The 40937-nt window shown below is 72.4% G+C and carries 33 protein-coding genes; 13 read left to right on the forward strand and 20 right to left on the reverse strand.

Going from position 1 to position 40937, the window contains the following annotated elements; all coding sequences use genetic code 11:
* Positions 1-265 precede the first annotated feature (265 nt).
* The 4 genes from FRZ03_RS01555 to FRZ03_RS01570 all read right to left on the reverse strand — a co-directional run bounded on the left by FRZ03_RS01555 (position 266) and on the right by FRZ03_RS01570 (position 4999).
* Positions 266-1777, reverse strand: coding sequence for a glycoside hydrolase family 3 protein (locus FRZ03_RS01555; RefSeq protein ID WP_146463289.1), 1512 nt, complete (start codon positions 1775-1777; stop codon positions 266-268).
* A gap of 7 nt (positions 1778-1784) precedes the next feature.
* Positions 1785-2615 carry a carbohydrate ABC transporter permease gene (locus FRZ03_RS01560; RefSeq protein ID WP_146463290.1) on the reverse strand — a complete coding sequence of 277 codons (831 nt, stop codon included), beginning with the start codon at positions 2613-2615 and terminating at the stop codon, positions 1785-1787.
* A complete protein-coding gene (locus FRZ03_RS01565) occupies positions 2612-3610 on the reverse strand; it encodes a carbohydrate ABC transporter permease (protein ID WP_146463291.1) in 999 nt (332 codons plus the stop codon). Before FRZ03_RS01565 ends, FRZ03_RS01560 begins: the two co-directional genes overlap by 4 nt.
* 111 nt (positions 3611-3721) lie before the next feature.
* A complete protein-coding gene (locus FRZ03_RS01570) occupies positions 3722-4999 on the reverse strand; it encodes an extracellular solute-binding protein (protein WP_146463292.1) in 1278 nt (425 codons plus the stop codon).
* A 325-nt stretch (positions 5000-5324) separates the two neighbouring features.
* Here FRZ03_RS01570 and FRZ03_RS01575 point away from each other — a divergent pair, with 325 nt between their 5' ends.
* A complete protein-coding gene (locus tag FRZ03_RS01575) occupies positions 5325-6110 on the forward strand; it encodes a GntR family transcriptional regulator (RefSeq protein ID WP_146463293.1) in 786 nt (261 codons plus the stop codon).
* A 145-nt stretch (positions 6111-6255) separates the two neighbouring features.
* Here the strand turns inward: FRZ03_RS01575 and FRZ03_RS01580 are convergent, their stop codons facing one another.
* The 13 genes from FRZ03_RS01580 to FRZ03_RS01640 form a co-directional block, all read right to left on the reverse strand.
* Positions 6256-7824 carry an MmgE/PrpD family protein gene (locus FRZ03_RS01580; protein WP_146463294.1) on the reverse strand — a complete coding sequence of 523 codons (1569 nt, stop codon included), beginning with the start codon at positions 7822-7824 and terminating at the stop codon, positions 6256-6258.
* 85 nt (positions 7825-7909) lie between these two features.
* Positions 7910-8278, reverse strand: a complete 369-nt coding sequence (locus FRZ03_RS01585; protein WP_146463295.1) for a nuclear transport factor 2 family protein — start codon at positions 8276-8278, stop codon at positions 7910-7912.
* Between the two features lie 51 nt (positions 8279-8329).
* On the reverse strand, positions 8330-9280 hold the full coding sequence (locus tag FRZ03_RS01590) for a diacylglycerol/lipid kinase family protein (protein ID WP_146463296.1): 951 nt from the start codon (positions 9278-9280) through the stop codon (positions 8330-8332).
* Between the two features lie 203 nt (positions 9281-9483).
* Positions 9484-10314 (reverse strand): alpha/beta fold hydrolase, encoded by an 831-nt coding sequence (locus FRZ03_RS01595; RefSeq protein WP_146463297.1) that lies wholly within the window; start codon positions 10312-10314, stop codon positions 9484-9486.
* Between the two features lie 68 nt (positions 10315-10382).
* Complete coding sequence (locus tag FRZ03_RS01600) at positions 10383-11849, reverse strand: MFS transporter (protein ID WP_146463298.1); 1467 nt, start codon at positions 11847-11849, stop codon at positions 10383-10385.
* A gap of 50 nt (positions 11850-11899) precedes the next feature.
* Positions 11900-13108 (reverse strand): cytochrome P450, encoded by a 1209-nt coding sequence (locus tag FRZ03_RS01605; protein WP_146463299.1) that lies wholly within the window; start codon positions 13106-13108, stop codon positions 11900-11902.
* Positions 13109-13686: 578 nt separating this feature from the next.
* On the reverse strand, positions 13687-14895 hold the full coding sequence (locus FRZ03_RS01610) for a cytochrome P450 (protein ID WP_222443330.1): 1209 nt from the start codon (positions 14893-14895) through the stop codon (positions 13687-13689).
* 144 nt (positions 14896-15039) lie between these two features.
* Positions 15040-16515: an MFS transporter gene (locus tag FRZ03_RS01615; protein ID WP_146463300.1), complete on the reverse strand. Its 1476-nt coding sequence runs from the start codon at positions 16513-16515 to the stop codon at positions 15040-15042.
* A 157-nt stretch (positions 16516-16672) separates the two neighbouring features.
* Positions 16673-17440 carry a thioesterase II family protein gene (locus FRZ03_RS01620; RefSeq protein ID WP_146463321.1) on the reverse strand — a complete coding sequence of 256 codons (768 nt, stop codon included), beginning with the start codon at positions 17438-17440 and terminating at the stop codon, positions 16673-16675.
* 29 nt (positions 17441-17469) lie between these two features.
* Positions 17470-18468, reverse strand: a complete 999-nt coding sequence (locus FRZ03_RS01625) for an LLM class flavin-dependent oxidoreductase (protein WP_146463301.1) — start codon at positions 18466-18468, stop codon at positions 17470-17472.
* A gap of 37 nt (positions 18469-18505) precedes the next feature.
* On the reverse strand, positions 18506-20107 hold the full coding sequence (locus FRZ03_RS01630; protein ID WP_146463302.1) for a fatty acid--CoA ligase: 1602 nt from the start codon (positions 20105-20107) through the stop codon (positions 18506-18508).
* Positions 20108-20130: 23 nt separating this feature from the next.
* Entirely contained in the window at positions 20131-25818 is a 5688-nt protein-coding gene (locus FRZ03_RS01635; protein ID WP_146463303.1) for a type I polyketide synthase, read from the reverse strand.
* Between the two features lie 11 nt (positions 25819-25829).
* Entirely contained in the window at positions 25830-26138 is a 309-nt protein-coding gene (locus tag FRZ03_RS01640) for an acyl carrier protein (RefSeq protein WP_261398461.1), read from the reverse strand.
* Between the two features lie 143 nt (positions 26139-26281).
* On the opposite strand from FRZ03_RS01640, the gene FRZ03_RS01645 reads away from it, so the two are divergent.
* The 12 genes from FRZ03_RS01645 (at position 26282) to serS (ending at position 38325) form a co-directional block, all read left to right on the forward strand.
* On the forward strand, positions 26282-27913 hold the full coding sequence (locus FRZ03_RS01645; RefSeq protein ID WP_146463304.1) for an aldehyde dehydrogenase family protein: 1632 nt from the start codon (positions 26282-26284) through the stop codon (positions 27911-27913).
* Positions 27914-27940: 27 nt separating this feature from the next.
* On the forward strand, positions 27941-29083 hold the full coding sequence (locus FRZ03_RS01650; RefSeq protein ID WP_146463305.1) for an acyl-CoA dehydrogenase family protein: 1143 nt from the start codon (positions 27941-27943) through the stop codon (positions 29081-29083).
* Between the two features lie 45 nt (positions 29084-29128).
* Complete coding sequence (locus FRZ03_RS01655; protein WP_146463306.1) at positions 29129-30424, forward strand: aspartate aminotransferase family protein; 1296 nt, start codon at positions 29129-29131, stop codon at positions 30422-30424.
* 2 nt (positions 30425-30426) lie between these two features.
* Positions 30427-30909, forward strand: coding sequence for a type II toxin-antitoxin system RatA family toxin (locus FRZ03_RS01660; protein ID WP_146463307.1), 483 nt, complete (start codon positions 30427-30429; stop codon positions 30907-30909).
* Between the two features lie 21 nt (positions 30910-30930).
* Positions 30931-31464: a hypothetical protein gene (locus FRZ03_RS01665; protein WP_146463308.1), complete on the forward strand. Its 534-nt coding sequence runs from the start codon at positions 30931-30933 to the stop codon at positions 31462-31464.
* A complete protein-coding gene (locus FRZ03_RS01670; protein WP_070025432.1) occupies positions 31461-32009 on the forward strand; it encodes a flavin reductase family protein in 549 nt (182 codons plus the stop codon). The genes FRZ03_RS01665 and FRZ03_RS01670 overlap by 4 nt, the downstream gene beginning before the upstream one ends.
* Positions 32006-32986: a ferritin family protein gene (locus FRZ03_RS01675; protein ID WP_146463309.1), complete on the forward strand. Its 981-nt coding sequence runs from the start codon at positions 32006-32008 to the stop codon at positions 32984-32986. The genes FRZ03_RS01670 and FRZ03_RS01675 overlap by 4 nt, the downstream gene beginning before the upstream one ends.
* Entirely contained in the window at positions 32983-33990 is a 1008-nt protein-coding gene (locus FRZ03_RS01680) for a beta-ketoacyl-ACP synthase III (RefSeq protein WP_146463310.1), read from the forward strand. The genes FRZ03_RS01675 and FRZ03_RS01680 overlap by 4 nt, the downstream gene beginning before the upstream one ends.
* Positions 33991-34025: 35 nt before the next feature.
* The gene (locus tag FRZ03_RS01685) at positions 34026-34256 is read left to right on the forward strand and encodes a phosphopantetheine-binding protein (protein WP_031089523.1); all 231 of its coding nucleotides are present in this window, start codon (positions 34026-34028) and stop codon (positions 34254-34256) included.
* Positions 34256-35476, forward strand: a complete 1221-nt coding sequence (locus FRZ03_RS01690) for a beta-ketoacyl-[acyl-carrier-protein] synthase family protein (protein WP_146463311.1) — start codon at positions 34256-34258, stop codon at positions 35474-35476. The genes FRZ03_RS01685 and FRZ03_RS01690 overlap by 1 nt, the downstream gene beginning before the upstream one ends.
* Before the next feature lie 106 nt (positions 35477-35582).
* Complete coding sequence (locus tag FRZ03_RS01695; RefSeq protein WP_146463312.1) at positions 35583-37064, forward strand: APC family permease; 1482 nt, start codon at positions 35583-35585, stop codon at positions 37062-37064.
* The gene (gene serS / locus FRZ03_RS01700) at positions 37048-38325 is read left to right on the forward strand and encodes a serine--tRNA ligase (protein ID WP_146463313.1); all 1278 of its coding nucleotides are present in this window, start codon (positions 37048-37050) and stop codon (positions 38323-38325) included. Before FRZ03_RS01695 ends, serS begins: the two co-directional genes overlap by 17 nt.
* A gap of 58 nt (positions 38326-38383) precedes the next feature.
* Here the strand turns inward: serS and fabI are convergent, their stop codons facing one another.
* From fabI to FRZ03_RS01715, 3 genes are read right to left on the reverse strand one after another with little or no spacing between them, the layout of a single operon-like run.
* Positions 38384-39151 (reverse strand): enoyl-ACP reductase FabI, encoded by a 768-nt coding sequence (gene fabI, locus FRZ03_RS01705; RefSeq protein ID WP_146463314.1) that lies wholly within the window; start codon positions 39149-39151, stop codon positions 38384-38386.
* Positions 39148-39474 (reverse strand): ferredoxin, encoded by a 327-nt coding sequence (gene fdxA / locus FRZ03_RS01710; RefSeq protein WP_146463315.1) that lies wholly within the window; start codon positions 39472-39474, stop codon positions 39148-39150. The genes fabI and fdxA overlap by 4 nt, the downstream gene beginning before the upstream one ends.
* Positions 39475-39503: 29 nt before the next feature.
* Positions 39504-40871 (reverse strand): MFS transporter, encoded by a 1368-nt coding sequence (locus FRZ03_RS01715; protein WP_146463316.1) that lies wholly within the window; start codon positions 40869-40871, stop codon positions 39504-39506.
* Positions 40872-40937 lie beyond the last annotated feature (66 nt).

Consider the following 40937-nt stretch of genomic DNA (forward strand, 5'->3'; position numbering starts at 1 on the left):
GTCCGGTGAGGATCACTTCCTCACCCCCCCCGGCGGGGACGCGGTCCCCGCCGGGCGGGGTGAGGAAGTGATCCTCACCGGACTCGGGGCGAGGACAACGGTCCCCACCGGACTGGAGGCGAGGAAGCGATCCCCACCGGACTCGGGGCGGAGACACGGTCCCCACCGGACTGGAGGCGAGGAAGCGATCCCCACCAAACTCGGGGCGGAGACACGGTCCCCACCGGACTGGAGGCGGGGGTGCCCCGCCGGAACGGGGCGGGGCTCAGCCCGCGACGACGGCCTCGGCGGCCGCGACACCGCAGACGCGGGCCGCGCCGTAGGTGGCGATGTGCAGGGCGCCGCGCGGGGCGGCGCCGGGGAGGCCCATCTCGACGACAACGGTGTCGGGGCGGGCGGCGAGCAGGGTGTCGAGGGCGGTGCGCATCCAGTCGTGGCGGTGTTCGTCGCGGACCACGGCGACGATCCGGCGGCCGGCGGCGGCGGCGAGGGCGAGGGCGCCCGCGTCCGTGCCGGTGAAGGAGCCGTCGGTGCTGCCGGGCAGCAGCCGCCGCAGTTCGTCGGCGACGCCCCAGGGGGTCTGGTCGCCCACGGCGATGTTGGGTTCGGGGTTGAACTGGGCCACGTACACGGGCGCGTCGACGGGGGCGGGTGCCCCGGAGCGGGTCACGCGCACCGCGCGGCGGGCCGCGGTCAGGCCGATCTCCGGCGCCGGTTCGGTCTTCGCCGCGTCACCGCGTGCGCCGGCGGTCCAGCGGGCCAGCTCGCGCACCCGTGCGGCGGCGTCGGCGAGCCGCTCCTCGGGCAGTTCGCCGGAGCGTACGGCGGCCACCAGCGCGTCGCGCAGGCGGAGCACGGTGCCCTCGTCGGACGGTCCGCCGCCCACGCAGATGGCGTCGGCGCCGGCCGCGATGGCGAGCACCACGCCGTGCTCCATGCCGTAGGTGCCGGAGATGGCGTGCATGTCGATGCCGTCGGTGACGATCAGGCCCTGGTAGCCGAGTTCGCCGCGCAGCAGCTCGGTCAGGACGCGGGGGGACAGGGTGCCCGGGCGGTCGGGGTCCAGGGCCGGGACGAGGATGTGCGCGCTCATGATCGCCCGGGTGCCGGCGGCGATCGCCGCGCGGAACGGGGGCAGTTCGCGGGCGAACAGGGTCTCCGCGTCGACGTCGATGCGGGGCACGACGTGGTGGGAGTCGACGTTGGTGTCGCCGTGGCCCGGGAAGTGCTTGGTGCAGGCGGCGACGCCGGTGGACTGGAGCCCCTCGACCCAGGCGGCGGTGTGCCGGGCGACCAGGTCGGTGTCGGCGCCGAAGGAGCGGACGCCGATGACGGGGTTGTCGGGGTTGGCGTTGACGTCGGCGGAGGGCGCCCAGTCGAAGTTGACGCCGCAGGCGGCGAGGCGGCGGCCCAGCTCGCGGGAGACGGCTCGGGTCAGGTCCGGGTCGTCGACGGCGCCGAGGGCGTGGTTGCCGGGGAGGGCAGAGCCGGTGCGCACGTCGAGGCGGGTGACGTCACCGCTCTCCTCGTCGATGGCGATCAGCAGATCGTCCCGCTCCGCGCGCAGCTGCGCGGTCAGCGCGGTGACCTGGGCCTCGTCGACGACGTTGCGGCCGAACAGCGCGATGGAGGCGAGGCCCTCCCCCAGGCGGCGGCGCACCCAGTCGGGCACGGTGGTGCCGGCGAACCCCGGTTGCAGCACGGCGAGGGCGTCCCGGGTGAGGCTGTCGCCCGCGGCGGAGCCGCTGCCGGACCCAGTGGTGGCGAGTGTGGTCATGGGGGCGTCATCCCTTCACGGCGCCGTCGGTCAGACCGCTGACAGCCTTGCGTTGCAGGAAGATGAAGAGGATCAGGATGGGCAGCGCGAACAGGGACGAGGCGGCCATGGTGGCGCCCCAGTCGTCGCCGAAGGCGGTCTGGAACTGGGACAGCCACAGCGGCAGGGTCTGCTTCTCGATGTCCTTGTTGAGGATCAGGACCAGCGGGAACTCGTTCCAGGCGGTGATGAACCCGAACAGCGAGGTGGCCATCAGGCCGGGCGCGAGCAGCGGGAAGATCACCTTGCGGAAGGCCTGGAGGCGGGTGCAGCCGTCGACCATCGCCGACTCCTCCAGCTCCTTCGGCACGGCGGCGATGTAGCCGCGCAGCGTCAGGACGGTGAGGGGCAGCACCATCATCGCGTAGAAGACGGTGAGCGGGACCAGGCTGTTCAGCATGTCGCCGTCGCGCACGATCATGTAGATGGCGATGATCATGACCTCCCAGGGGGCCATCTGCGCCAGCATGAACGTGATGACGAACCCGCGCCGCCCCTTGAACCGCATCCGCGCGAGCGCGAACGAGGCGAACAGGGCGATGACGAGCGACAGCAGCACCGAACAGAGCGTCACGGTGACGGAGTTGACGACCAGCGTCCAGAAGTGGTCGGCGTGGACCGCCTTGTCGAAGTGGCCGAAGGTGACGTGCGTCGGGAACCAGACCGGGTTCTCGGTGATGATGTCGCCGGTCGGCTTGAAGGCCGTGGCGAACATCCAGTAGACGGGGAACACGAAGCCGACGAAGAGGACCACGGCGGTCGCGTTGGGCCAGATACGGCCGAAGAGCGAGCGCTTCACAGCTCGTCCTCCTCTTGCTTGAGCACCATGCGCAGGTAGTACGAGGTCATGACGAGCAGGACCAGGATGGTCAGGAAGGAGATCGCCGCGCCGACCCCGAAGTGCTGGTTGCCGACGCCCTCGACGTAGGCGTAGATCGGCAGGGTCTCGGTGAGCCGGTCGGGGCCACCCTCGTTCATGGCGAAGACCTGCGGGAACGCCTTGAAGACCCAGATGACCTCGAGGAAGGTCGTGGAGTAGAGGAAGGGCCGCAGGAAGGGCAGGGTCACGGAGGTGAAACTCTGCCAGGCGCCGGCGCCGTCCAGGGAGGCCGCCTCGTACAGCTCCTTGGGGATGGTGGTGGTGGCGGCGTACAGGTTGATCGCGACGAACGGGATCGACTGCCACACGATGAGCACGACGATCACCGAGAACGTGGAGAACTGGCTGCCCATCCAGTTGTAGTCGGCCATCGAGTGCCAGCCCAGCTTGTCCAGGACCCAGTTGACGATGCCGAAGCGCTGGGCGAACAGCCACTGGTAGACGGTGGTGGCGGCGATGACGGGCATGGCCCAGGCGAGGACGAGTCCCACCAGGAGGGTGAGGCGCATCTTCTTGCCGAGGCGGGCCAGCAGCAGTCCGATCAATGTGCCGAGCACCATGATCAGGACGACGTTGGCGGCGGTGAAGAAGACCGAGCGCTCGACGACCTTCCAGAAGTCCGAACCGGTCAGGACCTGCTGGTAGTTGTGGAAGCCGTTCCACTCGGTGAGGTGCTGGATCAGCTGCCGCGGGTTGAGGTTCTGGAACGACAGCATGCCGTTCTTGACCAGCGGCCAGCCCAGCAGGACCAGTGTGGCCACCAGCGCGGGCAGCAGGAGGAGATAGGGGGCGGCGGCGGCGCGGCCGGCCGCGGACCGGGAGGCGCCGGCCTCACCGCGCGGGGGCGCCGGCACCCGGGCCTTGCGGACAGCGGGCTCCCCGGCCGTGTCCGTGCCTTCGGTCTGCACTGACATGAGTCGTCATCTCTTCCGTGGCCGTACGCATTCGTGTGCCCTGCGGGCGCCAGGGGAACGCGCACGGCGCAGGTGAGCCGGGGGCGTCGCGGTGACGCCCCCGGCGTGGGACTAGTTCTGCTGAGCCAGACGCTCGTTGATCTGACCCTCGACGTCCTTGGCGGCGGCGGCCGGGGACTTACCGTTCAGCACGGCGGTCATGTACGACTTGATGGGGTTCGGGGTGTTCTCCACCGCGGCCCACTCGGGGATCAGCGGGGTGGTGCCGCCGACCGCGGCGCCCGGGGCCGCGGCTTCTGCGGCGCCGTTGCCCTTGAGGTTGCTCTCCAGGGACTCCTTGTTCGGGATGACGCCGCTGAGCTTGGCCAGCTCACCCTCGTACTGGTCGGACAGGGCGACCTTCAGGAACTCCTTGGCCAGGGACTGCTTCTTGCTGTTCTGGGCGACGGCGAGGTTGGAGCCGCCGAGGAAGACGCCCTCGGGCTTGTCCGCGGTGGCACCCGGGATGGTGAAGTAGCCGAGGTCCTTCTCGATGGACTTGTTGGCCTGGACGGCGGTGGCGGCCTCCCAGCCCATGCCGATGAAGGCACCGGTCTTGCCCTTGGCGAAGACGGTCGCCTGCTGCGGGGTGGCCTCGTCCTTGTCCTTGGGGGCCTTGGAGTAGGAGGCGTACTTCTTGTAGATCTCCATGGCCGCGCTCACCTTGGGGTCGGCGAGGTTGGAGACATACTTGTCGCCCTGCTTCTTCACCAGGTCGCCGCCCTGGCCGACGATGAGGCCGTCCAGGAAGTACCAGTTCTGGCCGGGCAGGTAGATCGGCTCGGCGTCCGTCTTCTTGCCGATGGTGTCCAGGTCCTTGAAGAACTCGTCACGGGTCTTCGGGGTGGACGTGATGCCGGCCTGGGCCCAGATCTTCTTGTTGTAGATGACGACGCGGTTGGCGAAGTACCAGGGGGCGGCGTACTGCTTGCCGTCGAAGACGGAGGACTGGGAGACGGAGGCGGTCCAGTCGGCGCCGACGGCCTTCTTGACGTCGCTGAGGTCGGCGAGGCCGCCGGTGGACGCGTAGGCGGGGGTCTGGGTGTTGCCGACCTCCAGGACGTCCGGCGGGTTGTCCTCCGAGAGGGCGGTGGTGATCTTCTGCTGGATCCCGTCCCACTTCTGGATCTCGAACTTCACCTTCGCGCCGGTCTTCTTCTCGAAGGCGGCCTGGACGTCCTTGGTCCACTGCGCCGGCGCGGAGCCGTCCATCGTCCAGACGGTCAGCGTCTGGCCCTTCCAGCTGTCCGGACCCGCGTCCTTGCTGTCGTCGCTCTTGCTCCCGCCGCACGCCGCAACGGAGACCATCATGCCCGCGATCACTATCGCGGCTGCGAGCTTGCGCTTCACGCCACCCTCCTCAGGGATGCCACTAACCCCCCACGCCCTCGGCGGTGACCTGCGTACGACGCTGTTGCACGTAGGGCTCGGGACCTGGCCACTAATGGTGTAGACCAGTACGGTGGAGCTTGGCCTAGACCTTTCGGGGTGTCAAGGGTGGTCCCAGCGGCGGATGGAGGCCGTTACGAGAAAGTCACCGGAGTGCTTTCGTCCGCTTCCACGTCCGGGCCCGCGTCCGCATCGGTCCCTTTCGCCCGGCCCGTTCTTTTGGACTAGACCATAGGGCACTTGGTCGCTATAACGGGAGCCCATCGACACAGCCGGGAAGGCAGGCATGACCACCGACGTCAGCAGCGGCCAGCCGCGCGGGGGGCCGGCCGGCCGCAGCGCGCGCGTGCCGAAGTACTACCGGATCAAACAGCAGCTGCTCGCCATGACCGAGGCGTTGCAGCCCGGTTGCGCGGTACCGGCGGAACGGCTGCTCGCCGTACGGTTCGACACGTCCCGGACCACCGTGCGCCAGGCGCTCCAGGAGCTGGTCGGCGAGGGACGGCTGGACCGGATCCAGGGCAAGGGCACCTTCGTGGCGCAGCCGAAGCTGTACCGCACCCTCCAACTGACCTCCCACACCGAGGACATGCGGGCACAGGGGCTGGCACCGGCGTCGCAGGTCCTCGACGTCGGCGAGGTGCCGGCGGACGCGCGGCTGGCGGAACTGCTGGGCACGGCGGTCGGGGAGCCCGTGCTGCGGATCGAGCGGCTGCGGCTGGCGAGCGGGGAGCCGATGGCGATCGAGACCACGCATCTGTCGGCCCTGCGGTTCCCCGGGCTGCGCGGGGTGCTGGATTCCTGCCCCTCGCTGTACACCGCGCTCGCGGAGGTCTACGGGGTGCGGCTGTCGTCGGCCGACGAGACGATCGAGACGTCCTTGTCGACGCCCCGGGAGGCGGAGCTGCTGGCGACGGACGTGGGACTGCCGATGCTGCTGCTGTCGCGGCACTCGCGGGACGCGGAGGGTTCGCCGGTGGAGTGGGTGCGGGCGGTCTACCGGGGGTCGCGGTACAAGTTCGTGGCCACCCTGCGCCGGCCCCCGCTGGCGACGCCCGCGCGCCGGGAGTAGGGCCTCTCGTTCGGGTCGGGCCGGGCCCGCGGGACCGGGCGGGCCCGGGAGCGGCGGCCCCGGCCGGCCGCCGCGCCGCTCCCCCGCCCGTGCCGTGCGGTGGCCGATCGCGGTGACCGGCCGCGGTGACCGGTCGTGTCGCCGGTCAGTCCAGGAACGCCGTCTCGATCCACCGCCGTACCGCCCGCGGGCGCATCCGGTGGAGGCGGTCCACCGTGTCGGCGACCTCCTGGGGGCCGCCCACCGCCAGGAACTTCTCGCGGACCAGGTCGGTGTGGTGGGCGCGGGTCTCGGGGCCGGCGGCGCCGACCGGGATCAGGCGGGTGCGGGAGATGACGCGGCCGTCGGTGAGCCGGACGGTGACACGGGCGCCGGTGGCCTTGGTGGAGCGGGAGAAGTCGCGGTCGTCGGCCTGTGCCGCGCCCACCAGGTCCACGAGTTCGTCGCCGCCGAAGCCGCGCAGCCACGGCACCGCCAGGTCGCCCGCCTCGCGCACCGCCTCGCCGAACGGGGCGTCGGACAGGAAGAGTTCACGGGTCATCTCGGTGTCGTGCTCCAGCCGGATCCGCTTGGCCAGGGCCCAGCGGTCGAGGTCGTCCACGTGCGGGGAGGAGAAGTCGTCCACCGAGAACTCGCCGGTGAGCAGGGTGGTGGCCACGGGGTAGGGGACGTCGAGGACCAGCGCGCCCAGCGGGGAGCCGGGGCCGGTGACGTAGCGGGCGGCCCGCTCCCCCGCGAACAGGGTGTAGAGGGACGCCTCCACGACGACCTCGGCCACGTCCCGCGGTCGCAGCGGACCCAGTTCGCGGTGGATCTCGGCGGCGCAGTCCACGGCCGCGTCGATGCCGGGTCCGCCGGGGTGCATCTTGAAGGAGAGGGTGTCGGTGTGCCAGCGGCTGCCGAGGCCCTTGGCGACCGCCTGCGGCAGCGGCACGGTGGCGAAGCGGGCGAGGAAGCCGTCGCTGTGCTCCATGATGTCGGGCGCGCCGCGCAGCCCCGCGTACGCCGCGTCGCAGGCGTCCATCGCGGTGCGCACCGGGGTGAAGGTGTTGAACAGCCGGGCGTCGCTGGCCAGGAAGGCGCGCATCAGCGGCCAGTTGGGCATGGCGAAGGCCAGTCCGAAGGCGTTCTCGTACAGGCTCGCCGGGGCCCGGTCGCAGTGCAGCCGGCCGGCGACCGCGCCGGCCAGGTGGGTGTGCACGGCGCTCTGGCCGCGCAGCGGGCCGAGGGTCGCGGAGGCGGTGATGCGGGCCGCGCACTCGTTGGCCACGACCACCGAGGTCAGCAGGGACAGGCCGTCCAGGCGGCGGGCGTAGGCGAAGGCGAGCGGGACGGCGACGGTGGAGTTGGACAGGTGTCCGGCGTACGCGGTGTCGTCCAGGTTGAGCCAGGAGCCGAGCGCGGCGAAGACGCCGGCGGCCTGGCGGGGGTCGCGCTGCATGGGGTGCCCGAAGGCGGCCACCAGCTTGCGGCCGAGGGGGTGCTGGAGTCCGGCGCGGATGGAGGCGATCTGCGACAGCACCTGGCTCGCGGCGAGCTTGAGCACCCGGCACGGGATGGCCTGCGGTCGCAAGGTGGCGGCCCAGTGGGAGAGTTCGCGCAGCGGGGTGTCCGCGCCGGTGGGGCGGTGGGCGGCCCGGGACGGGGCCTGGGCCTGTTCGGCCCAGTCGGCGCACAGCGCCCGGGCGACGCTCTCCGCGAGGACGGCGGTCATGGCGGGTACCTTCCGTGCGTGCGTCGAGGGGAACACGACGGCGGGAGCACCGGTGGGCCCGGTGCTCCCGCGGGGTGGTGCGGTGTTACGCGGCCGGGACCTTGTCCAGGAAGCCGTAGACGGCCTTGATCTTGCCGGCCTCGTCGGTGACGAGGACGTCGAAGCCGATGGCGATCGGCTCGGCGCCCGGCTCGGTCACCAGGCCCCACTGGAAGCGGGCCTGGTTGTGGTGGGCGTCGACGGTGCCGTGCAGCTCGAAGGAGAGGCCCTTGAACTGGTCACGGGCGCCGGCCACCACGGCCGCGAAACCCTCGTGACCCTCGACCGCGGCCAGCGGGTCGATGTACGGGGCGTCGGCGGTGAACAGCTCGGCGATGGCCGTGGCGCGCTTCTCGGCGTCCGCCTCGTTCCAGATGTCGAGGTAGCGGGTGACGGTGGTGGTCAGGTCGCTCATGCGGGCGATCTCCTTTTTGGTGGTGCTTCTTCGGTTCTTCGGACAGGTGGTTCAGGGGGCGGCAGGCGCCCACACGGGGAGGGCTCCGGGGAGCACCTCGAAGGTGGCCGCGGCGCCGATGCCGTGCTGGTACTCACCGTCGTGCTCCAGTGGGAGGCGGCGGCCGTCGGTGCGTTCCACGGTGATCCGGCGGCCCCGCGCGTACACGGTCGCCGGATGGGTCATATGGGCGGCGTTCAGGGTCAGTTCGGGTACCTCGGCGGCCGGTACGTCGCCGCCGATGACGCAGACGTCGAGCAGTCCGTCGTCCAGCAGCGAGTCGGGCAGCACCTGGAACCGGCCGCCGCGGTAGGGTCCGCCGCCGACGTTGGCGAGGACCGTGGGGCCCTCGTGCACCACCCGGCCGTCGACCGTGACCCGGCCGGGGTACGGCGCGTAGCCGTCGGCGGTGTCGGCGAAGGCGCGGGCGTAGCGCTCGCGGCCGGTCAGCGGCAGCCCCTTCGCGGTGAGCAGCGCGTCCGCGATGACGCCCGAACAGGCGCCCAGGTAGACGTAGTTGCGGGTCTCGGTGAGGCGGGCCAGGTCGAGCCGGCGCAGCCGGGCGCTGCCGCCGACGCCGGAGTCGGTCAGCACCGCCTTCAGCGACTCGCTCCAGGGCCGTTCGCCCCACAGCATCTTGTAGCCGGAGTTGCCGGTGCCGCCGGGCACCACCGCGAGGGTGGCGCCGCCGTCGGCCGGGACCAGTCCCTGCACGACCTCGCGGACCGTGCCGTCGCCGCCGATGGCCACGATCAGGTCGGGCGCGTCGTCGGTGCGTTCCAGGGCCCGGCGTACGGCGACCGTCGCGTCGCCCGGTCCGGTGGTCAGGTGGACCTCGGCCCGCTCCAGGCAGGAGGCGCACAACTGGCGCACTTCCTCGACCAGTTCGGGCGAGTGGCTGCCGGATGCGGGGTTGCCCAGGACGAGTGCCCGGGTGGGGCCCGGGGCTGCGGTGTCTGCCATGAGGCGTACTCCTTCGTCGGTCGGCACCGGAGGACCGGGCTGGTGTGCCCCGGCGTCGCGGCGATGTCCACTGTGCCGGGGTGCCCTGTCATGGGGCTGACGCGCCGCTGACGCGGTGCCGGGGGCCCGGCGGAGGCCGGGAAACGCGCACGTCCGGCCCCTTCTCGGGGGCCGGACGCGGGTGGTGCGGGACGGGCCGGGCCTCACTCCTTGACGAAGGCCAGCAGATCGGCGTTGAGGCGGTCCGCGTGGGTGGCGAACAGGCCGTGCGCCGCGCCCTCGTAGGTGATGAGCCTGCTGTCCGGGATCAGTTCGACGGTGCGCGGGGCGCACAGCGGATAGGGGGCGCCCAGGTCGGCGGTCCCGTGGATCACTAGGGTGGGCACCCGCACCGCGGCCGTCTGGGCGCGCTGGTCGGTGGTCATCAGCGTGCGGTAGATCTCGATTCCGGCTCTGGGCGAGGTGTTCAGGCACATGCCGACCAGCCAGTTCGCCAGCTGCGGGGAGATCGGCGGGTTCTCCGGGTCCGGTTCGGGGCCCGCGAAGAACGGCCAGGTCAGCGCGGAGAGCCAGGCTGCCCGGTCGGTCTTGATGGCCTGTTCGACCTGTTCGAAGAGGGCGAGGTCGAGCCCGTCGGGGTTGTCCGGGGCGCGCAGCAGGTACGGGGTGGTCGAGGCGACCAGGGCGAGGCCCGAGACGCGTTCGCCGCCGTACCGGGACAGGTACTGCACGCACTCCCCGCCGCCCACCGCGTAGCCGACCAGCACGGCGTCCCTCAGGTCGAGGTGGTCGAGCAGGTCGGCGAGGTCGCCGGCCAGGGTGTCGTAGTCGTATCCGGTCCACGGCCTGTCCGAACGGCCGCTGCCGCGCCGGTCGTAGGTGACGCAGCGCAGGCCGTTCCCGGCGAGGAACGGGGCCTGGAACTCCCACATGCGCGCGTCCGCCATGGCGGCGCCGAGCAGGACGACGGGGCGTCCGTCACCCCAGTCGTCGTAGTGGAGCCGGGTCCCGTCCCGGGTGGTGAGGTACGGCATTCCTGTGTGCCTCCTTTCCAGTGGTGGGGCGTGCGGGGCGGTACGGGTGCTCGTGCCGGGCGGCCCGGTCAGCGCCGGGCCGCGCGGCCCGGGGCCGCCAGCACCAGCAGGGAGGCGAGGAGGCCCAGGCAGACGAGCGGGATCAGGGTGACGGTGAAGGCGTGCGGGTAGGCGTCCGCCTTGCCGCCGGCGTGGGCGAGGGCCGGGAAGAAGACCGTGCCCGCGATGGCCACGCCGACCGCGGCGCCGCCCTCCTGCGCCGTGTTCAGCAGGCCGGAGGCCGCGGCGGCGTGCTCGGGGACCGCGCCGCCCAGCACCAGGTTGGTCAGTGGGCCGGTGGTCAGGCCCATGCCGAGGCCGGCGACCAGCAGCATCGGCAGCAGCCAGAGCACGGAGCCGTCCAGTCGCAGGTCCTTGGCGGTCAGCGCGATCGCGGTGTAGCCGATGGCGAGGACCAGCGGACCGGCGGCCACCCGGCGGGCGTTGACCGTGGCGGCGAACCGCGCCGAGACGATGGAGGCGCCGAAGTATCCGGCACCCAGCGCCAGGAACATCAGGCCTGACTCCAACGGGGACAGGCCCCGGCCGAGTTGCAGGTAGAGGGCGAGGGTGAAGAAGAAGGAGCCCATGGCGAGGAAGTAGACGACCGTGGCGACGAGGCCCACCGAGAACAGCCGGGAGCGGAACATGCCCGGCTCGATGAGCGGGCCGCGTCCGGCGGCGGAGCGGCGGCGCAGGTGCCAGACCGTCACGGCGAGCAGGACGGCCGCGGCGGCCAGCGACTCCCACACCCACACCGGCCAGTGCCGCTCCTGGCCCTCCAGCAGCGCGAACACCACCAGGCCGAGGGCGACGGTGATCAGCAGGGCGCCGACCAGGTCGAGCCGGGTGCCGCCCTGGCCCCGGGACTCGGGGATCGTGCGGCGGGTCAGGGCGAGGGAGATCAGGCACAGCGGGACGTTGATCAGGAAGATCGTGCGCCAGCTGAGTCCGGCGATGTCGACGGAGATCAGCGCGCCGCCGATGAACTGCCCGAAGACCCCGGCGAGTCCGATGACCAGGCCGTAGACGTTGAAGGCGCGGTCACGGGCCGCCCCGGTGTAGACGGTGCCGATGATGCCGAGGACCTGGGGCACCATCAGCGCGGCGGAGCCGCCCTGGAGGATGCGGGCGACGACGAGCACCGTGACGTCGGGCGCGAAGCTGCACGCGGCCGAGGCGACCATGAACAGCGTCATGCCGAGGGCGAACAGCCGCCGCCGGCCGTAGAGGTCGCCGAGCCGGCCGCCGGTGATCAGGCCCGAGGTGAAGGCGACGCCGTATCCGACGACGATCATCTGGGCCTGGGCCGCGGTGGCGTGCAGGTCGGCCTTGATGGCCGGGACGGCCACGTTGGCGATGAAGAAGTCGAGCACCGTGATGAACGTGCCGACGAGGACCACCACCAGGGCGCCCGACGAGGGGGCCGCGGCGGTGCCGGAGGCCGTCCGCTCGCGCCCCTCCGCCGCGATGTCCGGGGTTAACTCCTGAGTCATGACGACTCCGTTTCTCGATCTTTCGGTCGGTTGCAGCGGTGACCGTCAGGTCACCAGGTCACGGGGAGATGGGTCACCCCGTGGAAAACGGTGCCCCGGCGGAACAGCGTGCGCGGGTCGGCGGCGAGGCGCAGGTTCGGGAAGCGGCGCAGCAGCGAGCGCAGTGCCAGCTCCATTTCGAGGCGGGCCAGCGGGGCGCCCTGGCAGTAGTGGGGGCCGTAGCCCCACTGGAGGTGACCGCTGGTGTCGCGTTCGGGGTCGATGCGGTGCGGGCAGGCGAAGACGGTCTCGTCGTGGTTGCCGGCGGGCACCGAGATCACCACGGCGTCGCCCTTCTCGATCCGTACGCCGCCCAGGTCCATGTCCTCGACGGCGAGGCGGACCATGGCGTCCTGGGAGATGGACCAGTAGCGCATCGACTCCTCGATGAAGTTGGGGATCAGTGCCCCGTCGTCGGCGGCGACCCGTGCGCGCAGGTCGTCGTCGCGCAGCAGGGCCAGCACGTTCAGGGCGAGCTGGTTGGTGGTGGTCTCGTGGCCGGCGACCAGCACGAGGCGGGCGATGCCCACGAGCTCGTCCAGGGTGATGGCGCCGGTGTCGTAGTGGCGGACGGCGAGCCGGCTCATCAGGTCGTCGCCGGGTTCGGTGAGCTTGCGCAGCGCCAGCTTGGCGAGGTACTCGGACATCTCGGCGAAGGCGGCCTGGGAGACGGCCGGGTCCTCCTGGGAGATGGTGACGCGGGTCTTCTCGATGAAGAACGGCGAGTCCTCCTCGGGGACGCCCAGCAGGCGGGCGATGACGAGGGTGGGCAGCGCCCGGGAGAAGACGGCGTGCAGGTCGGCGGGCTGGGGCCGGGCGGCCAAGTCGTCCAGCAGCTCGTCCACCAGGCGCTGGACGGGCTCGCGCAGCCGCTTGACCCGGCGCGCGGTGAACTCGGTCTGGATCATGCCGCGCAGCCGGGCGTGCTCGGGGTCGTCGAGCCGCAGGAACGAGCTGGGGTTGCCGCCGGGCGGCACCTGGATGCGCACGGGGGCGCCCGGCAGCGTCTCGTCGGCGCTGAGCCGGGGGTCGGCGAGCGCCTGGCGGACATCGGCGTACCGGGTCACGAGCCAGGCCAGCCGGGACTCCGCGGCGCCCGCCGGGATGCGGACGACGCAGGGCGGTGCCTTGCGCAGTTCGGCCAGGATGAGCGGTGGGTTGCCGTCCTCGGTGCGGGCGAAGGGCCAGTCGAGGATGTCGGTGTGGTCGGCGAGCGACATGCTTGTCCTCCAGGTCCGGGGGGCAAAGGCGATCCTCGGCACCGACTCGCTTCCTGTGCTCGACACGATGGGGGGCCATCCGCGGGGGCGGCAAGGGGAATTCGTCCCTCCGAGCCGTGCGCGGACGTCGTGACGCCACGATCGCGCACCGCCCTGACACCGCGCTGACGTAGCACTGACACGGGTCCCGGCGGGGCCCGTGTGCTGATCGGTGTGGGATCTTTCAGGAGCGAAGTGGCAATGACATTCCCAAGCGGAACTGACCCGGGGCTGATCCGGACCTGACGACGGGTGCCGTTCGCGTCACCAAGTGGCCTCTCCCGACAGGGATTTCAGGACACCAGGTGGCGGGACGGAGCGTTCTGGCGGGTCGTGGACGAAGGGGTTGCCGTCCGGCTGCGGGGTGGACCGGCCAGTCGTGGCCGGCGGCGGGGTTGGCGGGAATCGCACCGTCGCCCTTGCGGGTGCTCGCGCCGCCGGGTTCCATTGGTGCACGGCGCGCATCCGCGGCCCGCACCCGCGCGGTGCGGGGCCGTGGTGGGGCACGGCCCTCCTGAGAGCCCGGGTGGGGCGGGCTGCTACCAGGTCACATGCAGTGCGGTCAGGCCGTAGTTGATGGTGTTCTGGCGGAACACCACCGGCTCCGGCACGTCCGCGAGACGCAGTCCGGGGAAGCGGTCGAACAGGGCCCGCAGGCAGACCTCCAGCTCCATCCGGCCGAGCGGGGCGCCCGGGCACAGGTGGCGGCCGTGGCCGAAGGCGATGTGCCGGGAGACGTCCTCGCGGTGGATGTCGAAGCGGCCGGCGTCCGCGAAGACGGCCTCGTCGTGGTTGGCGCTCGGGTAGGCGAGGATGACGCCGTCGCCGGGGGCGATGCGCGCGCCGCCCACCTCGGCCTCGGCGACCGCGACTCGGACCTGGTTGTCCTGGGTGATGGACCAGTAGCGCAGCAGTTCCTCGACGGCCTGTCCGTACAGCGACGGGTCGCGCCGCAGGTCGGCCAGCTGCTCGGGGTGGCGCAGCAGGCTCGCCACCCCGAGGCTGAGCTGGTGGGCGGTGGTCTCGTGGCCGGCGACCAGCAGCAGCCGGGCCATGGCCACGCAGTCCTCGCGGCCGAGCTCGCCGCTCGCCATGTACCGGGTGGCCAGCCTGCTCAACAGGTCGTCGGCGGGCTCGGCCTGCTTGGCGGCGATGAGCCGGTCGAGGTACTCCGTCATCCGCACGAACGCGGCGTAGATCTCCTCCGGCGAGGCGTCCTGGGAGAGGACCTCCTGGCTCAGCTCGGCGAAGTCCAGCTCGTCGGCCTCGGGGACGCCGAGCATCCGGGCGATCACCAGGGAGGGCAGCCGCTGCGAGAGCCGGGTGACCAGGTCGGCGGGGCGGGGCCCGGCGGCCAGCTCGTCGAGCAGCTGCCCCACCAGGGCCTCCACCTCGGGTCTGAGTCTTCGGGTGGCGCGGGCGGTGAACTCCGGCATGATCATGCGGCGCAGCCGGTTGTGCTCGGCGCCGTCCATGCGGGTGAAGGACATCACGCGCGGGGCGGGCGGGAGCTGGATGCGCACGGGGAAGCCGGGCAGGGTGTCGTCCGAGCTGAAACGCTCGTCCATCAGCACCTGGCGCAGGTCCTCGTAGCGGGTGACGAGCCATGCCTCGCCCGTGCGGATGCGCACCTTCACGGGCGGTCCCTGGCGCAGCTCGGCGTAGGCGTCGGGCGGCGAGTAGGGGCAGGAACGCGCCATGGGCCACTCCGCGAGCCGCTCCGTAGAGGAGCGCAATATTCCAGTCATCGTTTCCTCCTGTTGGCCGAGTTCTTTCGGTTCCAGCCATCGTGGAGGGCACCGGTGACGGGTTTCTGATACGACGCTGACGGGCGCCCGCGTGGATCGCGGACGCCCGTCGGGGAGTCTCGGTGGCCGGATACGGCCGGTCGGTCAGGCGGTGCCGCGGGACCGGCCGGGCAGCAGTTGCAGCAGGGCCGCGGCGCCCACGCAGATGCCGGCCTGGACCAGCAGGCTGGTGCTGAACGCCTGCGCCATGCCGTGCGCGCCGGGCCGGTGTTCGGCCACGTCGAAGAAGACGACGCCGATGACGGCGACGCCGAGGGCGTTGCCGACCTCCTGGGCGGTGGAGAACACCCCGGACGCGGCCGCCGCGTACTGCGGCGCCACCCGTTCCAGCACCAGCGAGGTCAGCGGTGCCACCACCAGGCCCATGCCGTACCCGCACACCACCATGGCGGGGATGCACCAGGCGACGGCTCCGGTGGTGTCCAGCCGGTCCGCGGTGAAGGCGAGCGCGACGTCGCCCACGGCCACGGTCAGCGCGCCCAGCGCGAGGACCTGCTTGCCCAGCTTGGCGGCGAACTTCGGCGCCTGCACGGACGACAGGAAGAAGCCGAGGCCCAGCGGGATGAACAGCAGCCCGGACGTCAGCGCGCTGGTGCCGCGCGCCTCCTGGAGGTAGAGCGCGAGCACCAGGAAGAAGGAGGCCATCACCGAGAAGTACACGAGGATGGAGACCACGCCGACGCTGAACGAGCGGTCGTGGAAGAGCGAGGGGCTCATCAGCGGGGAGCGGCCGCGGGCCGCGAGCCGGCGCTGGGTGATCCAGAACAGGCCGAGCAGCGGCACGGAGGCGACGAGCAGCTCCCAGGTCCAGGCCGGCCAGCCCTGCTCGCGGCCCTCCACCAGCGGCAGTACGACCGCGACCAGCCCGGCCGTCACCAGGACCACGCCCAGCAGGTCGAGCCCGGTGCGGCCGTCGTCGGCCTTCGACTCGGGCACCACCTTCGGGGTGACGAGCAGCACCAGCGCGCCGATGGGCACGTTGATCAGGAAGATGGTCCGCCAGTCCCAGCCGAACAGGTCCGCCTTGATCAGCAGGCCGCCGATGAGCTGGCCGAAGACCGCCGCCGCGCCCAGCGCCAGACCGTAGGCGTTGAACGCGGCGACCCGGGCCTTGCCGGTGTACGCGGTGTTGAGGATGCCGAGCACCTGTGGGATGACGAGGGCCGCGGCGGCGCCCTGGACGGCGCGGGCGACGATCAGTTCGGTCATGTCGGGCGCGCTGCCGCAGGCCAGGGAGGCGAGCGTGAACAGCGCGACGCCCACGGAGTACACCCGTCTGCGACCGTACAGATCGCCGAGTCTGCCGCCGGTGATCAGCAGCGCGGCCAGGCCGATGGTGAAGGTCACGGCGACGAGCTGGATCTGCGCCGGGGTGGCGTGCATGTCCCGCTGGAGCGAGGGGATCGCCACGTTGACGATGAAGAAGTCGAGGTTGGTGATGAACAGGCCGGCCAGCACGACCAGGAGGGCCCCCCAGGCGGGTGCCCCGGCGGTCTCCTCGATGTCCTGGGGCGGTGCGGCCGGGGCCGCGCTGCCGGTCAGTTCCGCTTCGGTGGTCATGACGACCCTCCTAGGTCGTGTCGTGCTGGTGGGATGCGGGCCGAACAGGGCCCGCTACGCACAGCGGGGCACGGGACGGCAGCCGGGACGACGGTCCCGGTGCACTGTCCCGCGCCCCGCTGATGCGGCGCTGACGATGCCTTCCCGTTCGGCGCGCTCAGCGCGCGAGGGAGGCCACGGTCCGCTGGAGCCGGTGCGCGAAGTGCGCGGTGACGGCCTGGGCGTGCGTGTCGATGTAGAAGTGGCCGCCCTCGTACTCGTTGTGGCCCAGGTAGGCCGGGGTGCGTGCGGCCCAGTGGGTCATGGCGTCGGGGGCCTCCTGGAGCGGGTCGCTGCGGCCGCCGTAGGAGGCGAGCGGGCAGCTGACGCCGGCGCCGTCGTCGTCGTAGTCCCCGGCGACCCGCAGGTCGGCGCGGAGCGCGGGCACGACCAGGGCGAGCATCTCGGGGTTGTCGTAGACCTCGGCCGGGAAGGACCCCAACTTCTTGATCCACTCGACGAGTTCGTCCTCCGGCATCCGGCTCTGCTCCTCGGTCGGCTTGAAGAAGCCGATGGGCGACCAGCCGGACATGCCGACCATCACCGGGGCCGGGCCGCCCTCCTCCTCCATCCGGATGGCCAGGCGGAACGCCAGCTGCGCGCCGAGGCAGTGGCCGAAGAAGGCGAAGGGACGGTCGTCCAGTTCGTTGAGGACGGCCTCGTGCAGGGCGTCGAGGAGCGGCCAGAAGTTCTCGTAGGTCGGTTCCTCGCGGCGGTTGTGCCGGCCGGGCAGGGTGACGGCCTGCGGGGTGATGTCCGGCGGCAGCAGGCGTTCCCAGTCGCGGTAGATGATGGCGCCGCTGCCGGCGTGGGGCAGCAGGAACAGCCGGATCGAGGCGTCGGGTGAGGGCTCCACGGGGTGGAACCAGTTGCCCTCGCTGGACATCTGGCTGCCGATGGTGCCGATGGCGGTGGTCACGACTGCGTACTCCCAACGGTGGTGGCGGGGCCGAGGGCGCGTACCGCGGGCAGCAGCACCTCGGCGATCTCCTTCAACTGGGGCTCCGGGTCGAGCGATCCGATGCGGATCACCAGGTGCCGGGCGCCGGCGCGGACATAGCCGGCGAGCCACTCGGCGCACTTCTCGGCGCTGCCCCAGGCGTAGGCCTGGATGGTGCGCATCTGCTCCAGGGAGCGGCCGTAGTAGTGGCTGATGTAGTGCTCCAGCTCGGCCTCGGCCGCGGCCTCGTCGCGGTTGACGGTGACCGTCGCGTACAGCGCGGGGGTCACCGTCCGGCCCGCCTCCGCGGCCAGTTCGCCGAGGCGGCGGCGGGCGCGGTCGTAGGCGTCGACGTCGGGCAGGAAGGGCAGCCAGCCGTCGTAGCGGGTGGCCGCGCGGGCGAGCACCTTGGGGGTGTCGCTGCCGGCCAGCCACAGCGGCGGGCCGCCGGGGACGGCCGGCGAGGGCAGCCGGTCGAGGTGCTCGGCCTGCCAGAACCTCCCGTCGAACTCGGTGGGTTCGCCGTCCTCGCCGGAGCGCCAGGCGGTGCGCCACAGCGCGCTGATCTCGTCCAGACGGCCGACCCGGCCCTGGAAGGAGGCGCCGACGGAGTTGAACTCCTCCTCGGTCTCGGCCATCGGGAAGCCCGAGCCGAGGCCGAGGACCAGCCGGCCGGCCGCGACGTGGCTGAGGCTCGCGATCATGTTGGCGCCGATGAGCGGGTGGCGCAGGGCGGGGGTGAGGGCGGCGGTGCCGACGGTGATCCGCCGCGTCGCCGCGGCGGCGGCCGAAAGCACGACCAGCGGGTCCAGGCGGGGGCGGGCGGTGAGGGAGTCGCCGGCCCACAGGGAGTCGAAGCCGAGGGTCTCCGCCTGTCGCGCGAAGTCCAGCAGCGGGGCGGCGGCGTAGGTGCCGTTGATGGCTTGCTCACGGGTGGGCAGCAGGATGCCGATCCGCAGGGGCTCGGTGCTCATGGGCGGGTCACTCTCCACGGGGGCGTGAGGAACGTGGTCATACGGCACTCCCCAGCGGGTCCCTCGCCGGCGCCGTCAGCTGCTCGCGGACCGCGCGGCGCAGGATCTTGCCCGAGGGGTTGCGCGGCAGGGAGTCGGCGAAGTGGTAGGTGCCGGGGATCTTGTAGTCGGCGATGCGGCCGCGCAGCGAGAGCAGGAGCTCGCGGGGGGTGGCCTTGGCGCCGGGCCGCAGCACCACCACGGCGTGCACGCTCTCGCCCCAGCGGTCGTCGGGCAGCCCGACCACGGCCGCGTCGGCGACCGCGGGGTGCGCGGCCAGGGCCTTCTCGACCTCGGCCGGGTAGATGTTCTGCCCGGCGACGATGATCGTGTCGTTGATGCGGTCGCACAGGTGGAGGTAGCCGTCCTCGTCGAGGTAGCCGGCGTCGCCCATGTGCAGCCACTCCCCCACCAGGGTGCGGGCGGTGGCCTCGGGCAGGTTCCAGTAGCCGAGCATCCGGGAGGGGGCGCGCACGCACACCTGGCCGATGGCGCCGGGCGGCAGGCTCTCGCCGTCGGGGCCGACCACCTTGATCTCGTTGCCGGGGCAGGGCAGTCCCACCGAGGTGAGCTTGGTGCTGCCGGGGTGGTGCGCCTCGGGCGGCAGACAGACCGCGACGCTGCCGGTCTCGGTGCTGGCGTAGATCTGCGCGAACTCGCAGCGGTAGGTCTCCAGGCACTGCTTGAGCAGCGTCTCGGACATGGGCGCCGCGCCGTAGGCGATCTTGCGCAGGGAGGTGAACGCCTCGGGTCCGGCCTCGCGTTCGGCCGCCATCGCCTGGAGCATCGCGGGCGCGGCGAAGGTGGTGGTGACGCCGTGCTCGCGGATGAGGCGGACGGCCTCCTGCGGGTCGAACTGCGGCATGATCACGCTGGTGCCGCCGGCGTTGAAGGTGTGCAGGAACCAGCCGATGCCGGCGACGCCGAAGCCCGGCAGGGAGATCAGGGCGACGTCCTCGGGCAGCCAGTCGATCCAGTCCACGCCCCGCTCGCGGCTGGCGTGCGGCAGGGTGAAGAAGCTGCGGTGGGCGAGGACGGCGCCCTTGGGCAGGCCCGTGGTGCCGCTGGTGTAGATCTGGATGACGGCGTCGTCGGGGCCGGTGCAGGGCGAGAGGTCGGTCTCGGGCTGGTCGGCGGCCCAGGCCAGCAGCCCGGCGCCGCGGGCGGGTTCGCCGTCGGCGTCGGTGCCGTCGACGCGGATCACCCGGCGCAGTCCGCGCAGCTGGTGGCGGACGGTGGCGACGGTGTCCCAGAACTCGTCGTCCACGAAGATCAGCGTCGCGCCGGAGTCGCGCAGGATGTGGTCGACCTCGCCCGGGGTGAGCCGCCAGTTGACCGGCACCAGCACGGCGCCCGCCTTGGCGCAGGCGATCATCACGAGATAGTAGTTCGCCGACTCGCGGCCCAGGTAGGCGACCCGGTCGCCGCGCCGGACCCCGCTGGTGTGCAGGGCGTGCGCGGCGCGGTTGCTGTCGCGGTGCAGCTTGTCGTAGGTGGTGATGCGGCCCTCGCAGACGATCGCCGGGTGCTCGGGGCGGGTGCCGGCGTGGGCGCGGGCGGAGTGGTGGAGCGTCCAGCGCTCCCTCGGTATCTCGGTCATGGTGTGCCGTCCCTGTCTGACTGTCATGCCGCCGGCGCGGGGGCGAGCTGCCCGTCGACGAAGTGCGCGAGCGCGCGCACCGTGGGGTGGTCGTGGGTGAGGGAGGCCGGCAGGGGCAGCCGGAACGCCTGCTCCAGCGCGGCCTTGACCTGCTGGGCCATCAGGGAGTCCAGGCCCAGCGAGACGAACTCGCTGTTCACGTCCAGTTCGTCGCCGTCCTCCAGGTGCAGGACGGCGCCGACCTTCTCGCTCACCACGGCGGTGACCCTGGCGAGCCGTTCGGCCTCGGGCAGTGCGGTGAGGGCGGCGAGGTCCGGTCCGGTGCCGTCGTCGCCCGCGCCGTGGCGGGCGAGCCGGTCGAAGAACAGGTCGCCGGTGACGCTGCCGGAGACGTAGCGGTCCCAGTCGAACTCGCCGACGATCCGCTGGGTGCGGGGCCGGTCCCAGAGCCGGGCGAGGGTGTCCAGGGCGCGGGTCGGGGAGAAGAAGCGGACGCCGCTGCGTTCGATCTCCTGGCTGAGGTGCTCCTCCAGCCGGGCCGACATGCCGACCCGGGCCCAGGCGCCCCAGTTGACCGACAGGCCCGGCACCCCGCGCCGGCCCCGCCACTCGGCGAGCGCGTCGAGACCGGCGCTGGCCGCGGCGTAGTGGCCCTGGGTGGCGCCGCCGAGGACGGAGGCGATGGAGGAGTAGGTGACGAAGAACTCCAGCTCGGGGAAGGAGCTCTCGGCGGCCTCGTGCAGCAGCCAGCCGCCGTACGCCTTCGCCGCGAGCTGGGCGTCGATCGACTCCCAGGTCAGCTCGGAGATCAGCTTCTTGTCGTAGGAACCGGCGGCGTGCACGATCCCGCCGACCGGGTGCGGCCCCGCCGCCAGGTGCCGGACGAGGCGCCGTACGTCCTCCGGCCGGGAGACGTCGGCGCGTACGACGTCGATCTCGGCGTCGGCCGCGAGCTCGCCGAGCAGCGAGGCGGCCTCCTCGGTGGCCTTGCCGCTGCGGCTGACCAGGGTGAGGTGGCGGGCGCCGAGCGCGGCCAGCTTGCGGGCGGTGACCAGACCGAGGCCGCCGAGACCGCCGGTGACCAGGTAGGTGCGGTCGGCGCGCAGTGCGCCGGGGCCCTCGTCGGCCGGTTCGGGCCGCTCCTGGAGGTCCTCGGGCAGGGTCACCCAGGCGGGTCCGGTCGGGTCGGCCAGGGCGGTGCGCAGGGCCTCGCCGGTCTCGTCCAGCCGGAAGCGTACGGCGGTGTCGCCGTCGCCGGGGGCGGGGACCACGGCGACCGCGGGCACGGTGAGCGTGGCGCGGAAGGTGCCGTCGTGCCGGACCAGGACCTCGTCGCCGGGCGCGAAGCCGGTGCCGTCGGCGGCGGCGAGGACGGTGCCGCGGGCCAACTGGCCGAGCAGCGGCGGCGGTTCCTCCTCCCCGGTCTCCTCGGCGCGTTCGGCGCGCCCGGTGTCCAGGGCGGTGCGGGCGTCCTCGGCGGTCAGGCCGACGGCGGCCACCCGGACCTGGACCTCGTCGGCGCCCGGGGCCCGGTCGGCGACCGGGGCGAGCACCAGGTCGGACAGGTCGCCGGAGTCGGGGGCGCGCAGTTCGAAGCCCCCGGTCCAGGTGAGGCTGGCGTCACCGGCGAGCAGCCGGCGCACGTAGCGGCGGCCGGGCCGGTGGGCGACCTGGTACTCGCCGGCCGGTTCGGCCCGCCACTCCTCGGCCAGCGGGGCGAGGCCGCTGCCCGGGGCGAGGTCCACCAGGGTGGCCCGGTACTGCGGGTACTCGGTGAGCAGCACCCGGCCGAAGCCCCACAGGGTGGCGGCGCCGAGGTGGCCGCCGTCGCCGGCCGGGTCGCCGGGCAGCCACTGGGCGCCCTCGGTGACCAGCCACAGCCGCGGCGGCCGGTTCGCGGACTCCAGCGCGCCGACGAGAGCGAGCAGTTCGCGGTAGTTGTCCTCGCACTCGGCGCGCAGCCGGTCGGCGGACATCGGCTCGGGGCGGCCGTGCCACACCCGGCAGACGTCGGTGACGGTGGGGTCCTCCAGGGCGGCCTTGAGGTCGGTGAGATCGGGCAGCCAGGTGACCTTGAGGCCGGGTTCCGCGGCCAGTTCCGCGGCGCGCGCGGCCGAGGGGTCGAGCAGCACCACGTGCCGGGCGGGGGCGCCGCCCCGGGCGGGCAGGGCGCGGCGCACCCATTCGGGGCGGTGCAGGAACTGGCGGCGGCCGTCGCGGCCCTCGGGGCGGGCCATGCGCACCCCGAGGAGTTCGGCGACGGGGTCGCCGTTCTCCAGCAGCAGCACGTCGGCCAAGCGCCGGTCCTGGTCGCCGCGGACCCGGGCGAGGACGCGCAGCTGTTCGCCGCGCGGCTTGCGGAAGTGCCGCACGGAGGCGATCTCGCGGGGCACGAACACCGGGCCCTCGGGGTCGAGGACGACCAGCGCGTGGCCGGCGGCCTCCAGCAGTTCGGCCGGGACGTGCTCGACGGCGGTGGCGTCGCGGCCGGACAGTTCGCCGGTGACCAGGCCGTCGCCGTGCCGGGCGGCGCGCAGCAGCAGCCGCATGCGGGGGCCCTGGGGGCGGCCGACGGAGGCGAGGTCGGTGTAGATGTCCTCGTCGTCGATGTGCTGGGCGGCCGGGGCGAGGGTCGCGTCCAGCTCGGCCAGCTCGGAGACGGGCACGAGGGGTTCGGGTTCGGCGGCGACCGTGGCGGTGGCGTGCAGGTTCTCCTCGCCGCCGACCACCGTGCAGACCTCGACCTCGGCGCCGCCGCCGGGGCGGGGCCGCCAGCGGGTGGTGAGGGCGGTGACCGTCTCGGCGGGCAGCTCCAGCGGGGCCAGCAGCTTCAGGTCGCGCACCGCGTTGCGGGCGTGGCCCTGGACCGCGTCCTGCACGGCGAGCAGCAGGTCGACGTAGGCGCCGGCGGGCAGCACGGTGCGGTCGTCGGCGGCGAGGTCGGCGAGCGCGCCCAGCTCCTCGGCGGTGAACTCGGCGGTGAACTCCCGCACCCCGCTGGCGAACCGCTCCTCGGTGCCGAGCAGCGGGTGGCGCGCGGTGCCGTTCGCGGCGGTGCGGCGCGGGGTGACGGAGGGCAGCCAGTAGCGCTTGCGCTGGAAGGCGTAGGTGGGCAGGTCCACCCGGGCGGGCGCCGGGTGCCCGGCGTGGTAGCCGTCCCAGGCGACGGTGAGCCCGGCCGCGTAGTACTCGGCGAGGGCGGTCAGGGTGGTGCCGGTGGTGGTGTCGCGGCGGCGCAGGCTGGCCAGCCACAGGTGGTCCTCGACGGTGACCGAGCGGCGGGCGAGCGCGGTGAGCCCGGCCTGCGGGCCGACCTCGATCAGGGCGTGCCGGCCGCGCTTGGCGACGGCCCGGATGCCGTCGAGGAAGCGCACGGGCTCGCCGATGTGCCGCACCCAGTAGTCGGGGTTGCCGATCTCGCGGAAGCGGGCCAGCCGGCCGGTGACGTTGGAGATGAGGCTGATCTTCGGCTCGTGGAAGACGATGCCGTCGAGGGCGGCGCGGAAGTCGTCGTAGACCTCGGCCATCAGCGGGGAGTGGAAGGCGTGGGAGACCTTGAGGCGTTCGACGCGCACGCCCCGCTCGGCGAGGACGGCGGTGACCTCGTCCAGGGCCGCGCTGCCGCCGGAGACGACCGTCTGGTCGGGGGCGTTGACGCCGGCCACGGCCAGGTCGTCGTGGCCCTCCAGGAGCGGGGCGACGTCCTCCAGCGGCGCGCTGACGGCGGCCATGCCGCCCTCGGCGGTGACGGCCTGCATCAGCCGGGCGCGGGCGGCGACCAGCCGGACCGCGTCGGGGAGGCTGAACAGCCCGGCCACGGCGGCGGCGGCCACCTCGCCGATGCTGTGCCCGATGAGCACGTTGGGCCGGGCGCCCCAGGCCATCCACTGCTGGGCGAGGGCGTACTCCAGGGTGAACAGGGCGGGCTGGGTGTACTCGGTGCGGTCGATGGCCTCGGGGTCGGCGGCGGTGCCGAGCAGCAGCTCGCGCACGGAGCGGCCGAGGTGCTCGGCGAACAGCTCGTCGCAGGCGTCGACCTGGGCGCGGAAGACGGGGAAGGCCGCGTAGAGGGCGGCGCCCATGCCGGCGTACTGGGAGCCCTGGCCGGTGAACATGAAGGCCGTCTTGCGGATGCCGGTCGGGCCCTCGTGCTCCTGCTCGGCGGCCTTGTCGAGCAGCTTGGCGAGCGCGGCGCGGTCGGCGACGGGGGCGGCGATCCGGTAGGGATGGTGGGCGCGGGTGGTGTTGGCGCTGTGGCAGAGCGCGGCCAGCGACACCTCGGGCCGCTCGTCCAGCAACCGGCGGTATCCGGCAGCCAGTTCGCGCAGCGCGCCGGCGTTCTTCGCGGAGAGGGTGAACACCGGGGCGGCGCCCGGCTGTTCGGTTTCCCGCGGCGCGCGCTCCGGTGCCTGCTCCAGCACCACGGCGCCGATGGTGCCCGCGAACCCGAAGCTGTTGACGACGCCGCGCCGGACCTCGGCCTCCCAGGGCTCGCACTCGGTCGGCACCCGCAGCGGGTACAGGTCCCAGGGGATGCGACCGGAGGGGGTGTTGAGGTTGATGTGCGGGTAGATGGTGCCCGAACGCAGCTGGAGCACCGTCTTGATGACGCCGACGATGCCGGAGGCGGGCTCCATGTGACCGAGGTTGGTCTTCACCGAACCGACCACCACCGGGCGGTCCTTGGTGTGCGAGTCCACGAAGACGTCGCCGATGGCGCCGAACTCGATGGGGTCGCCGAGCGGGGTGCCGGTGCCGTGCGCCTCGACGTACTGGATGTCCTCGGGCGCGAGGTGGGCGGCGGCCAGCGCGCTGCGGATGACCTTCTCCTGGGCGGGCCCGTTGGGCACGGTGAGCCCGGCGCTGTCACCGTCCTGGCCGACGGCGGTGCCGCGCACGAGGGCGAGGACGCGGTCGCCGTCGCGCTCGGCGTCGGAGAGCCGCTTGAGGACGACGATGCCGCAGCCCTCGGCGCGGGCGTAGCCGTCGGCGGCCTCGTCGAAGGTCTTGCACTGGCCGTCCGGGGACAGCATCTGGGCGTTGGAGAACATCACCGGGATGCGCGGGTGGTGCAGGGCGTTGACACCGCCGCACAGCGCGATGTCGGTCTCGCCGCCGCGCAGCGCCTGCACGGCCAGGTGCAGGGCGACCAGCGAGGAGGAGCAGGCGGTGTCGACGCTCATGCTCGGGCCGCGCCAGCCCAGGAAGTAGGAGAGCCGGCCGGACAGCGGGAACATGGTGATGCCGGAGGCCAGGTGGCCGTCCAGTTCCTCGTACGGCAGCGAGTCCAGCTCCAGCGCGTAGTCGATGGAGCTGGCGCCGATGTACACCCCGCCGTTGCCGCGGCGCAGCGGCGCCGGGTCGATGCCCGCGTGCTCCAGGGCCTGCCAGGCGGTCTCCAGCAGCAGCCGCTGCTGGGGGTCCATGTAACGGGCTTCCTTGGGCGAGATGTTGAAGAAGCCCGCGTCGAACAGGTCGATGCGGTCGAGGAATCCGCCGGCCGAGGCGCGGATCTTGCCCTTGTCGTCGGGTCCCTCGGGGGTGAAGGCCTCGACGTCCCAGCGGTCGGTGGGGATCGGTCCGATCCCGCTGCGGCCCTCGCGCAAGAACGCGTCGAACTCGTCGGGCGAGCCGCTGCCGCCGGGGAACCGCAGACCGATTCCGACGATCGCGACCGGCTCGGGCGCCTGCTCTGATTCCGTACGCGGCATGGAGCGACTCCTCAAGCTTCCTGGATGGCCTGGGTCAGGTGGTCCACGAGATGGGCGATGGTCGGCTCGTTGAAGAGCACGCTGACGTTGATCGACAGATCCAGGAGCTGTTCCAGGCTCTGGCGGATCTCGGTCAGGCGCAGCGAGGTGAGCCCGAGATCGAAGTAGCTGACGTCGAGAGGGAGGTCCTCGGACTCGTCCATGAGGAGAACAGCCTTGAATTTCTCCAGGACGATTGTCTCGATTTCCTCGCTCAGTTCACTGCGCGGCAGCTCGCGCAACCGCTGGTTGATGCTGTCGACGGGTGACATGCGCCTCATGCAATCAGCGCCGGCTGACACCCCACTGACAGCGCGCGGGGGGCCGGTTGGCTGGATCAGTCGGGTGTCAGCGCCGGGTCAGATTCCGCTGTCACGCTCGCATTGCTTCAAGAAATCCACACGCCATATCCGAAAGGCTGAAGATGCTTCGCGAAGCCGCGCAGGAGGAGAGTGCTGAGGCACCTTCCGGATTGAAGAGTTACGACCTCTACATCGCGGGCAAGGACGTCGCCGGGGACGGCTGGGTTTACACCGTCAGCGGGCGTTCGCTGCTGGAAGACGTGTTCACCAGCGTGAGCCTGAAGCGTGCCCTCGAACAGGACCCGGAGTCCGAGGCGGCCCAGCACCCCTACGTCGTCGGGCGTTGCGCGATCGCGGACGACGCCGCCATCGACCTGGCCACCCAGGCCGCCGCCGCGGCCGCCCCCGACTGGGCGGCGGTGCCGATGGAGCGGCGCATGCGGCTCGGCACCCGGTTCCGCGAGGAACTGATCAAGCACGAGGACGAGTTCCTGGAGATGCTCGTCGCCGAGTCGCACCCGGTCAAGCTCGCCCGCTGGGAGCTGAGCTGCCTGCTCCAGATCTACGCTCCGGGCTCCCTGCGCTGGTACGCCAAGCAGATGCGGGTGGAGAAGGAGTACAACGGCCGCCGGCTGATCCTGCACCGCCAGCCGGACGGTGTGGTCGCCTTCAACCCGCCGCAGAACGCCCCGCTGCCGAGCGCCGCGCTGTGCGTGCTGGCGCTGATGGCGGGCAACGCCGTGGTCGTGCGCGCCCCGCGCAGCATCGCGCTGTCCACCATGTGGCTGCTGCGGGACATCGTCGCCCCGCTGCTGGAGGAGATGGACGCCCCGGCCGGCGTCCTCAACGCGGTCTGCTCCAACCCGAAGCAGACCATGGACCGCTGGATCGCGGACCCGCTGATCAACGACATCTTCTACATCGGCGGCAGCCAGGAGGGCCTGCGCTTCGAGCAGAGCTGCGTGGCGCACGGCAAGAAGCCGATCCTCGAACTGGCCGGCAACGACGGCATCGTTGTCTGGAAGGACGCCGACGTGAAGTGGGCGGCCGAGGCCATCACGGAGGCGTTCTACGGCTCCGGGCAGATCTGCATGGTGCCCAACTACGTGCTGGTGCACCCCGATGTCGCCGAGCGGCTGATCGCCGAGGTGAAGGAGCAGGTCAAGGGGATCAAGCCGGGCCTGCCCGAGGAGGAGGACGTGCTGCTGTCGCCGGTGCGGCGCAGCGAGCGGTTCTTCCGGCTGCTGCGCCAGGCCCTGGACAACGGTGCCGAGCTGGTCACCGGCGGCAATCGCACCGAGGTGGACGGCACGGTCTCGGAGACCGGGGTGTTCCTCCAGCCGACGGTGGTGCGGGTGGACGGCCTGGACCGGGCACGGACGTACGACGTGGTCCGCGAGGAGACCTTCTTCCCGCTGATCCCGATCGTGGTCGCCGAGAAGGACAACGACGACGCACTGCTCGAATCGTTCCTCCAGTTCGTCAACAGCAACGACTACGGGCTGCGCAACTCCCTGTGGTCCCGCTCCGACCACGTGGTCGAGACCTTCGTGCGCCGCACGGTCAACGGCGGGCTGCTGAAGGTCAACGACTCGCACATCGGCTTCCTGCCCTACCTGCCGAGCCACGGCGGCACCGGCCGCACCGGCGGCGCGTTCGGCGAGGCCAACTACCCGATGCTCAAGACCTCCCACGTCCAGGGCGTCAGCATCGCCCGCGACGTGAGCCCGTACGACGCGGTCTTCGGCGCCTGACCCCACCCAGTCCTCGGAGGTTTCCCCGTGCGTTCCCTCGATGTCGCCCGGACCGTGTGCGAGCGGTTCCACCCCGGACTGCTCAAGGAACTGGAGCAAATCCCCTACGACGAGCGCGAGAAGGCCGGCAGCCCGGTGATCGACCTGTTCCGCATCCACGGCGGGGTGGGTCTGCTGATACCCGAGGCCTACGGCGGCCACGGTGCGGCCCCGCTGGAGGCGCTGCGCGTGCAGCTGGCCCTCGGCGCCCTGTCGCCCTCGCTGGTCGCGGCCGTCTCCATGCACCACTTCACCGCCGCCATGCTGTACTCGCTCGCGGTCAAGTCGGGCCGGCTCACCCCCGCGCAGACCAAGCTGCTGCACCAGATCGTGCCCGACCAGCAGGTGCTGGCCTCCGGCTGGTCGGAGGGCCGTACCGCGCAGAACATCCTCAAGCCGGCCGTCACCGCGCGCCCGGTCGAGGGCGGCTTCCTGCTGTCCGGCTCCAAGAAGCCGTGCAGCCTGTCCCGTTCGATGAGCCTGCTGACCGCGTCCACCGCGATCCACGGCGACGACGGCGGCGAGCCCGAGCTGGCGCTGGCCCTGGTCCCGGCGAACGCGCCGGGTCTGAGCGTGCACGAGTTCTGGGGCAACGACCTGCTGGCCGGCGCCGAGAGCGAAGAGGTCCGCCTGGAGGACGTGTTCGTGCCGAGCGAGATGGTGGTGCGGGCCGGCGCGGACGACCCCACGCGCCTGGACGACCTCCAGTCCGCCGGGTTCGTCTGGTTCGAGATGCTGATCTCCGCCGGGTACGCGGGCGCCGCCGCCGCGCTGGTCGAGCAGGTGCTGGAGCGCAAGCGGGGCGGAGCGGCGGAACGGGCCGCGCTGGCCGTGGACATGGAGGCGGCCCTCGCCCTCCTGGAGGGCGTGGCCCGCGGCACCGGACCCGAGCCGGGCGACGAGGAGTCGGTGGCGCGGGTGCTGGTCGCCCGGTACGCCGTGCAGAACGCGCTGCCGGACATCGTGGGCCGGGCGCTGGAGCTGCTGGGCGGACTGGAGTTCATCACGAACTCCGCGCCCGCGCAGGCCGCCGCGGCGACGCGGGCGCTGGCCTTCCACCCGCCGTCCCGGATCGCCGCGTCCGAGCCGCTGCTGACGTACTTCGACGGGGGGCCGCTGGTCCTCGCCTGAGCGGCGTCCGGTCCCGGCCCCGAACCCCGATCTTTGGAGAGACACGTGACCGTCATCCAGGACTCCCCGACGGCGACCGCCGTCGACGACGAGGCGGAGATCCTCAACCTGTACCGGGCCCACCTCAGCAAGGGTCGGGCCACCCTCGCCGAGCTGTTCGGCAGCCACATGGAGGTGGCGTCCGAGGGCGCCTGGCTCACCACCAGCGACGGCGAGCGGTTCCTGAACGCGGGCGGCTACGGCGTGTTCATCATGGGCGCGCGCCACCCGATCGTCATGGAGGAGGTGGAGCGCCAGCTGCGCACCCACCCCACCGCGACCCGCATCCTGCTGGAGCCGACCGTGGCCCGCGCCGCCGAGGCGCTGGTCTCCGTGCTGCCGGCCGGACTCGACCGGGTGCACTTCGCGCTCTCCGGCGCCGAGGCGGTGGAGACCGGCCTGAAGCTGGCCCGCGCCGGCGGCTTCAAGCGCACCATCTCGATGCGCGGCGGCTACCACGGCAAGACGCTGGGCGCCCTGTCGGCCACCGCCAAGGACGTCTACCAGGCGCCGTTCCGCCCGCTCGTGCCCGACTTCCAGCACCTGCCGTTCGGCGACGCCGACGCCCTGGAGGCCGAGCTGAAGGCCCACCCGGGCGAGGTCTGCGTGATCCTGGAGCCGGTCCAGGGCGAGGGCGGGGTCGTCATCCCACCGAAGGGCTACCTCAAGCGGGTCGAGGAACTGGTCCGCGAGTACGAGGGCTTCCTCATCCTGGACGAGGTGCAGTCCGGGTTCGGGCGGCTCGGCGAGTGGTGGGGCGCCGACATCGAGGGCGTCGTACCGGACGTGCTGCTGGCCGGCAAGGCGCTCGGCGGCGGCGTGATGCCGGTGTCCGCGGCCGTCGCCACCCGCAAGGCGTTCCGCCCCTTCGACAAGGACCCCTACGTCCACACCGCCACCTTCTCCGGGCAGCCGGTGCTGATGGCCGCGGTGCAGGGCGCGGTGCGGGCCGTCAAGGAGGAGCGCCTGGTCACCAAGGCCATGGACCTCGGCGCCCGGCTGCTGCCGCGGATCGCGGAGGTGGCCCACCGCAACATCCCCGAGCTGGTGGTGGACGTCCGCGGGCAGGGACTGCTCATCGGCGTGGAGCTGGTCGAGGCGGGCCTCGCCGGCGAGCTGCTGATCGAGCTGTTCAACCACGGCGTGGTCGCCAACCACTCCATGAACGGCAGTTCGGTGGTGCGGTTCACCCCGCCCGCCGTGCTGAACGACACCGACGTCGACTTCCTCGTCAACTCCTTCGACCTGGCCACCCGTGACCTGATCAAGGGCGCGGCCACAATGCCGGAAGGCGGTAACTGATCGTGCGGCACGTCGAACTCGAAGCCCACATACCCGCGGAGCAGGCCGAGGAGGTCCTGCACGCCGTACGGCGCTGGGAGAAGTACCCGGACCTGGCGCCGCACGTGAACGCCACCACCGTGCACGCCTCCTACCCCGACCCCAAGGCCTCCTCCAGCTGGGAACTGCACTTCCGCAGCGGACTGCTGCGCTGGACCGAGGACGACACGGTGCTGCCGGAGGCGGGCGAGATCCGCTTCGAGCAGTCCGACGGCGACTTCGACTCCTTCACCGGTGTCTGGTCGGTCCGGCAGAACGGCGCGGACGTCACCGTCCGCTTCGACGCCGACTTCGACTTCGGCATCCCGAGCCTGGAGGGCATCCTCGACCCGATCGCCGAGCGGGTCATCAAGGAGACGGTCGCCTGGGCCCTGACCGGCCTGTACCCGGCCGTGCGCGTCCAGGGCGGCATCGAACTGAACACGCCGGCGACGGTCGGCGCGTAACGCCGGCCGAAGGAGCTGACCATGGACCAGGCGAACCCCTTCGAGACCCCACGCACCTACTCGCTGCACCGCGCCGAGTACCTGGTGGGCCTCGCCGTCACCACGGGCATGATCGTCTACCACTTCGGCGACATCCGCTGGCTGCCGGCGCTCGGACTGTTCCTCTACATCGACCTGATCGGCTACATCCCCGGCGCCATCGCCTTCCGCAAGAGCGGCGGACGGCCGATCCACAAGGCGTACTACGTCCTGTACAACGTCATGCACAGCCTCATCACGCAGGGCGTCGTGGCCGCGCTGTGGTGCTGGCTGGTCAAGCCGGAGTGGGCGCTGCTGGTGCTGCCGTTCCACCTCTTCGGCGACCGCGGCCTGTTCGGCAACTTCATGAAGTCCTTCGCGCTGCCCTTCGAACCGGTGCGCCAGGCGGGCTATCTGCGCCTCCTGGACGACCTGGGCCTGCCCCACCCCAAGCCGGTCGGGCACGAGGCGGACCCCGCGCCGGTCGGCCACATCCCCGCGCGTCCCGTCGTACGCGAGACGGAGGCCGCACGATGACCACCGCCGCGACCCCGGTGCGCCGGGCGGTGCGTCAGGACCCGGCCGAGCGCCGGCGCGCCCTGTACCACCTGGCCTCCCCGGTGTCCGTGCTGACCACGGGCCCCGAGGAACGGATGCACGGCACCACCGCGAGCACCGTCACCCTGGTGTCGCGCTCGCCCCTGCTGGTCGGGGTGGTGCTGCGGGCGGGCTCGTCCTTCGCCCGGCTCGCCGCCCGTGAGGGCCGGTTCGCGATCAATGTGCTCGGCGGTGAACAGGCCGACGTGGCACGGCGGTTCGCGGACAGCTCCCGGCCCGACGGCAGCGCGGCCTTCGCGGGCCTGGCCTGGACCACCGACCGGTACGCCCAGGCCCCGCTGATCGCGGGCGCGCTCGCCCACTACGTCTGCCGGTTCCACTCCGCGCACGCCGCGGGCGACAGCGAGCTGCTGCTCGGCCATGTCGTCCGGGCCACCGCGGACGAGGGCCTGCCGCTGTTCAGCTACACCGGCGGGCTGTACGCCGGTTCCCTGCGTCCGGCGAAGGAGACCGCCGCATCATGACCGCACCCGTTGCCCCCGAGGCGGACTGGGAGAAGGCACCCGGTCTGCTGGACGGCGCGAAGGAGCTCACCCTCGGCCCCGAGGAGTGCGACCTCGCCTACTGGTTCACCTCCGTCGCCCAGGGCACCCTGCGCGACCGGGGTGCCACCGGCCACCACGTGAACGCCCTCACCCCCGACTTCCTGAAGGCCCCCGGCCCGCTGCGCGACGCGCTGATCCTGGAGTTCGGCTTCCGGGCCCTCTCCGAGGAACTGGCCACCCGGCTGCTCGGCCACTACGTGACCATCGCGCCCGGCATCCCCGAGATGGAGTTCTACGCCACCCAGCTGATCGACGAGGCGCGGCACGCCCGCGTCTTCCGCCAGCACCTGGTGGACCTCGGCATCCCGCAGAGCGCCCTGCTGCGGGAGATCGAGGAGATGTCCCAGGACTACCGCAAGCGCGTCCTGGACCCGGTGGTGGACTTCACCCTGGACATCGTCCGCGACAAGGCCGACTTCGCCGGCGGCGTCGGCGTGTTCGCCATCATCATCGAGGGCGTCCTCGCCCCCGCCGCCGAGCTGAGCGAGCGCAAGTGGACCCCGCTGTCCCCGGCGACCGGCGAGATCTCCCGGGGCACCGCCATCGACGAGATCCGCCACCTCACCGTCGCCAGCACCATCCTGCGCGACCACGTGATCCGGCACCCGGAGTACACCCCGCGGCTGCTGGAGATCCTGCGCTCGGGCGTGAAGCTGTGGGACGAGATCCCGGACCGGGAGTTCGTCATCCACCGCGAGGAGCTGTTCCAGGAAGGCATGTTCGCGCACGCCGACCTGATCGGCGACTACGAGGTGTGGCCCGGTGTCCGGCTCCTCGACACCACCGCCGAGCAGCGCTACGACATGGCCGAGCGGTGGACCGACGAGATGGCCGAGGTCCGCATGAAGTACATGGGCCTGCCCGTCGAGGTCCTCTCCTCGGAGGCCGGCGCATGAGCACCGGGCGGGCCGCTGTCGTCACCGGGATCGGATCGTACGTCCCGCCCAACCTCGTCACCAACGACGACCTGTCGCGGCGCCTGGACACCTCCGACGCCTGGATCCGCAGCCGTACCGGCATCGCCGGACGGTACGTGGTCTCCCCCGGCACCTCCACCGGCGACCTGGCGGTGGAGGCGGGCCTGAGGGCCCTGAAGTCGGCGGGCGACGAACAGGTGGGGGCGGTGGTGCTGGCCACCACCACCCCGGACCAGCCGTGTCCGGCGACCGCGCCGCAGGTGGCCGCGCGGCTGGGGCTCGGACAGGTGCCCGCCTTCGACGTGGCGGCCGTCTGCTCCGGGTTCCTGTACGGCCTCGCGTCCGCCGCCGGGCTGATCGCGGCCCAGGTCGCCGACAGCGTGCTGCTGATCGCCGCCGACGCCTTCACCACGATCATCAACCCGGAGGACCGCACCACCGCGGTGATCTTCGCGGACGGCGCGGGCGCGGTGGTGCTGCGGGCCGGCTCGCCGGACGAGCCCGGCGCGATCGGGCCGCTGGTGCTCGGCAGCGACGGCGAACTGAGCCATCTGATCGAGGTACCGGCGGGCGGCTCCCGGCAACGCTCGTCGGGCCGCCCGGCCGCACCGGAGGACCACTACTTCCAGATGCTCGGCCGGGACACCTACCGGCACGCGGTGGAGCGCATGACCAGCACGTCCACCGAGGCCGCCGAGCGGGCCGGCTGGCGTCTGGACGACGTCGACCGGTTCGTGGCCCACCAGGCCAACGCCCGGATCCTGGAGGCCGTCTCGGACCGGCTCGGCATCCCCGAGGAGCGGCAGCTCAGCAACATCGAGCGGGTCGGCAACACCGGTGCCGCCTCGATCCCGCTGCTGCTCGCCGAGGCCACCGCCGAGGGACGGCTCACCGCCGGCCACCGGGTGCTGCTCACCGCGTTCGGCGGCGGGCTGTCCTGGGGCGCGGCCACCGTCGTCTGGCCCGAGCTGCAGATCATCTGACCGACCGTCAGCAAAGCCCTTCGAAAGGAACCGTCATGCTGGAGCAGCTCAAGGAAATCCTGTCCAACAAGCTCAAGGTGTCGCCCGAGGCCATCACCCCCGACGCCACCCGGGAGGACATCGAGCTGGATTCGCTGGCCGTGGTGGAGCTGTCGCTGCTGCTGAAGTCCGAGCTGGACCTGGACGTCAGCGACGACGACCTCCTGGAGGCCGAGACCGTGGCCGACATGGTCCGGCTCATGGAGGAGCGGAGCGCGAAGGTCTGATGGCCGGGATGGACATCGCCGTCACCGGGCTCGGTCTGGTCACCCCCGGCGGGATCGGGGTCGGGCCGAGCTGGGCGGCGGTCTGCGACGGCAGGCCGGCCGCGGCCCTCGATCCGGTGCTGGCCGACAACCCCGTACAGATCTCCTGCCGGGTGCCCGGCTTCGACCCCGAGACCCTGCTCAGCGCGCGGCGGGCCCACCGCCTCGACAGGTTCGTGCAGTTCGCGCTGGTCGCCGCGCACGAGGCGGTGGCCGACGCGGGCCTGGACCCGCAGACCTGGGACGGCGCGCGGGTGGGCGTGGTCCTCGGGTGCGCCGACGGCGGTCCGGGCACGGTCGAGGAACAGCACCATGTACTGCGCGAGCAGGGCGCGGGCCGGGTGTCGCCGCTGCTGCTGCCGATGCAGCTGCCGAACATGCTGGCCGGTCAGACGGCCATCGAGTTCGGGGCGACCGGACCCAACCTGGTGGTGGCCACCGCGTGCGCGTCCGGCGCGACGGCCATCGGCACCGCCCGGGACCTGCTGGCCCTCGGCCGCTGCGACATCGTGCTCGCGGGGGGCAGCGAGGCCATGATCACCCCTCTGGTCATGGCCGGGTTCGCCCAGATGGGCGCGCTGTCGAAGCGGCACGACGATCCGGCGTCCGCGTCCCGCCCGTTCGACGCCGACCGGGACGGGTTCGTGGCCGGCGAGGGCGCCGGAATCCTGGTGATGGAGCGTGTCGCGGACGCGCGTGCCCGTGGTGCGCACATCCACGGGCGGATCATCGGGTACGGCGCGACGGCCGACGCCCACCACATGACGTCGCCGCATCCCGACGGCGCCGGCATCGAGGCGGCGGTCCGCGCGGCGCTCGCCGACGCGGGGGCCGATCCGGACGACGTGCAGCACGTGAACGCGCACGGCACGTCGACACCGCTCAACGATCTGTCCGAGGCCCGGATGATCCAGCGGACCCTGCGCGGGGATCCGGTGGTGACGTCCACCAAGGGGGTCACCGGACACCTGCTCGGCGCGGCGGGAGCGGTGGAGGCCGCGTTCGCCGTGCTCAGCGTGGAGCACGAAGTCATCCCGCCCACGGCCAACCTGGTGATGCCGGACCCCCGGATGGAGATCAAGTTGGCCCAGTCCCTCATCGAGATGCCGGTCGACCTGGCGCTGAGCAATTCGCTGGGTTTCGGCGGGCAGAACACCGCGTTGGCCATCGCACCGGCGTAACGCGCCGCGCCCCCGCCCGGGGCGCTCCGACAGCCGTCCGCTGAGCTGCTCCGCGGGCGGCTGTCGTCCGTACGTCCCCTTTTTCTCCCCATGTCCTGGAGTCCCCATGTCCACCAGTGGCTCGCCGCCCGCAGCGGGGCGGCTCGGTACCGCGCACATCCTCTTTCTGATCGTCGCCGCGGCGGCGCCGTTGTCCGCCATGGTCGGCACGGTCCCGCTCGCGTTCGCCTTCGGCGACGGGGCCGGGGTGCCGGCCGCGTTCCTCTTCGCCGGGGTGACGCTGCTGTGCTTCTCGGCCGGGTACGCGGTCAGCGCGCGCCGCACCGGAGGGTCCGGCGGCTTCTACGCGTCCGTGGCCGACGGGCTCGGCCGGCCGCCCGCGGTCGCCGCCGGATATCTGGCCCTGCTGTCCTACAACTGCGCGACCATCGGACTGGCCGGCGCGCTCGGCTACTTCACCCGGCTGGTGCTGGCCGCCCACGGCCTGACCGTGCCGTGGGAGTGGTGCGCGGCGGTCGGGCTGCTGCTGACCGCGGTGCTCGGCTACCGCGAGATCGCGCTCAGCGCCCGGGTGCTGGCCCTGCTGATGCTGGGCGAGATCGGGGTGCTGGCGGCGCTGGACGTGGCGATCCTCGTCCGGCACGGCGCGCACGCGCTGCCCGCCGCCTCGTTCTCCCCGCACACGGCCATGGGCCCGGGCGTCGGCGTCTCGCTGATGTTCGCGTTCGTGTCCTTCATCGGCTTCGAGTCGGCGGCGCTGTACGGCAAGGAGGCCCGCGACCCGAACCGCAGCGTGCCCCGGGCCACGTACGCGGCCGCCGCGCTGATCGCCGGTTTCTACGCGCTGACCAGCTGGCTGGCCGTGGGCGCGATCGGCCAGGACCGGGTGCGGGAGGTCGCGGGCAAGCAGATGGGCGACCTGTTCTTCGGGCTCGGCGACGACTTCCTGGGCACCGCGGGCAGCACCATGCTCCAGGTCCTGCTGTGCACCAGCCTGTTCGCGGCGACGCTGGCCCTGCACAGCGCCGCCAACCGCTACGCCCAGGTGCTCGCGGCGGACGGGCTGCTGCCGCGCCCGCTGGCCGCCGAGCACGCCCGGCACCGCTCCCCGCACCGGGCGAGCGTCGCGCAGAGCGTGCTGACCGCGCTGGTGCTGGCCGGATTCGCGCTCGCGGGCCTGGACCCGTACGCCGACCTGACCACCAGCATGCTGGGCCTCGGCACTCTGGGCATCGTCTCGTTGCAGGCGCTGGCCGCGCTGTCGGTGCTCGGGCTGCGGCTGCGCGCCGGGCAGGGGCACTGGTGGCGGGAGACCCTCGCCCCGCTGCTGGGCTTCGCCGGGCTCGCCGCCTCCGTCTGGCTGGTGGTCGGCAACTTCGACATGCTCACCGGCTCCCCCTCCGAGGTGATCGCCGCGCTGCCGTGGCTGCTGCCGCTGGTGGCGCTCGGCGGCCTGGTGTACGCGCTCCGGCTGCGCACCGCGCATCCGCTGCGCTACCGGCTGCTCGGCACCCGGCACACCGCCGCCGGACCGCTTCCCGCCCCCTCCCCCGCCCAGTCAGGAGACCGCCATGCACGATCCCAATGAGCTGATCGAGGCCGGCGCGGACGCCGTCCGGCGCCTGGCCCGCCGCCGTTACGACCTCGACCTGGCGGCCGTCTCCGGCGCGCTCGGCGCCCGCTCGGCCGCCAACGCGGAGGTGACCCGGCTGCGCACGGAGCTGAACCGGACGGCGAAGGCCCGCCGTTCGGGTCCGCCCAGCGAGGCCGAGAAGGAGGCGGCCCGGGCGCTGCGGGCCGAGGTGCAGCGGGCGGAGGCCGTCGCCCGGACGGCCGCGGGCGAGCTGACCGAGCTGCTGCTCGGGATACCCAACCTGCCGCTGGACGCCGTCCCGGACGGCGACTCGGAGAAGGAGGCCGTGGAGGTGCGGCGGGGCGGCCCCGCGCCGCGTCCGGCCGCCGGGGCCCGGCACCACGCGGAGATCGGCGAGGCGCTCGGCATCCTGGACGCGCCCGCCGCGGCGAAGCTGTCCGGCGCCCGGTTCAGCGTGGCGCACGGCGCCGGGGCCCGCCTGGAGCGCGCCCTCGCCGACTTCTTCCTCGACCTGCACACCCGGGAGCACGGCTACACCGAGCAGTCGGTGCCGTTCCTGGTCGGCCGGGACACCATGACCGGCACCGGTCAGCTGCCCAAGTTCGAGGAGGACCTGTTCCGCACCCAGGTCGGCGAGCGGGAGCTGTTCCTGATCCCGACCGCCGAGGTCCCGCTGACCAATCTGGTGGCCGGCGAGCTGCTGGACGCGCGGGCGCTGCCGTACGCCTTCACCGCCCGCACCCCCTGCTTCCGCGCGGAGGCGGGGGCGTACGGGCGCGACACCCGGGGCGTGCTGCGGCTGCACCAGTTCGAGAAGGTGGAGCTGGTGCGCGTCTGCGCCCCGGAACAGGCCCAGGAGCAGTTGGAGTTGATGGTCGGGCATGCGGAGGAGTGCCTGCGCAGGCTCGAACTGTCCTTCCGTACGGTGCTGTTGCCCGCGGGCGACATGGGCTTCTCGGCGCGGATGACGTACGACATCGAGGTGTGGCTGCCCGGTGGTGACGCCTTCCGGGAGATCTCCTCGGTCTCCGACTGCGGCACCTTCCAGGCGCGCCGCGCGGACATCCGGGTCAAGCGGGCCGACGGCCGCAAGACGCCGGCCGCGACGCTGAACGGCTCGGCGCTGCCGATCGGGCGGACCGTGGCCGCGCTGCTGGAGCAGGGCGTGCAGGACGACGGTTCGGTGGTGCTGCCGCAGGCGCTGGTGCCGTACACCGGGTTCCGGCGGATCCTGCCGGGTGGCACGACCGAGTGAGACACGCGGGAAGGGGGCGGAAGCCGGACCGGCTTCCGCCCCCTTCCCGTGCGCGCGCTCAGGCGCCGGTCATGTGCACCCCGCCGTCCACGTGGACGATCTCGCCCGTGGTGCGCGGGAAGAAGTCCGACAGCAGGGCGACGACCCCGCGGGCGGCCGGGTCCGGGTCGGTGAGGTCCCAGCCGGCCGGGGCCCGGTCGGTGGTCCAGACGTCGGCCAGCTCGCCGAAGCCGGGGATGGACTTGGCGGCCATGGAGCGCAGCGGCCCGGCCGCGACCAGGTTGCAGCGGATGCCGAACCCGCCGAGGTCGCGGGCGAGGTAGCGGCTGGTGGACTCCAGGGCGGCCTTGGCGACGCCCATCCAGTCGTAGTGCGGCCAGGCCACGGCCGCGTCGAAGGTGAGGCCGACGACCGAGCCGCCGCGCTTCTTCAGCAGCGGCAGGCAGGCCGTCGTCAGGGACTTGAGGGAGTACGCCGAGACGTGCACGGCCGTCGACACGTCGTCCCAGGTGCCGTCGAGGAAGGAGAAGGCGCCCTGGGGCCCGTAGGCGATGGAGTGCACCACGCCGTCGAGGGCGTCGGCGTGGACGCCGACCCGCTCGGCGAGGGTGTCCAGGTGGTCCTGGTCGGTGACGTCCAGTTCGAGCACGGGGGCGGGCTTGGGCAGCTTCTGCGCGAACCGCTCGATGAGGGAGAGCCGCCCGAATCCGGTGAGGATCACCTCGGCGCCCTCCTCCTGCGCGATCCGGGCCGCGTGGAAGGCGATGGAGGCGTCCGTGACGACGCCGGTCACCAGGATGCGCTTGCCGGCGAGGATGCCGCTCATGCCTTCACTCCCTTGGGCAGGCCGCTGACCAGCGGGGAGTCATGGTCCTGCGGGCCGATGGCGCTGCCACCGCCGGGCGATCCGAGGGTGGCGAAGAACTCGGCGTTGGAGGCCGCGTGGTCGTCGCCCCACTCCTCGGGCAGGTCGTCCTGGAAGTAGATGGCGTCGACCGGGCAGACCGGTTCGCAGGCGCCGCAGTCCACGCATTCCTCCGGGTGGATGTACAGGGCGCGGCGTCCCTCGTAGATGCAGTCCACGGGGCATTCGTCGACGCAGGAGCGGTCCTTGATGTCGACGCAGGGCAGTCCTATGACGTAGGCCATGCTCAACTCCTCGTTGATTTAAGGGTTGTTCACTTCAGGGACACACCGGTGGTGCGCTCGCCGAGGGCCAGCACGGTGACGGCGAGGACGGCCATGGCGGCGGCGATGACGGCGAACAGGGCGCCGGGGCCGTGGGTGTCGAGGACCGGCAGCAGCACGAACGGCAGTGCTCCGGCGCTGAGTTTGGACAGCGAGTAGGCGGCGCCCGCGGCCGTGGCCCGGATCTGTGTCGGGTACTGCTCGGCGAGGTAGACGTGGCTGACACTGGAGAAGACGTTGCTGAACAGCGTGTACGCGAACCCGCTGAGCACGATGAGTTCCGCGGAGCCCGCGTAGGCGAAGCCGAGGCCCGCGGCCACCATCGCGGCGGCGGACACGGCCACCAGGGTGCGGCGCTCCATGCGGTCCACGACCGGCAGGGCGAGGGCGGAGCCGACCGGGTAGCCGAGGAAGGACAGCGCGGTGAAGCCGAGGCCCGCGACGACGCCGTAGCCCTTGGCGGCGACGATCTGCGGGGCGAGGGTGCCGAAGCCGTAGTAGCCGACCACGGACAGGACGCAGAACACCCACAGCACGAGGGTGCGGCGCAGCAGCCCGGGCTTGAAGATGTCGCGCAGCCGGGTGTGGGCGACGGGGGCCTCGGCCTGCGGGGCGGGCGGTGCCAGGGGCAGCCCGCGCCCGGCCGCCTCGGCCTCCAGCCGGGCCACCAGGCGGTCGGCCTCCTCGGTGCGGCCGGTGGCGGCGAGCCAGCGCGGGGACTCGATCAGCTGGCGGCGCAGCACCCACACGGCGGCCGAGCCGAGCGCGCCGAGCACGAACAGCCAGCGCCAGCCGGCCACCCCGAGCGGGGACAGCGGCACCAGCCACAGCGCGGCGAAGCCGACCGCGGGCACCCCGCAGAAGGCGAGGGTGTAGGCCCAGGCGATGAACCGGCCGCGCTTGTTCGCGGGCAGCACGTCGGCCAGGTAGCAGTCGGACAGGGCCTGTTCGGCGCCGATGCCGAGCCCGGCGAGGAACCGGGTGACGATCAGCCAGGCGGCGTTCGGGGAGAAGGCGCCGAGCAGCGAACAGGCCGAGTAGATGGCCAGGTTGACCAGGAAGGCCCGGCGCCGGCCGAACCGGTCGGCGATCCGGCCGAGCGTCAGGGAACCGATGAACTGGCCCACGAACGCGGAGGCCAGGACGAGTTTGAGCGAGGTCGTGCCGAAGCCGAAGTCGGTCTGGAGCACCTTGCCGATGGTGCCGGACAGGTTGTTCTCGAAGGTGTCGAAGAACAGGCCGACGCCGATGACCGCGGTGAGTCTGCGGTGCAGGGGAGTGATCGGCATGCGGTCCAGGCGGGCGCCGATCGGGGCGGGAGCGGTGAGGCCGCCGGCCGCGGCGGTGGTCTGGGACATGGGGCGGGCTCCTAGGAAGCTGGTGTCGCAAGCTGTCGCTGTGCTTCTGGGGAGGGAACCGCCCGG

This window comes from Streptomyces misionensis, from assembly GCF_007896895.1.
GTDB lineage: Bacteria > Actinomycetota > Actinomycetes > Streptomycetales > Streptomycetaceae > Streptomyces > Streptomyces misionensis_A.

What these genes read in the sequence shown, in the direction of transcription:
- FRZ03_RS01555 (WP_146463289.1), bottom strand. Translation starts at nt 1,777, where the DNA reads ATGACCACACTCGCCACCACTGGGTCCGGCAGCGGCTCCGCCGCGGGC.
- FRZ03_RS01565 (WP_146463291.1), bottom strand. Translation starts at nt 3,610, where the DNA reads ATGTCAGTGCAGACCGAAGGCACGGACACGGCCGGGGAGCCCGCTGTC.
- FRZ03_RS01575 (WP_146463293.1), top strand. Translation starts at nt 5,325, where the DNA reads ATGACCACCGACGTCAGCAGCGGCCAGCCGCGCGGGGGGCCGGCCGGC.
- FRZ03_RS01580 (WP_146463294.1), bottom strand. Translation starts at nt 7,824, where the DNA reads ATGACCGCCGTCCTCGCGGAGAGCGTCGCCCGGGCGCTGTGCGCCGAC.
- FRZ03_RS01585 (WP_146463295.1), bottom strand. Translation starts at nt 8,278, where the DNA reads ATGAGCGACCTGACCACCACCGTCACCCGCTACCTCGACATCTGGAAC.
- FRZ03_RS01590 (WP_146463296.1), bottom strand. Translation starts at nt 9,280, where the DNA reads ATGGCAGACACCGCAGCCCCGGGCCCCACCCGGGCACTCGTCCTGGGC.
- FRZ03_RS01595 (WP_146463297.1), bottom strand. Translation starts at nt 10,314, where the DNA reads ATGCCGTACCTCACCACCCGGGACGGGACCCGGCTCCACTACGACGAC.
- FRZ03_RS01600 (WP_146463298.1), bottom strand. Translation starts at nt 11,849, where the DNA reads ATGACTCAGGAGTTAACCCCGGACATCGCGGCGGAGGGGCGCGAGCGG.
- FRZ03_RS01605 (WP_146463299.1), bottom strand. Translation starts at nt 13,108, where the DNA reads ATGTCGCTCGCCGACCACACCGACATCCTCGACTGGCCCTTCGCCCGC.
- FRZ03_RS01610 (WP_222443330.1), bottom strand. Translation starts at nt 14,895, where the DNA reads ATGACTGGAATATTGCGCTCCTCTACGGAGCGGCTCGCGGAGTGGCCC.
- FRZ03_RS01615 (WP_146463300.1), bottom strand. Translation starts at nt 16,515, where the DNA reads ATGACCACCGAAGCGGAACTGACCGGCAGCGCGGCCCCGGCCGCACCG.
- FRZ03_RS01620 (WP_146463321.1), bottom strand. Translation starts at nt 17,440, where the DNA reads ATGTCCAGCGAGGGCAACTGGTTCCACCCCGTGGAGCCCTCACCCGAC.
- FRZ03_RS01625 (WP_146463301.1), bottom strand. Translation starts at nt 18,468, where the DNA reads ATGAGCACCGAGCCCCTGCGGATCGGCATCCTGCTGCCCACCCGTGAG.
- FRZ03_RS01630 (WP_146463302.1), bottom strand. Translation starts at nt 20,107, where the DNA reads ATGACCGAGATACCGAGGGAGCGCTGGACGCTCCACCACTCCGCCCGC.
- FRZ03_RS01635 (WP_146463303.1), bottom strand. Translation starts at nt 25,818, where the DNA reads ATGCCGCGTACGGAATCAGAGCAGGCGCCCGAGCCGGTCGCGATCGTC.
- FRZ03_RS01640 (WP_261398461.1), bottom strand. Translation starts at nt 26,138, where the DNA reads ATGAGGCGCATGTCACCCGTCGACAGCATCAACCAGCGGTTGCGCGAG.
- FRZ03_RS01645 (WP_146463304.1), top strand. Translation starts at nt 26,282, where the DNA reads ATGCTTCGCGAAGCCGCGCAGGAGGAGAGTGCTGAGGCACCTTCCGGA.
- FRZ03_RS01665 (WP_146463308.1), top strand. Translation starts at nt 30,931, where the DNA reads ATGGACCAGGCGAACCCCTTCGAGACCCCACGCACCTACTCGCTGCAC.
- FRZ03_RS01670 (WP_070025432.1), top strand. Translation starts at nt 31,461, where the DNA reads ATGACCACCGCCGCGACCCCGGTGCGCCGGGCGGTGCGTCAGGACCCG.
- FRZ03_RS01675 (WP_146463309.1), top strand. Translation starts at nt 32,006, where the DNA reads ATGACCGCACCCGTTGCCCCCGAGGCGGACTGGGAGAAGGCACCCGGT.
- FRZ03_RS01680 (WP_146463310.1), top strand. Translation starts at nt 32,983, where the DNA reads ATGAGCACCGGGCGGGCCGCTGTCGTCACCGGGATCGGATCGTACGTC.
- FRZ03_RS01685 (WP_031089523.1), top strand. Translation starts at nt 34,026, where the DNA reads ATGCTGGAGCAGCTCAAGGAAATCCTGTCCAACAAGCTCAAGGTGTCG.
- FRZ03_RS01690 (WP_146463311.1), top strand. Translation starts at nt 34,256, where the DNA reads ATGGCCGGGATGGACATCGCCGTCACCGGGCTCGGTCTGGTCACCCCC.
- FRZ03_RS01695 (WP_146463312.1), top strand. Translation starts at nt 35,583, where the DNA reads ATGTCCACCAGTGGCTCGCCGCCCGCAGCGGGGCGGCTCGGTACCGCG.
- serS (WP_146463313.1), top strand. Translation starts at nt 37,048, where the DNA reads ATGCACGATCCCAATGAGCTGATCGAGGCCGGCGCGGACGCCGTCCGG.
- fabI (WP_146463314.1), bottom strand. Translation starts at nt 39,151, where the DNA reads ATGAGCGGCATCCTCGCCGGCAAGCGCATCCTGGTGACCGGCGTCGTC.
- fdxA (WP_146463315.1), bottom strand. Translation starts at nt 39,474, where the DNA reads ATGGCCTACGTCATAGGACTGCCCTGCGTCGACATCAAGGACCGCTCC.
- FRZ03_RS01715 (WP_146463316.1), bottom strand. Translation starts at nt 40,871, where the DNA reads ATGTCCCAGACCACCGCCGCGGCCGGCGGCCTCACCGCTCCCGCCCCG.